Annotated in this window: 79 protein-coding genes; 67 read left to right on the forward strand and 12 right to left on the reverse strand. The window is 42.2% G+C overall.

What is annotated here, in order from left to right; genetic code table 11:
* Positions 1-137: 137 nt before the first annotated feature.
* The 7 genes from F9Y84_RS17870 (at position 138) to F9Y84_RS17900 (ending at position 2,872) form a co-directional block, all read left to right on the forward strand.
* Positions 138-299 carry a hypothetical protein gene (locus F9Y84_RS17870; RefSeq protein WP_168756773.1) on the forward strand — a complete coding sequence of 54 codons (162 nt, stop codon included), beginning with the start codon at positions 138-140 and terminating at the stop codon, positions 297-299.
* A 116-nt stretch (positions 300-415) separates the two neighbouring features.
* Positions 416-676 carry a hypothetical protein gene (locus F9Y84_RS17875; RefSeq protein ID WP_147391465.1) on the forward strand — a complete coding sequence of 87 codons (261 nt, stop codon included), beginning with the start codon at positions 416-418 and terminating at the stop codon, positions 674-676.
* Positions 677-707: 31 nt separating this feature from the next.
* The gene (locus F9Y84_RS17880) at positions 708-932 is read left to right on the forward strand and encodes a hypothetical protein (protein WP_147391466.1); all 225 of its coding nucleotides are present in this window, start codon (positions 708-710) and stop codon (positions 930-932) included.
* A gap of 577 nt (positions 933-1,509) precedes the next feature.
* Complete coding sequence (locus F9Y84_RS17885; RefSeq protein ID WP_208723434.1) at positions 1,510-1,890, forward strand: DUF6943 family protein; 381 nt, start codon at positions 1,510-1,512, stop codon at positions 1,888-1,890.
* Positions 1,891-1,950: 60 nt separating this feature from the next.
* Positions 1,951-2,232: a hypothetical protein gene (locus F9Y84_RS17890; protein ID WP_147391467.1), complete on the forward strand. Its 282-nt coding sequence runs from the start codon at positions 1,951-1,953 to the stop codon at positions 2,230-2,232.
* A 4-nt stretch (positions 2,233-2,236) separates the two neighbouring features.
* A complete protein-coding gene (locus F9Y84_RS17895) occupies positions 2,237-2,521 on the forward strand; it encodes a hypothetical protein (protein WP_147391468.1) in 285 nt (94 codons plus the stop codon).
* Positions 2,522-2,596: 75 nt separating this feature from the next.
* A complete protein-coding gene (locus F9Y84_RS17900; protein WP_168756774.1) occupies positions 2,597-2,872 on the forward strand; it encodes a hypothetical protein in 276 nt (91 codons plus the stop codon).
* Between the two features lie 240 nt (positions 2,873-3,112).
* Here F9Y84_RS17900 and F9Y84_RS17905 read toward each other — a convergent pair whose 3' ends face one another.
* Positions 3,113-3,919, reverse strand: coding sequence for a RepB family plasmid replication initiator protein (locus tag F9Y84_RS17905; RefSeq protein ID WP_147389429.1), 807 nt, complete (start codon positions 3,917-3,919; stop codon positions 3,113-3,115).
* Between the two features lie 222 nt (positions 3,920-4,141).
* On the opposite strand from F9Y84_RS17905, the gene F9Y84_RS17910 reads away from it, so the two are divergent.
* The gene (locus tag F9Y84_RS17910) at positions 4,142-4,420 is read left to right on the forward strand and encodes a chromosome segregation protein ParM (RefSeq protein WP_147389430.1); all 279 of its coding nucleotides are present in this window, start codon (positions 4,142-4,144) and stop codon (positions 4,418-4,420) included.
* Here the strand turns inward: F9Y84_RS17910 and F9Y84_RS17915 are convergent.
* The 4 genes from F9Y84_RS17915 to F9Y84_RS17930 all read right to left on the reverse strand — a co-directional run bounded on the left by F9Y84_RS17915 (position 4,409) and on the right by F9Y84_RS17930 (position 6,403).
* Positions 4,409-5,119, reverse strand: coding sequence for a recombinase family protein (locus tag F9Y84_RS17915; protein ID WP_147389431.1), 711 nt, complete (start codon positions 5,117-5,119; stop codon positions 4,409-4,411). The two genes, F9Y84_RS17910 and F9Y84_RS17915, sit on opposite strands and share 12 nt — an antisense overlap.
* 153 nt (positions 5,120-5,272) lie before the next feature.
* Positions 5,273-5,416, reverse strand: coding sequence for a hypothetical protein (locus F9Y84_RS17920; RefSeq protein WP_167508237.1), 144 nt, complete (start codon positions 5,414-5,416; stop codon positions 5,273-5,275).
* Positions 5,417-5,472: 56 nt separating this feature from the next.
* Positions 5,473-6,087 carry a hypothetical protein gene (locus F9Y84_RS17925; RefSeq protein WP_147389432.1) on the reverse strand — a complete coding sequence of 205 codons (615 nt, stop codon included), beginning with the start codon at positions 6,085-6,087 and terminating at the stop codon, positions 5,473-5,475.
* A gap of 1 nt (position 6,088) precedes the next feature.
* A complete protein-coding gene (locus F9Y84_RS17930) occupies positions 6,089-6,403 on the reverse strand; it encodes a helix-turn-helix domain-containing protein (RefSeq protein ID WP_211091683.1) in 315 nt (104 codons plus the stop codon).
* A gap of 191 nt (positions 6,404-6,594) precedes the next feature.
* Between F9Y84_RS17930 and F9Y84_RS17935 the strand changes: the two genes are divergently transcribed.
* Together F9Y84_RS17935 and F9Y84_RS17940 are read left to right on the forward strand one after the other, a co-directional pair.
* On the forward strand, positions 6,595-6,816 hold the full coding sequence (locus F9Y84_RS17935) for a hypothetical protein (protein ID WP_147389434.1): 222 nt from the start codon (positions 6,595-6,597) through the stop codon (positions 6,814-6,816).
* Positions 6,816-6,995: a hypothetical protein gene (locus tag F9Y84_RS17940; RefSeq protein WP_147389435.1), complete on the forward strand. Its 180-nt coding sequence runs from the start codon at positions 6,816-6,818 to the stop codon at positions 6,993-6,995. Before F9Y84_RS17935 ends, F9Y84_RS17940 begins: the two co-directional genes overlap by 1 nt.
* A gap of 171 nt (positions 6,996-7,166) precedes the next feature.
* Here F9Y84_RS17940 and F9Y84_RS17945 read toward each other — a convergent pair whose 3' ends face one another.
* Together F9Y84_RS17945 and F9Y84_RS17950 are read right to left on the reverse strand one after the other, a co-directional pair.
* Positions 7,167-7,391, reverse strand: a complete 225-nt coding sequence (locus tag F9Y84_RS17945) for a hypothetical protein (protein ID WP_147389436.1) — start codon at positions 7,389-7,391, stop codon at positions 7,167-7,169.
* Positions 7,392-7,449: 58 nt separating this feature from the next.
* Positions 7,450-8,106 carry a ParA family protein gene (locus F9Y84_RS17950; RefSeq protein ID WP_147389437.1) on the reverse strand — a complete coding sequence of 219 codons (657 nt, stop codon included), beginning with the start codon at positions 8,104-8,106 and terminating at the stop codon, positions 7,450-7,452.
* Between the two features lie 158 nt (positions 8,107-8,264).
* Here F9Y84_RS17950 and F9Y84_RS17955 point away from each other — a divergent pair, with 158 nt between their 5' ends.
* Positions 8,265-8,636, forward strand: coding sequence for a hypothetical protein (locus F9Y84_RS17955; RefSeq protein ID WP_147389438.1), 372 nt, complete (start codon positions 8,265-8,267; stop codon positions 8,634-8,636).
* On the opposite strand, the gene F9Y84_RS17960 is transcribed toward F9Y84_RS17955, so the two are convergent.
* From F9Y84_RS17960 to F9Y84_RS17975, 4 genes are all read right to left on the reverse strand, one after another.
* Positions 8,631-9,491 carry a hypothetical protein gene (locus F9Y84_RS17960; protein ID WP_147389439.1) on the reverse strand — a complete coding sequence of 287 codons (861 nt, stop codon included), beginning with the start codon at positions 9,489-9,491 and terminating at the stop codon, positions 8,631-8,633. The two genes, F9Y84_RS17955 and F9Y84_RS17960, sit on opposite strands and share 6 nt — an antisense overlap.
* A complete protein-coding gene (locus F9Y84_RS17965; protein ID WP_147389440.1) occupies positions 9,491-10,117 on the reverse strand; it encodes a DNA N-6-adenine-methyltransferase in 627 nt (208 codons plus the stop codon). Before F9Y84_RS17965 ends, F9Y84_RS17960 begins: the two co-directional genes overlap by 1 nt.
* Before the next feature lie 70 nt (positions 10,118-10,187).
* Positions 10,188-10,436 carry a hypothetical protein gene (locus tag F9Y84_RS17970; protein WP_147389441.1) on the reverse strand — a complete coding sequence of 83 codons (249 nt, stop codon included), beginning with the start codon at positions 10,434-10,436 and terminating at the stop codon, positions 10,188-10,190.
* Positions 10,437-10,506: 70 nt separating this feature from the next.
* On the reverse strand, positions 10,507-11,100 hold the full coding sequence (locus F9Y84_RS17975; protein WP_147389442.1) for an XRE family transcriptional regulator: 594 nt from the start codon (positions 11,098-11,100) through the stop codon (positions 10,507-10,509).
* A 376-nt stretch (positions 11,101-11,476) separates the two neighbouring features.
* On the opposite strand from F9Y84_RS17975, the gene F9Y84_RS17980 reads away from it, so the two are divergent.
* The 49 genes from F9Y84_RS17980 (at position 11,477) to F9Y84_RS18220 (ending at position 47,217) form a co-directional block, all read left to right on the forward strand.
* Positions 11,477-11,878: a hypothetical protein gene (locus tag F9Y84_RS17980; protein WP_147389444.1), complete on the forward strand. Its 402-nt coding sequence runs from the start codon at positions 11,477-11,479 to the stop codon at positions 11,876-11,878.
* Positions 11,875-12,252 (forward strand): hypothetical protein, encoded by a 378-nt coding sequence (locus F9Y84_RS17985; protein ID WP_147389445.1) that lies wholly within the window; start codon positions 11,875-11,877, stop codon positions 12,250-12,252. Before F9Y84_RS17980 ends, F9Y84_RS17985 begins: the two co-directional genes overlap by 4 nt.
* Positions 12,249-12,404: a hypothetical protein gene (locus tag F9Y84_RS17990; RefSeq protein WP_167508239.1), complete on the forward strand. Its 156-nt coding sequence runs from the start codon at positions 12,249-12,251 to the stop codon at positions 12,402-12,404. The genes F9Y84_RS17985 and F9Y84_RS17990 overlap by 4 nt, the downstream gene beginning before the upstream one ends.
* Positions 12,405-12,439: 35 nt before the next feature.
* Positions 12,440-13,669: a tyrosine-type recombinase/integrase gene (locus F9Y84_RS17995; protein WP_147389446.1), complete on the forward strand. Its 1,230-nt coding sequence runs from the start codon at positions 12,440-12,442 to the stop codon at positions 13,667-13,669.
* Positions 13,670-13,727: 58 nt separating this feature from the next.
* Complete coding sequence (locus F9Y84_RS18000) at positions 13,728-13,913, forward strand: hypothetical protein (protein ID WP_147389447.1); 186 nt, start codon at positions 13,728-13,730, stop codon at positions 13,911-13,913.
* A 6-nt stretch (positions 13,914-13,919) separates the two neighbouring features.
* Positions 13,920-14,240: a hypothetical protein gene (locus F9Y84_RS18005; protein WP_147389448.1), complete on the forward strand. Its 321-nt coding sequence runs from the start codon at positions 13,920-13,922 to the stop codon at positions 14,238-14,240.
* Positions 14,224-14,394, forward strand: a complete 171-nt coding sequence (locus tag F9Y84_RS18010; RefSeq protein WP_167508240.1) for a hypothetical protein — start codon at positions 14,224-14,226, stop codon at positions 14,392-14,394. Before F9Y84_RS18005 ends, F9Y84_RS18010 begins: the two co-directional genes overlap by 17 nt.
* The gene (locus F9Y84_RS18015) at positions 14,391-14,660 is read left to right on the forward strand and encodes a hypothetical protein (RefSeq protein WP_147389449.1); all 270 of its coding nucleotides are present in this window, start codon (positions 14,391-14,393) and stop codon (positions 14,658-14,660) included. The genes F9Y84_RS18010 and F9Y84_RS18015 overlap by 4 nt, the downstream gene beginning before the upstream one ends.
* Before the next feature lie 2 nt (positions 14,661-14,662).
* The gene (locus F9Y84_RS18020) at positions 14,663-14,998 is read left to right on the forward strand and encodes a hypothetical protein (RefSeq protein WP_147389450.1); all 336 of its coding nucleotides are present in this window, start codon (positions 14,663-14,665) and stop codon (positions 14,996-14,998) included.
* A 164-nt stretch (positions 14,999-15,162) separates the two neighbouring features.
* On the forward strand, positions 15,163-15,612 hold the full coding sequence (locus tag F9Y84_RS18025; protein WP_147389451.1) for a hypothetical protein: 450 nt from the start codon (positions 15,163-15,165) through the stop codon (positions 15,610-15,612).
* A 119-nt stretch (positions 15,613-15,731) separates the two neighbouring features.
* On the forward strand, positions 15,732-16,307 hold the full coding sequence (locus tag F9Y84_RS18030; RefSeq protein ID WP_208723407.1) for a transglycosylase SLT domain-containing protein: 576 nt from the start codon (positions 15,732-15,734) through the stop codon (positions 16,305-16,307).
* Positions 16,295-16,684 carry a hypothetical protein gene (locus F9Y84_RS18035; protein WP_147389453.1) on the forward strand — a complete coding sequence of 130 codons (390 nt, stop codon included), beginning with the start codon at positions 16,295-16,297 and terminating at the stop codon, positions 16,682-16,684. Before F9Y84_RS18030 ends, F9Y84_RS18035 begins: the two co-directional genes overlap by 13 nt.
* Positions 16,632-16,862, forward strand: a complete 231-nt coding sequence (lysC, locus tag F9Y84_RS22630) for an Rz1-like lysis system protein LysC (RefSeq protein WP_425594452.1) — start codon at positions 16,632-16,634, stop codon at positions 16,860-16,862. The genes F9Y84_RS18035 and lysC overlap by 53 nt, the downstream gene beginning before the upstream one ends.
* 171 nt (positions 16,863-17,033) lie before the next feature.
* The gene (locus tag F9Y84_RS18045; protein WP_147389454.1) at positions 17,034-18,044 is read left to right on the forward strand and encodes a DNA cytosine methyltransferase; all 1,011 of its coding nucleotides are present in this window, start codon (positions 17,034-17,036) and stop codon (positions 18,042-18,044) included.
* A gap of 26 nt (positions 18,045-18,070) precedes the next feature.
* The gene (locus F9Y84_RS18050; RefSeq protein WP_147389455.1) at positions 18,071-18,340 is read left to right on the forward strand and encodes a hypothetical protein; all 270 of its coding nucleotides are present in this window, start codon (positions 18,071-18,073) and stop codon (positions 18,338-18,340) included.
* Positions 18,341-18,537: 197 nt separating this feature from the next.
* Positions 18,538-19,005: an HNH endonuclease gene (locus tag F9Y84_RS18055; protein WP_167508242.1), complete on the forward strand. Its 468-nt coding sequence runs from the start codon at positions 18,538-18,540 to the stop codon at positions 19,003-19,005.
* 105 nt (positions 19,006-19,110) lie between these two features.
* Positions 19,111-19,551: a P27 family phage terminase small subunit gene (locus F9Y84_RS18060; RefSeq protein ID WP_147389457.1), complete on the forward strand. Its 441-nt coding sequence runs from the start codon at positions 19,111-19,113 to the stop codon at positions 19,549-19,551.
* A 17-nt stretch (positions 19,552-19,568) separates the two neighbouring features.
* Positions 19,569-21,314 carry a terminase large subunit gene (locus F9Y84_RS18065; protein WP_147389458.1) on the forward strand — a complete coding sequence of 582 codons (1,746 nt, stop codon included), beginning with the start codon at positions 19,569-19,571 and terminating at the stop codon, positions 21,312-21,314.
* Complete coding sequence (locus tag F9Y84_RS18070; RefSeq protein WP_147389459.1) at positions 21,308-21,487, forward strand: hypothetical protein; 180 nt, start codon at positions 21,308-21,310, stop codon at positions 21,485-21,487. The genes F9Y84_RS18065 and F9Y84_RS18070 overlap by 7 nt, the downstream gene beginning before the upstream one ends.
* Before the next feature lie 5 nt (positions 21,488-21,492).
* Positions 21,493-22,755, forward strand: a complete 1,263-nt coding sequence (locus F9Y84_RS18075) for a phage portal protein (protein WP_147389460.1) — start codon at positions 21,493-21,495, stop codon at positions 22,753-22,755.
* Positions 22,743-23,651: a S49 family peptidase gene (locus F9Y84_RS18080; protein WP_147389461.1), complete on the forward strand. Its 909-nt coding sequence runs from the start codon at positions 22,743-22,745 to the stop codon at positions 23,649-23,651. The genes F9Y84_RS18075 and F9Y84_RS18080 overlap by 13 nt, the downstream gene beginning before the upstream one ends.
* 72 nt (positions 23,652-23,723) lie before the next feature.
* Positions 23,724-25,031 carry a phage major capsid protein gene (locus tag F9Y84_RS18085; protein ID WP_147389462.1) on the forward strand — a complete coding sequence of 436 codons (1,308 nt, stop codon included), beginning with the start codon at positions 23,724-23,726 and terminating at the stop codon, positions 25,029-25,031.
* A 53-nt stretch (positions 25,032-25,084) separates the two neighbouring features.
* Positions 25,085-25,525, forward strand: a complete 441-nt coding sequence (locus tag F9Y84_RS18090) for a hypothetical protein (RefSeq protein WP_147389463.1) — start codon at positions 25,085-25,087, stop codon at positions 25,523-25,525.
* A 72-nt stretch (positions 25,526-25,597) separates the two neighbouring features.
* Entirely contained in the window at positions 25,598-25,936 is a 339-nt protein-coding gene (locus F9Y84_RS18095; RefSeq protein WP_147389464.1) for a head-tail connector protein, read from the forward strand.
* Between the two features lie 3 nt (positions 25,937-25,939).
* A complete protein-coding gene (locus tag F9Y84_RS18100) occupies positions 25,940-26,263 on the forward strand; it encodes a hypothetical protein (protein ID WP_147389465.1) in 324 nt (107 codons plus the stop codon).
* Positions 26,260-26,799 (forward strand): HK97-gp10 family putative phage morphogenesis protein, encoded by a 540-nt coding sequence (locus tag F9Y84_RS18105; protein WP_147389466.1) that lies wholly within the window; start codon positions 26,260-26,262, stop codon positions 26,797-26,799. The genes F9Y84_RS18100 and F9Y84_RS18105 overlap by 4 nt, the downstream gene beginning before the upstream one ends.
* 6 nt (positions 26,800-26,805) lie before the next feature.
* The gene (locus tag F9Y84_RS18110; RefSeq protein ID WP_147389467.1) at positions 26,806-27,210 is read left to right on the forward strand and encodes a hypothetical protein; all 405 of its coding nucleotides are present in this window, start codon (positions 26,806-26,808) and stop codon (positions 27,208-27,210) included.
* A gap of 2 nt (positions 27,211-27,212) precedes the next feature.
* Positions 27,213-27,623: a hypothetical protein gene (locus tag F9Y84_RS18115; RefSeq protein ID WP_147389468.1), complete on the forward strand. Its 411-nt coding sequence runs from the start codon at positions 27,213-27,215 to the stop codon at positions 27,621-27,623.
* Entirely contained in the window at positions 27,623-27,976 is a 354-nt protein-coding gene (locus F9Y84_RS18120; protein ID WP_147389469.1) for a hypothetical protein, read from the forward strand. Before F9Y84_RS18115 ends, F9Y84_RS18120 begins: the two co-directional genes overlap by 1 nt.
* 214 nt (positions 27,977-28,190) lie before the next feature.
* Positions 28,191-30,485: a hypothetical protein gene (locus F9Y84_RS18125; protein WP_147389470.1), complete on the forward strand. Its 2,295-nt coding sequence runs from the start codon at positions 28,191-28,193 to the stop codon at positions 30,483-30,485.
* Between the two features lie 13 nt (positions 30,486-30,498).
* Complete coding sequence (locus F9Y84_RS18130) at positions 30,499-31,104, forward strand: hypothetical protein (RefSeq protein WP_147389471.1); 606 nt, start codon at positions 30,499-30,501, stop codon at positions 31,102-31,104.
* Complete coding sequence (locus F9Y84_RS18135; RefSeq protein ID WP_147389472.1) at positions 31,097-31,645, forward strand: hypothetical protein; 549 nt, start codon at positions 31,097-31,099, stop codon at positions 31,643-31,645. The genes F9Y84_RS18130 and F9Y84_RS18135 overlap by 8 nt, the downstream gene beginning before the upstream one ends.
* Before the next feature lie 22 nt (positions 31,646-31,667).
* Complete coding sequence (locus F9Y84_RS18140; protein WP_147389473.1) at positions 31,668-35,687, forward strand: hypothetical protein; 4,020 nt, start codon at positions 31,668-31,670, stop codon at positions 35,685-35,687.
* Positions 35,688-35,690: 3 nt separating this feature from the next.
* Positions 35,691-37,070 carry a hypothetical protein gene (locus F9Y84_RS18145; protein ID WP_147389474.1) on the forward strand — a complete coding sequence of 460 codons (1,380 nt, stop codon included), beginning with the start codon at positions 35,691-35,693 and terminating at the stop codon, positions 37,068-37,070.
* A gap of 17 nt (positions 37,071-37,087) precedes the next feature.
* Positions 37,088-39,820 (forward strand): hypothetical protein, encoded by a 2,733-nt coding sequence (locus tag F9Y84_RS18150; protein WP_147389475.1) that lies wholly within the window; start codon positions 37,088-37,090, stop codon positions 39,818-39,820.
* The gene (locus F9Y84_RS18155; RefSeq protein ID WP_147389476.1) at positions 39,810-40,445 is read left to right on the forward strand and encodes a hypothetical protein; all 636 of its coding nucleotides are present in this window, start codon (positions 39,810-39,812) and stop codon (positions 40,443-40,445) included. Before F9Y84_RS18150 ends, F9Y84_RS18155 begins: the two co-directional genes overlap by 11 nt.
* 46 nt (positions 40,446-40,491) lie before the next feature.
* Positions 40,492-40,749 carry a PH domain-containing protein gene (locus F9Y84_RS18160; protein ID WP_147389477.1) on the forward strand — a complete coding sequence of 86 codons (258 nt, stop codon included), beginning with the start codon at positions 40,492-40,494 and terminating at the stop codon, positions 40,747-40,749.
* A gap of 347 nt (positions 40,750-41,096) precedes the next feature.
* Positions 41,097-42,005, forward strand: a complete 909-nt coding sequence (gene repA / locus F9Y84_RS18165) for a plasmid replication initiator RepA (RefSeq protein ID WP_147389478.1) — start codon at positions 41,097-41,099, stop codon at positions 42,003-42,005.
* A gap of 980 nt (positions 42,006-42,985) precedes the next feature.
* A complete protein-coding gene (locus F9Y84_RS18170; RefSeq protein WP_147389479.1) occupies positions 42,986-43,351 on the forward strand; it encodes a hypothetical protein in 366 nt (121 codons plus the stop codon).
* Between the two features lie 58 nt (positions 43,352-43,409).
* The gene (locus F9Y84_RS18175) at positions 43,410-43,688 is read left to right on the forward strand and encodes a hypothetical protein (RefSeq protein ID WP_147389480.1); all 279 of its coding nucleotides are present in this window, start codon (positions 43,410-43,412) and stop codon (positions 43,686-43,688) included.
* Positions 43,685-44,197, forward strand: coding sequence for a hypothetical protein (locus tag F9Y84_RS18180; protein WP_147389481.1), 513 nt, complete (start codon positions 43,685-43,687; stop codon positions 44,195-44,197). Before F9Y84_RS18175 ends, F9Y84_RS18180 begins: the two co-directional genes overlap by 4 nt.
* A 1-nt stretch (position 44,198) precedes the next feature.
* Positions 44,199-44,426, forward strand: a complete 228-nt coding sequence (locus tag F9Y84_RS18185) for a hypothetical protein (protein ID WP_147389482.1) — start codon at positions 44,199-44,201, stop codon at positions 44,424-44,426.
* Positions 44,427-44,535: 109 nt separating this feature from the next.
* Complete coding sequence (locus tag F9Y84_RS18190; protein WP_147389483.1) at positions 44,536-44,931, forward strand: hypothetical protein; 396 nt, start codon at positions 44,536-44,538, stop codon at positions 44,929-44,931.
* A gap of 116 nt (positions 44,932-45,047) precedes the next feature.
* On the forward strand, positions 45,048-45,824 hold the full coding sequence (locus tag F9Y84_RS18195; protein WP_147389484.1) for a tyrosine-type recombinase/integrase: 777 nt from the start codon (positions 45,048-45,050) through the stop codon (positions 45,822-45,824).
* A 71-nt stretch (positions 45,825-45,895) separates the two neighbouring features.
* Positions 45,896-46,159, forward strand: coding sequence for an AbrB/MazE/SpoVT family DNA-binding domain-containing protein (locus tag F9Y84_RS18200; protein ID WP_147389485.1), 264 nt, complete (start codon positions 45,896-45,898; stop codon positions 46,157-46,159).
* Entirely contained in the window at positions 46,152-46,490 is a 339-nt protein-coding gene (locus F9Y84_RS18205) for a type II toxin-antitoxin system PemK/MazF family toxin (RefSeq protein ID WP_147389486.1), read from the forward strand. The genes F9Y84_RS18200 and F9Y84_RS18205 overlap by 8 nt, the downstream gene beginning before the upstream one ends.
* Positions 46,491-46,513: 23 nt before the next feature.
* On the forward strand, positions 46,514-46,675 hold the full coding sequence (locus F9Y84_RS18210; protein ID WP_168756775.1) for a hypothetical protein: 162 nt from the start codon (positions 46,514-46,516) through the stop codon (positions 46,673-46,675).
* Positions 46,676-46,686: 11 nt separating this feature from the next.
* Positions 46,687-47,028, forward strand: a complete 342-nt coding sequence (locus tag F9Y84_RS18215; RefSeq protein WP_168756776.1) for a hypothetical protein — start codon at positions 46,687-46,689, stop codon at positions 47,026-47,028.
* A 27-nt stretch (positions 47,029-47,055) separates the two neighbouring features.
* Complete coding sequence (locus F9Y84_RS18220; RefSeq protein WP_168756777.1) at positions 47,056-47,217, forward strand: hypothetical protein; 162 nt, start codon at positions 47,056-47,058, stop codon at positions 47,215-47,217.
* A 381-nt stretch (positions 47,218-47,598) separates the two neighbouring features.
* On the opposite strand, the gene F9Y84_RS18225 is transcribed toward F9Y84_RS18220, so the two are convergent.
* Positions 47,599-47,877 (reverse strand): hypothetical protein, encoded by a 279-nt coding sequence (locus tag F9Y84_RS18225; RefSeq protein ID WP_147391447.1) that lies wholly within the window; start codon positions 47,875-47,877, stop codon positions 47,599-47,601.
* Positions 47,878-48,015: 138 nt separating this feature from the next.
* Here F9Y84_RS18225 and F9Y84_RS18230 point away from each other — a divergent pair, with 138 nt between their 5' ends.
* The 7 genes from F9Y84_RS18230 to F9Y84_RS18260 are packed head-to-tail and all read left to right on the forward strand — an operon-like array spanning position 48,016 to position 50,848.
* Positions 48,016-48,246, forward strand: coding sequence for a hypothetical protein (locus tag F9Y84_RS18230; protein WP_147391446.1), 231 nt, complete (start codon positions 48,016-48,018; stop codon positions 48,244-48,246).
* Complete coding sequence (locus F9Y84_RS18235) at positions 48,246-49,166, forward strand: HNH endonuclease signature motif containing protein (RefSeq protein ID WP_147391445.1); 921 nt, start codon at positions 48,246-48,248, stop codon at positions 49,164-49,166. Before F9Y84_RS18230 ends, F9Y84_RS18235 begins: the two co-directional genes overlap by 1 nt.
* Position 49,167: 1 nt before the next feature.
* A complete protein-coding gene (locus F9Y84_RS18240) occupies positions 49,168-49,386 on the forward strand; it encodes a hypothetical protein (RefSeq protein WP_147391444.1) in 219 nt (72 codons plus the stop codon).
* Positions 49,387-49,394: 8 nt separating this feature from the next.
* On the forward strand, positions 49,395-49,571 hold the full coding sequence (locus F9Y84_RS18245) for a hypothetical protein (protein ID WP_167508311.1): 177 nt from the start codon (positions 49,395-49,397) through the stop codon (positions 49,569-49,571).
* Positions 49,572-49,598: 27 nt separating this feature from the next.
* The gene (locus tag F9Y84_RS18250; RefSeq protein ID WP_147391443.1) at positions 49,599-50,327 is read left to right on the forward strand and encodes a methyltransferase; all 729 of its coding nucleotides are present in this window, start codon (positions 49,599-49,601) and stop codon (positions 50,325-50,327) included.
* 25 nt (positions 50,328-50,352) lie between these two features.
* Positions 50,353-50,649 carry a DUF7736 domain-containing protein gene (locus F9Y84_RS18255; protein WP_147391442.1) on the forward strand — a complete coding sequence of 99 codons (297 nt, stop codon included), beginning with the start codon at positions 50,353-50,355 and terminating at the stop codon, positions 50,647-50,649.
* A 16-nt stretch (positions 50,650-50,665) separates the two neighbouring features.
* Entirely contained in the window at positions 50,666-50,848 is a 183-nt protein-coding gene (locus tag F9Y84_RS18260) for a hypothetical protein (RefSeq protein ID WP_147391441.1), read from the forward strand.
* Positions 50,849-51,281: the final 433 nt, after the last annotated feature.

Genomic DNA, 51,281 nt, shown 5'->3' on the forward strand with positions numbered 1-51,281 from the left:
GGTATTTCATACATGAAATGTAGGGAATGTGGAAAGCCTTTCAGTTATGTCAATGATGAATGTTCTGATGGGTTCTGCTCAAATTCGTGCGGCATTGCATCGCATTTTTAAATAGTTGGAATAACAGTGAGGGATTTATGGAAATTCAAAACGAAAAACAGTACCAAGATGCACTTGAAAAGCGCTCGAATTTACTTGAAGCATATTCGTTTTTGGGTGATGTAAACAGCGAAAGCATCGACCGTCAGATTAGCGAAGTTGACGCTCAAATAGAGCGTTATGAAGCTAAAAAGTCATAGTTGGAATAACGAACATGCCTAAAGTTGTTGTTAATGCTTTGCGATGGTCAGCTCTAATGTGAACTTTTGATAGCACCTAAATTTTTTATAATGTATTTTTGTTCAGGTAAAGGTCCATGAAAAAGATGACGAACACACCCATTGAAATTGAGTTAGCGGACGCATTTTCAGCGCTACCAGAAGTGCCTAGCCTGCCAGTATTATGCCTGCTCAGTGAGTCTGCAGCGGAGTTGGAACCTGGCTTGCCGATTTGGGAGAAAGGCAAGGCTCTACAGAGAGTGCATGGCTTCGAAATGATACCACCACGCAGTGAACTTGAAAGCGCAGCAGGATTGTGGTTTTTTATCAGGCAATCTATTTTAGATGCTAAGCCCTAGTATGAATTAAAGAAATAAGGCGCTAATTTTGATGAAAAAGAGCTATGAATTTGATTACCTTGGAGTGCCACCATATGATGCCCTATTTATTTTTAAGGTGACAATCACTGATGCTTTTTCAGGTGACTTTACGACATTGCAAGTAGCTAAATCAGAAGCCGCGATAAAAGCCGCATGTTCAGGGTGTATGTATAGTGATGTTACAGAGATAGAGAGGCTAGGTATTTATGTCGGTAACATACCGAATATTAATTAAGTATTTAATATGTATTTCAACTATATTTATTAAGTATTTAATGGTGCTTTGTTCATTACATTGAAGGTTATCATCATTACACCTGCCCTATTTTTGTTTTGGCAGGGTGTCTACAGCTGCTCCGCTACTTATTCCTCTTGCTTCTATACATACAAAGTAAAAGTTCTGATAACTTTTTAGTCCAATTACTATGGGAATCAGCACCCGTGGAAACAAAGCAAATAAAAGTCTTAAATATTGATCATAAAGGCGCGGCGCGCTGTTCTGATTATGATGACGATTGCGCCGAGGTCACAAATCATTTCAAGTGCTGGGTGGGTGATGAAGTATTACCCCCATCTGATGGTTATTGTCCTTATGTTTCTGGTATGAAGCAAAACTAAATTAAAACCAAATCAGTTTTAAAGTAAAACCAATTTAAATCCATCCATACATTTATTAAATATCTTATAGGTATTTAATAAATATCTAATAAATATTCAAAATATATATTGACGGGGTGCAAATGCACCCCTATAATTATTCACGAACCAACACGAAGGGGGTTCATTGGGAACACCCCTGTATAGGAGGTCTCTTGATAGTAAAATCCTTCAATCGCTCTTTAAAAGCTAGTTTCTTTATCGCCAGAGTCGGGCAGGTAGGCAAACCAATGTGGCAACCCTACACGTCAAACAACTCATTTATGGTTTTCAGTGAAAACCCTGAGTTAGACTTTCAGCGAGTCAAAGCGGCCTATGAGTCAGGCGCATTCGATTACTACGCAATCGGAAGCTGCCAGCAACAAATTAGGATTCGTGACGTCAGACAGGTTTTAGCGAAATGCGAAAACATGAATGACAGGCACTTAAAGCAAATGGCGCTTCTAGAGCAACACATTGCACTAAAGCAAAAGAAACTGGATAAGCAACGCGAGTTGCTTAAAGGGCTACAGCAAGCGGTTTACGCACGCTGTTAAGGGAGGGGCGAAAGCCCCCTCTGATTGATACAAGATGACCACCAAAGAAAAGGCAAAGACATGAAACAAAGTGAAAAATTACAAGCACTGCATGATCGTCTATTGGTGATCGGCACTGTTAAAGTGGCGCAGATAGACACCGAAACCAATTCGGTAGGTTTAACGTTTGAATATCTTGGTGATACGTTCACCGCATATATATGTGGTGAAACTGAGCGCGGTGACTTGCTGAAGCATGATCATGATGATTTAACCACTATCGAAAACATGGGCGAGCTAAGCGCGGATCAGCTAATTAACTTCTTCGGTTCGTTACCTGGTATTGAAAGCATTTTGAGGTAATCGCATGACAGCAATTAAAATCACGGTTGATGATAATGTTACAACACTCAACTATGAAGCAAAAACCGCTGAAAACATCGGTAAGCGCATCGAGCAATTAAAAGCAGGTCTGAACACCGATAATTATGGCGTGTGTGTGGTTCTTGGTCTGAATCCCACAGAGTCAAACGTTAGGCTTTTACGTCGTTATCAGCGTGATCCTGAGCAAGCCAGTTACAGAGAAATGCCAGAAAACCAGTGGAAAATATTATTAATGCTGTGCGACGGCCAGCCATCATGTGATCTGTAACTATGGCTTTTTGGTCAAGTTGGTGTAGTACAAACGGGAAAAACCCACTTTAAACTTGATGTAAAAGCCACAACTATGGGAGTCAGCTTAAGTTTACTATGGCTTTTTGGTCAAGTTGGTGTAGTACAAACGGGAAAAACGCGCTTTAAACTTGATGCAAAAGCCATAGCTATGGGAATCAGCTTAAGTTTGCTATGGCTTTTTGGTCAAGTTGGTGTAGTACAAACGGGAAAAACGCGCTTTAAACTTGATGCAAAAGCCATAGCTATGGGAATCAGCTTAAGTTTGCTATGGCTTTTTGGTCAAGTTGGTGTAGTGCAAGCGGGAAAAACCGCTTTAAACTTGATGTAAAAGCCACAGCTATGGGAATCGGCTTAAGTTTACTATGGCTTTTTGGTCAAGTTGGTGTAGTGCAAGCGGGAAAAGTCGCTTTAAACTTGATGCAAAAGCCATAGCTATGGGAATCAGCTTAAGTTTATTATGGCTTTTTGGTCAAGTTGGTGTAGTACAAACGGGGAAAACCCACTTTAATCTTGATGTAAAAGCCACAACTATAGGAATCAGCTTAAGTAGCTTGTGCCTATTTCGCTTTTACTCGTCTATAGTTTCAATATTAAATATTAACGATGTTACTTTGTGGCTACCGTCATATAGTTCTTTGAAATCAACTTTTAACGGCGTGTTTTTGTTGATCCTATTAACTGCTGGTTCAATAAATTTTCTTCGCATTTCTGCGAAATTGTTTGCTTGTGAAGCTGGAAGTTCATAACGTTTTATAAGCCATTCAACGTCCACTTTCCAGATGCCAGCTTGAGCCCATTGGCACAAGCTCTCGTATAATCTAATCGTTCTTGCATTGTTTAATTTGCCGCAGTGGTGCAAATAGAATTGCGTAAACTTCTCTGAAAGCCCCGTAATATATGGTAATAGGTTTTTGTTAAACTCTATAACAAACTCGCCGCGCCCACGCTTTACAGATTGTTTCGCCATCCAAGGGTAAGAAATTTCTTCGTCATCGCCATCTTTCGGATAGAAAGTCACAAAGCTTTTTAACAACTCAGTCATAGCCGCTTTTATATCTCTGGAAGCGGCTGAATCACTAACACCAAACAAGCTTTGATAATCAGAAACATGAATACTAAAAACCCCTTGCGCAGCAGTATCAGAATTATATGCTTGCGCCAAGCATAGCCATAAAACCCGCTTAGCTTTTATTGTTAAATAATACGCTGCTTCAGTAACTTCATTAGACTGAACAATGAGCCTTTTACGTTCGCGCTGGGTTACTATTTTCATGTTATGGCCTTTTATTTTTTTAGCCATAATAGCATTGTTACTATGTGAGTAAAGCAAAACTAACTTGACTAAAAAGCCATAGTAACTTGACCAAGAAGCCATAAGAACTTAGCTAAAAAGCCATAGTAACTTGACTAAAAAGCCATAGGAACTTAGCCAAAAAGCCATAGTTTGGCTCTACAGGCCTTATGTGGCGCGGCTTTCAGCGCTCTAAAATAAGTAAAATAAGTAAAATATAAAAATATTTATAAATAGATTGTTGATATGTGTATAAGTGGAGGCTAGGATCTCTTAATCATGTCACGCATGAATAAGGATTAGTAAATGCGAATATCGAAAATACAAAAGCAGGCTTTATTTTATTTGTTCGTACTTGAGCAAAAGCAAGGTGATAAACCTGTTTTAAGCGTTGACCTGTTACAATTGGTTAATCGTAGTTCAAACACAGAAATTGCATCGAGTAATTTTAGAGCAAGCTGCCATACATTAAAAGATCACAAGCTTATAAACGCATTTTACAATGGGTCATTAAAACTTAAATACCAACTCACGGAACAGGGTAAACAAAAAGCACAGGAAATCTTTGAGCAGTTAACCGGCTAACCTATGCTTCAAGGCTTTTTTGATTTCTGACAAACCCATACCTTTTTCATAAATTCCGCATTCCCGTGCTTGGCAGATCAATTCATCACGACGGCTCAACCACTTATCAAGAGTTGAAGCGGCTACACCTTGCCTGTTCGCAATTTCGTATTTTGGTACATCTTGAGACAGCCAAAACAAAATAGCGTTTTCATGTTTATCTAGCTTGCTTTTAACAATTGTTCCAGCGGGCCTGCCTGTCGGTAGGTTTTGCAGCTTACGACGTTCTGCTGCAGCCTTTGCCTTGAGTGATCTTTCTTTGCTGTATTCAGTAGCCGCAAAAGCTCGGCCCATAGTAATGAAGAAAGTGGCTAAATCATTTTTATGTTTTGGCGCCAATACGTCACCACTTAAACAAAAGTGAATTTCACAACCAGTGTTTATTATCCTGGTGATCACTTCGAGTATGTCGCTGATTGAATCGCGGCCAAGTCGCTCAATGTCGTTTACTAATACCCGATCACCTTTCTTCAGCTTCTCTATAAGCTCTATCAAGCCCCGCTCGTCTTTACTGGTCTTGCTGCCGCTTAACTCGTATGTGAGCCACTTATCCACTAACAGGCCTTTTTCATCAGCATATTTGCTGATCCTATCGCGCTGACCTTTTGCGTCTTGTTTGTTGTTGTCGCTTATTCTGATGTAAGCGTAATTTTTAGCCATTTTTCGGTTTTACACTCTAGAGTTTAAAAAGCTCGCTAGAGTGTAAATTTAAGTGGGGGTTTATCACTAATCCAACAACACTTTAGGGTATACCCTAGAGTGTTATTTGTGCCAGTAAAAAAACCGCTAGATTTAGCGGCCTTTTTGCCAGCTTTAGTTGTCGGATGATTTAACTATTGGAGCATAGTAAAAAGTTGGTGCCGCTGCTCTTTGTTCTTGCGGTGGCCCTCCTTGGTCCCCAGTTCCTGCACCACCACCAACAACTGCTTTTGCTAATTTTTTTGATAGCTCTTTCATTTCAAAACCTCATATGTTTGGAATCTACAATCATTTTGCGGATAAATTAGCAAAGATCAACTCATAAAATTTGATTTTTCCAGTTTATTCGCCAGACCGTCTATTGTCATAGAGGTAAGACCTACTATCAGAAGTGCCGTTTCAGAAAGTTTGATAAATGGGTAAGAATTGTACAGCCATTGAAAAGAAACTGCATTGTATTCACTTTTGGCTAAACCGAAAAACTCTGGGTGCCTAATGCAGTGCTCAATAATCATAGCTATATTTATAGCAACACCGATTAGTAGTATTGTTCTTATGGCGTATTCTTGTTTTGTGCTATCGATGTCCCTCAGCACTTTTGAAACAAATCTTCCATCGTCTTTCATGTTGAAAGTTCTAAAAATTTTATCGCACAGCACAATTCTTTTTTGTAACATGTATACAACAAAAAGGTCCAAAACTGAGTAGGCTAACTGCCTAATAATTAAATCTTGAGGGACAAAAGCTCTAACAACAAATATATCCAAAACGATCATTACAAAGAAAACCCCAACAATCCAAACTCGCTGTGAATCGTCTAGGTTGAAAAGTAGTGTTGCTGCTAAAGCTATGAAGAATAGATAACCCATGTATTCAGCTAACGCGTTATAGCTTGATATTGAGTTAAAAAAGCTTATGACTATATCCATATTATTCATCTCCAATCGAATCTTGAAAAAGAGCTACCAGTTTTTTCCTATAATTTTTAGGTAATTTTCTGAATGTATCAATCAGCAATTTCACTGATTGGCTTGAAGCAAGTAATGTGGAGCCTTTCTTTTTATATAGCTCTTGAATCTCGTTGTACTGAGAAGCAGTTGGTTCATTTGTTAGCTCTGGATTTTCCCAGTTTTTTAGGGTGTTATAACTAACATCTATTTTTTTTGCGAATTCTGTTCTTTCATAACCGAGCTCGATACGTATTTGTTTAACTTTTTCTGAAATCTCTATTGTGTGTTTAGTCACATACCTTGCCAAGTTTACCTCCCTGCCATCCAGAACTTTAATGAAGATTCATTATATTTGTAAAATAAATGAAAAAAAACCACTTTCATTAACATTTTTGCATTTTTTTGCAAATGCCTCTTGATATAGTGCCCATATAGCTCAGCACGGTTGCGATATCTTACTGCTGATTATTAATAAAAGGATCGATTATGTTACCCATACTTTTACTATTGAGTATTGCTTTGCTTATGCTTCTTGGTTGTTATATTTACAATCAATACATAGACAGAAAATGGCTGATTGCTGCATATAAAAGAGCTAAATCAAGTTGCTCAGAAGCTAGCACTGAAGAAGAGAAATCAATCGCTCAAGCTAGATATGAAGTTATCGTGACACTTCTGCAATGCTCTTCGGCTAAGGTGGTTCAATAATGCAGAATAGCAACCAACTCTCCGAAAGCTCGTTAGGTAAAATAAAACAAGCACTTTACGCTGCTCAGGACTTCTCTATTGCAGCAGAGTGCGAGCACACTGCTGCAAAATTTAAACTGATTAGTGATTTGCTTGCCTCTGCGACAAGTGAAATAACTGATTCAGAATCGAAGCCCTAATATCTTCTGGTTTTGTGTTGAGCCAAATCATTACGCTTGCAATGGGTTCGTTTAGTAATTTGGCTACTGGCATTTGATTTAGTGTGATAATATTTTCTTGTAACATGACTATGTCCTAAGTGTTGTGTTATTGAGTTGGCTTGGGTAAGAGCTAGCCAACTCACCCTTTTACTATTCTTCTCTATCTAACTTTTCCCTCAAAGCTTCCACAATATAGTGAGAAAAGTTTAAAGTCGTTTTTCCCTGCGCTTTCAGTGCTTCATACCTTTCTTCTAAAGCCGTTGGTAGTTTGTTGATAAGCTTTGATTTGGTAGAGCTGCTTACTTGGGTTTTTGCTTCTTGTACTTGGGCACCATCGTCGAGTGCATCTAATTTTTCCCAGCTTTTTTTAGCCATTTTAAAACCTATATCCACTAAGTATTTATAAAGTATTTACTGAGTATATCAGAAATATTTATCCGTGCAGCTTTTGATGCTCTAGTAATGATTTTATTTCTTCGGTTAGGGCTTTTATTTGCCTAGCGGCTTTACCGTATTTGGTGCTTTTGTGCTTAGTTACACCTAAGCTGCCGTTATTCATTGCTTGATCAAATGCTGCTAGATGACTGACTGGGCTGTTTAATGCAGTTAGGTTCTCTCGTTTATTGATGAACTCCAACATCGCACTAAAGTCAGTTCTTTTTGAGTGCATTTTGTAAAGCAAAACATGGGCTATAATTTTATCACCCGTTTTTTCACTTAGCTCATCAAGCGTTTTTTGAAACCTGGTCAGGCCTATCATTTCCGTTACATGATCTGATGCTGGCGTGATAAGTAAATCACTGGCCGCAATGGCTATACGAGTTAAGCCTGAGTCGAACCCCCCACAGTCGATTAAAATCAGCTTGCCGTTATCGCTTTCTTTGATGAGTTTAATCAGCTCATCTTTTGGTTTCGCTGTCGAGCCTACGGTTCTTACATCTAATTTGTCATCCCGCATTTGGTTGATGATGCTGATTGAATCGTGTGCATCCAGGTCAATAATGAAGTCGGGCTTAAGTTCTTCTGCGACATTCAATGCTACTGTGGTTTTTCCTACGCCCCCTTTATGGTGAGCAATGGTGATAATCATAGCGCCTCCTTTTTAGTATGGTTCTAGCTTAGTAAATATTCTAAAAGTATGCAATAAATATATAGTATATATTTATTGTGTATTCTTTAGGGCGACGTTTTGAGCTTGCGTGTTAGTGGTGTATGCTTTTGATGCGGAATAAATACAAAGGAAATAGTATGATGAAAAAGCTTTTTGCTCTTGTCATTTTAGGGAGTGCGCTATCTGGTTGTGCACAATCCAGCTACTCTGTAGGTTCGGATTTTTCGTCTCAGCAGGTATCAAATATAGAGAATGGCAAGACTACCACGGAACAGTTAATACTGTGGTTTGGAAATCCTTACTCAAAGGCGGTGATCAGTGCCAGTCAGGTTAAGTGGATGTATTTGTATAATGCTGGCACGGTCAAGGCGCAGTCTTATGTGTTTAGCGCTGATATCAAACAAGAGGGAACGCAAAAGGTGCTCGACATTCTGGTTGAAAACGGTGTGGTAGTGAACCACACCTACAGTGAGGGGCCAACTCAAGGGGCAAACGCCTCGATCTTATGATGCTTGTTCAAACTCAGGGTTGTGATTTACGGGTATCATATCTTCTTCTCTCACTTCACCACCCTGCAAATCGTTCACTTTCATCAACCAGTTGCTGGCAAATTCAAGGGTGGATTGTTTGGGTTTAAGCCCCCCTCTTGGCGCGGCGCACATTTGAGCACCGCCTAGTTCAGGGTCTTGGCTGATTATAGCCCCTCTACCGGACTGGTGCATATATAGCAGACTAGTTGAAGTGTAAGTTGAGCCGTCTTCTCTCTCCATCTTTGTTTGTTGCGGCCAATAAATTAAGTGGTCATTGTCGTTGTGATATAGCCCTGTTCCATGAGTGAAGGCAAGTTTTTTACTTAGTTCAATCACCTTATTTGTTGCTGTGTTCACACGATCTTTATGGTGAGCAATTTCTTTTTTATATTCTTGGGCCTCAGTTTCGAGCTTTTTGCACCGAGCCTCAAACTTTTCTTTCGACTCTTTGGTTCGTTTAATTTGCGCCTGTAACTTTTTCGGGTTGGCTTCGCGCCATTGCTTTTGTAATTCACTTAACTGGTTCTTACAGTGAATTAACTCACGCTGTGTAGCCGCGTGTTTTTGAGCTTCTTTCAGGGCTTGTTTTAATGCCACCTCTGAGCGTTCAAGGTCGGCTTGGCTCTTTGCATCAACCTCCTTAAGCTCAAGTATTTGGTCGGTCTGTTTAGCAACCTGTCGCTTGTATCCTGCTAACTGGCTTTTTAATACCTCTAATTCATCAGCTAACTGCTCGCTTTCTTCTATTTGTTTATTAAATGCGGTAACCGCTGCCTCTATTACAACATGTGGTTCCTGATTCATTGCTGCTAGTTTAAAATCCACTGGTTCCATTAACTTGCCTTTTTTACTTTGTTTAATTCGCCATGCCCAAGATCGAGCAATACGCTTTTTTGAATGGATGAGTATTGTGTTTCTTGGCCCAAGTAGTCTGGGTTAAACTCAATCAAGCACATTGGTTTGTTGAGTTCGCACTTGTTTTCGATGCCAGTTTTTGCGTTTACGAACCTGATCCCACCACTACGCCACACTTTTCGAGTGCCACCAACTTTGCTTTTGATAGGCACCTCTTGCCAATAACCAACAATGTCTGTAATTTTCACGGGATAGCCAGCAGGCCACCATTTTGCTCGATTTTCATGGGGCACAAACATTGTTGTAAGCACTCCTTTTTTTTGTTGCTCTAGACAATGCAAAAACCACGGATAAATATTACTAAACGGTGGGTTTAGCCACACGGTAGGTTTATCAATTTCGGCCAATGTTTCTGACCAGTCAATGCTTAGTGCGTCATCTTCTGGTGTGAAATACCTATTGCAGTGTGCGCTCTTATGAGTCGCTGCAGCATCTAAATCGTATTGGTACATGAAATTAAAAGCAGCAAATAGCCATGGTGGTGTTTGTGTCTGATCTCGATACTCAGGATCTGTAAGGCTTTTGTGATTACTTGGCTCGGCCATGAATGTCCCCTTGGGTTGAATGTTTTATAACGTGCATACTCTGATTTTTGGTCCAATCGTGTGGTGCCCATCATTGATTCCCTTGGCTAATCATTAGCTGATCAGATTGCTTCTGTGCCAGTTCATTAACTTCCTGAATAGCCTCGCGAAGTAACTCACTTTGATAGCTTATGGACTCGCTTAGCCGAGAGGCTTGATGGATATCTTCAGCGCATGGTTCAATTGGACTTAGTAATGCGACTTGCTGTTTCACCATTGAATCAATAGCTGTTTGGATTGACGCTGCTGCATTGAGTGCGCGGGTAATATTTTTGTTCATAACTCTATGTGATCTTTTTTATTTGAATCACTAACTGTGATTATTTTAAGCGAAAAAAAAGCATACCTGCTTAATTTCCTGCCCATCTCCATAGGCCAACGAATTTACCCAACACGGTAATGTCGCTCATTTCTTCAGCGGTTAAATTTAGTTTGTTTTCATCCTGTTCTGACCCTACGGTAAAGCTACCATTGAGCTCTTTCTGAATGTACCTAAAAGTAGGAGCTCCATCCCACTCAATGGCGTAAATGGACTTTGAAATGGGTTTTGTTTTTGATTTGTCAATTAGCACCATCGAGTCGCGAGGAATAACATCTTTCATCTCGTCACCACCTGCAGTCACCAATCCTAAGTCACTAATATTAAGGCCTCGTGATTTCAATTCCGCAACATTCAATCCAAGCTCGCCAATATAGTGAAATGAATCTTCACCGTCTGGTGATTCTGATTCTCCAAGCAAAAAACTAACTGTCGTGCCATAAGTCCTTGCAATATGCTCGATAGTTTTTAATGGCGGGACTCGCTCTCCACTCTCATAGAGGCTTAATGCGTTTTGCTTTGCGCCAAACCCAGCCGCAAATTGTGATTGATTAAGCCCTTTACTCAACCTTAGTTTATGCAAGTTCTTGGCAAAGCGGTTTGTTATATCTTCTGCTTGTCTCATCTTTAATCACTAGATGCCTTTTTTCTTAATCTTATCACAAATTGTGAACAAAACCACAGATAAAAAATTAAAGTATATCAGTTTGTGATTTTATTTATCACTTAATGTGATATATTAAAGATAGATCTAAGAGCAAAGAGATACTGATGACGTTAAATGAGTTCCACAGCGAAAAAGGGTTCAAAAACATCAAGCAAGGAGCTGACTTTTTTTCGGTAAGTATGAGTAGCTATCAAAAGTACCTCTACTTTTATCGCTATCCATCTGCTCGGACTGCCCAGTTAATGGTTAACAAATCAGAAGGATTGATTTGTTTAAATAAGTGGAATAGCCGGTATTTGGAAAAGGCACAAGAGAGAGTGAGGGAGGGTGCGAAATGATAGTGGTTTTATTTGGTAATGCTACGTTGGCGAATGAAGTTTATGAAGACATGCGTGCTAGTCATCACGGTGTAGTCAACAAGGTTGTGTTACCAAACATAGTATCTTCAATGCGGATGGGGTCTCTACGAGAGATCAGCCAGTCAAAAACAGAGTACTACATTAATTTAGTTATTAATCCTGTCGAGGAAAGGGAATTGCAATTTTTAAGGCAGGGTGGTGCTCAGGTTGTACATCAATACGAGCTTGTTAGTACGTATAAATCTATCAATGTTGGAGCGTGGGATCACATTGTTAGTTCTCAAAACTCAGCTCGTGCGGGGCATGTTTTATCAGTTGATGAGGTGCTCAGTGAGTGTATTTCTGCCCACAGGAAAGCGTGCAGGGTACGAAAGTGAGATTACTAGAGGTAAGAATTGAAGATTGGGCGAGGTGGACCATTAATGGTGAGGCGAGGCGTCACAGCTCTATTCTTCAAATGATTATGGCTGGTCATTGTTTTTCTGGTGGGGCTGGTTCTTCTCAACCACTGATTGAATGCGCAGAGTTGGTTATTGAATCTGCTCTGGCTTCTCTCAGTGTAAGTAACCCCAAGTCAGTTGAGGTTTTTCGAGCCGAATATGGCGTTCTAAAACTCGGTTCGTTACCTCTCGATGCGCCACAGCATCAAAAATCACTAAAGCTCGGTATCGGCCTGAGAACGTATAGAAGGAAGCTTGCTGAGACCAAGTTGGCTATTTCAACCGCGCTTAAAGAGGAAAAGTACCTATGAAATCATATGATCATGAAAAATCGAGGAAAAAAAGAAAGCTTCAGGTGGATAGCCCCGCCAAAGTTGAAGCGAGAAAAAAAATAGAGCAGTTCAATGAGCAAATGCAGCTAGCTGCTCTTTATGACATTTCTCACCCGGCTTATTTTAGCTAGTTATCCACAGAATTCCTTAATAACCGGTGATTAAGTTGGAAACTATCAAAACCAAAATCACAGATTCTGCAATTCGTCGTGCTTTAAAAGAGGGTCGCGTAAATCAGATCCGAGATGAGCGTTACCCGCTATACCTGAGAATAAATAAAGTTCGCAGCGGTGGATCTTGGTATCTACGAGATCATGTTCAAGACCGTTGGCATCGTCTTGCGTTGTGGCCGCAGGTCAAAGCTGAAACTGTTTTAAAAGATTTGCCATTATTGATGACACGATTAAGTATTAATGAGCCGCCAGTTTTAGATAACTTTGCAACGTTTGGAGAGTTGCTTGGCTGGTATCTAGAAAGAAGTTGCTCAAACCGAGAGTTAAGTGTTGAGCGAAAAGCCTCATTAAAGTCTTTAGTTAGTAAACATTTGATCCCAAAGCTTGGTGATTCAAAAATATCAAGTTTTGAAAAGTCAGATTTAGAAGACAAGCTGCTTTGGCCTACACAGAGAGACTACCAAACTAGTACGTGTAGGCAAATATTTCAGGCGCTCAAAGCTGCTACAAACCAAGCTGTAAAGTCGGGTAAGTTAAATCGTGATCCGCTATCTGGAATCAAGTTCGGGGATATCATTCAAGAGAAAATCACCCCAAAAAAATCAGCAATCCGAAAGCAAGATATTCCGCTTGTAGTGACCTCAGTTCTTAATGCTGCAGGCCCAGCGGGAGTGCTTTGTCAGCTAATGCTTTTGCACGCTACCCGAATAGGAGAAACGAGGCAAACCCGTTGGTCTTGGATTAATACTGATAATCGTGCAATCGAAATCCCAGAAGAAGTAACAAAAACAAAATCTCACACTGTGTATTTGAGTGATTTGGCGTACGAGCTGTTGATCAAGTGGAATAAGGAACAACGCAGCTTTGGTTACCGTGGAGATTTTCTATTTCCAAGCCAAAGAAGTTCAGGGCCAATCTCCGAAAAACAGGCAAGCGAATATGTCTTATCTGTAAGCCAAGGTGCATATACCAGCCATGATTTTAGAAAGCTGTGCCGAGTGTCTTGGCTGGAATTGGGAATTGATTCATTGGTTGCTGAATTGATGTTGAATCATGAGTTGCCCCCAGTTCAAAAAACGTATGTTGAGGCGCTTGGTATTAACGTTGGTTCGGAGCGAAGAAAGGCAGCTTGGCAGAATTGGGCCGAGTATTTACTAAAACTAAAAGATGAATACCAGAGCGATACAGTGACGAGATCTCATGAGTTTGTGTGTAGTCGCTAGCCCTTAATTTATTTGGCTTGCTTTGTGTTTTATGGTTTTTACATTGAGGAAAAATATTATGAGAGATTTGAGTTTGAAAATCCTCTCCGCAGAGAATGGTTTTATCTTGGCGCCGTTTGGGGTAAGCATTGATGAAGGGCCTCATCTAGTCCCAATGAGGGTTTTCAATAATCCTAAAGAGTTGGCCGAGTTTATTGAAAATTGGGGTGATAAAGTGGTCGCTCATAGAAGTCGCGAGGATTAATAACTTATGTGCAGAACACCGTCTTTGCCACCGCCTTGGAAGTCTGTTTCAGTATCTACAGCAGTTTTTAGCCCAGCAGTTAATGCCGCAAGAAATGGTGGGCCATCATTACCACCTGACCCGCCAGTCTCAACATGGCACTTACAAACTGTTATTGACTTTAGTTTGGGTGACTGTATCGCGATTGCCCTTGTTATGTTCTTTTTTGTTTGGCTCGCTTTTGAGATTGGTTGTTGGTTTGGGTCTAATGACAAAGTTGATCTTGAATTAACAGCTCAGCGCTGGCGTCATGATAGTCGGAGTGAAGAATATGAAAAAGACTGTTAAGAGGCGAGCGCATAATTGGTTTCATCTGCCATGGGGAAGGCCTTTATCTAAGAGGTATGTCATCGGCGTTGATTTAGCGCGTGGCGAGAGCGTTAATGGTGATTCAATCGTGAGCGGTGAAAGTGACAGCAATCAGATAAGTGATAAAAAATGAGCTTGCTACATCAAGGAACCCAAACTCCTGAAAGGTTAGATGCACTGATCAGGGTGCGCAATATTCGAAGTGAAGCCATTAAATCAGCTCTACATGATTACCTAGTTAAAGGTCATCCAAAGACGTCGGCCGCTAAATTAAATGGCATTCCTGATGGTAACCTTAATCGGGCTCTTGAGTCCCTAGAAGCTGCTGCTAGGGAGGTTGAATTTATCAAAGAATTAGACTGGGCAAGGTTTAAAAAAGAGAACGGAGTTAGGTTATGACTATGATGTTTGAAGACAATAAGCAGCAACTTGCTGTGTCCATTTCTGATGGTAATCACCTTGTTGGTTATATAATGCAGACCCCTTTGGGTAATTATCAACTAATCATCAATGGATCCCCCACTTGTATTAAAAAGAAGTATCTGGATACTTTTATTGATAGCCAAGGCCATCAACAAATGGCGGTTTGTACAATCAATCACAGGGTAGATGGTGAGCAGTCGGTAAAGTGTCTTGAGCGCTACACTGCATTTTGTAAATTGAATTTTTTTAAAAGGCTATGGGCTTTAATAACTCATAGAGACCCGTTGAACGTAGGTGTTTTTTTATCAAAATAAATCACAAATTGTGATTTTATTAAAAATAAATAACAAAAAGTGATTGAATGTGTTGGCATCATGGGTTATCTTTTTTGCTATGGTGGTTAAGTTGTATTTAGAGCACCTGCAAAAGTAGAGCAATTATTCCCGCCTTGTGCGGGTTTTTTATTTTGGGCGCCGCCATGTTGAACTTGATCGCAATGATAAAACAGCAGGCTCGTTTTGCGCCAGTTCCGACCCCTTGTAACGGTAAAGTATTTATTGGCTATGAATGTGAATATGACCAGTTCGACTTTCCTGAACATCTACGCAAAGACTTTTTGATTGAAGGCCTCACCCAAGATGAGGCTGAAGAGTTATTAGCAATCAATCTAAACGAAACCTACAGCAGATTACAGGCAATATTCCCAATTGAAGCATTGATGCATGCGCACCAAATGGCGGTCATTATGACCGCCTTTTTTTATGGTGTTGGGTTTGTTGGTAAAAATAAAACGTTTTATCGCGCGTTGTTAAAAGGTGATCGAGAAACTGCTGTTTTGTGTTTACCACCTAATGACCATCGAATACTCGATGCAGCGAATATGATTCTAACTGGAGAGCATAGTGGATTATCAAACAGTATTTTTTAGTGGTTTAACCTTTAGCTTATTGCAAGCTGTTATCGCACTGCTTGTTTGGCTTTTGGTTTTAAGGCTTTTCAATAGGCAAAATGGTTACACCATTAAAGAGTTCATCGAGGAGTGTCGCAATGAAAAGAAATATTTTCCAATTGCTCTGCTTTATGGCGCTTACGCTATCGCAGCTGCTAGTTTGTTCGGTAGCGTTATCAGCTGATTGGGATGAAAAGATTGAGAAAGCAGTCAAACGCTATTCACCTGGTCGTGACCCTGACCTAATGAAAGCCCAGTTGTGGCAGGAATCTCGATATAAGTTAAATGCAGTGTCACCAGTTGGTGCTTCTGGTATTGCCCAGTTTATGCCAGCAACTTGGGAAGAGCAAATGAGAAAGTTGGGGTTGTCGGGTTCTCCTTTTGATGCTGATCTAGCTATTATTACCGCTGCATTCTATATGGAGCAGCATTATCGTTTTTGGTCGTCCCCGCGACCTGAGTGGGACAGAGAAAATCTCGCGCTGTGCAACTATAACGCAGGTGCTGGAAATTGTTTGAAAGCGCAAAAGCTTTCAGGCGGTGAATCTCTTTACCCTCACATTATCCGCTTTCTTCCAGAGGTGACCGGACATCATAGTAGAGAGACGATTGAATACGTTGATCGTATCAGGCAATTCCAGATGCAGATAAAGGTTGGATTATGTTGCGATTGAAATTGATAGCGTCAGCTCTTGTTTTGTCTGGGTTTGTTTATAGCTATGTGACAATTAAAGAGCTTAGAGCTGGTGAGGCAGTGTTGATTGAGCAGCTTGGTGCTTCTCTCACAAGAGAAAAGGAACTAAGAGATGCTCTAAGTGCTGCAGAATCTGAGAGTAACAAATTGCGGAGCAACCTTGTAAAGCAAAGTGATTTGTTTAGTCGTCATTTGGATGAGCTGGAAAGCGCCCAAACAGCGACTGGAAACGTTGAGTATGAAATAACTGAGGTGTTAAATGAGACTGAGCATAAACCTTGGGCTGATCAGCTTGTTCCTAATGATGTTAAGCGCTTGCTCAACGCCCCCAGAGATTCGTCAGATTATTCGCACTAAAACAGAATATGTATTCCCACCGGATGCTCTAATGGCAGAGTGTCAGGTTCGTCCCGTGAATGTTGAAACCAACCGTGATCTCGTTGTTCTGGCCGTGAAAAGAAACAACGAGCTTATGCTGTGTAACCTAGAAAAAAAAGCGCTGCGAGAGTGGCGTGAAACATTCAACATGAAGTAAAGCATTTTATCCTTATAAGAGTAGTTAAGGAGATTATGAAAGAAGTACGATGTCAATGCAAAAGGCTGCTTTGCAAGTTGAAAGGCAAAGCTGAAATTAAGTGTCCTCGATGTAAGAGGATTACGGTAGCAGAACGCCAAGAGCGTCACCTAAAATTAAAAGGTGACAATCATGGCTGTACGATATCTTAGTTTGTTTAGTGGCATTGAAGCTGCCACGGTTGCTTGGCAACCATTAGGTTGGGAAGCTGTAGCCTTTTCAGAGATTGAACCTTTTCCTTGTGCAGTTCTAGCGCACCATTATCCATCAATCCCCAATCTGGGAGACATTAATAAGATTACTGAAGATGACATCAAGCGTCTTGGTGCTATTGATGTGGTTGTTTTTGGTAGTCCTTGTCAGGATTTAAGTTTAGCAGGAAAACGAGAGGGGTTTAAAAATGGTGAAACAAGATCTGGGTTATTCTACAAAGCGGTTCAAATCATTGAGTGGTGCAGAAAGCACTCCGGAACAAGGTTTGCCTTGTGGGAAAACGTTGTTGGTGCATTCTATTCAAACCAAGGCAGAGACTTTTCTGAGGTTATCAGGGCGTTTACTGGGTGCCAATATTCAGTCCCAAAAGAAGGCTGGCAAAATTCCGGCATTGCATACAGTGCCGAGCAATCACTCCTTGAGTGGCGGACTCTTGACGCTAAATATTTCGGAGTCCCCCAACAGCGTCGCCGCGTGTTCGCTCTCGCAGATTTTGGAGACTGGACCTGTAGATCCTCGATACTTTTTCAGCAAGCAAACAATGAGTTCTATTTATCAACGTATGAAAAAGACGAGAAAGAGGCCACCTTTGAATGTAGAGAGAGTTCTAGAAAGGGCTTATCAAGATCATACGCTGGGTGCATCACATCTCATACAGAAAAAGATTTAATCACAGTCACCAATAATCAAGTTATCGTTTGTGATGAAAATGGGTTTCCTAAGGAAGATGGTGAATATCTTCGAGCCTTTTCTGTTGTGGAAAAGGAGCGTATGTTCGGTTTCCCAGATAACTATACCCGAATTCCTTATCGTAATAAGCCAGCCAAGAATTGTGTCATTCATGCTCGGCTCAAGGCTATTGGTAATTCGATTGCTGTCCCTCAATTGAAGTGGATAGGACAGCAGATGCAGCAGGCCTTCCTTATTTAATAGCGTTTTTACTTTATAGGTTTTATATGTCTAACGAGCAGTCTTCTAGCCAATTTGAGAAAAATGCACTAACAATTCTGGCCATGGTTATTGTATCAGTGCTTGGTTGGGTTGGTTATACCGTCAACCAGAACCAAATACAGTACGCTCGAATTGATGAGCGGTTGGCTGCTCAGTCCGATATTTTGAAAGATATGCAGATCCGTATTGGTGATGCAAATCAATGGCGCGCAGGTGTGGATCAGGACTTAAGTGATATTAAAGCCCGATTGAATAGGTTGGAAAAAAGCAATTAAGTATTCAGTTCACTGCCAATGCTGTAATCAGTTCTATCATTCGGCTCAGTGTCATTCAGTCAAAGGCGCGACATCTATACAGTCGACGCGCTTGCAGCTGAATGCGCGGCTAAAAGTCAAGCAAGTACAGTACGGCAGTGAGCGCCTTATACTTAAAGTGTATTCTATAAGTATCTTTTAAATATATGGTGGTTTCTATGGCGCAGGCAATACCAAAGCGTTGCCGCGAACGTGGTTGCGGTAATAGAACAATAGCTCGTCATGGTTATTGTGATGAGCATGAATCCAGCGCCAGCTGGGGTGCATATCAGAAGCAGCAAAGCAGAAGAGGCAAGAGGATTTATCAAACCAAAAAGTGGCGAAATGAGATTGCACCACGAGTAAAAGAACTCGCCAACCATTTATGTTTGAATTGCCTACTTGGTAATCCTTCAATTGTTAAACCTGGTAATGTCTGTGAGCACATAGTACCGGTCGCGAAAGGTGGTGATGAAAGCGATCAAAACCTTTCATGCTTCTGTGATTCCTGCGCCAAAACTAAAACCGGATGGGAAAGAAATAAGACTAAGCTCCAAATACTCCAAAAATACGCGCATACCTCGATTTTTCTGGCAGTTCAGAGGGGTATGGGGGTCAAATTGTCGGAGCGAAACCATTATCCATAGTACCGCCATCCAGTCACATTTTTATGCGCAAAAAATAAGAAACTCGTTTTGATCAAGCTGTGATCACATTCCGATCATCAAATTAACACTTGTTGCAGGTGGGAAATGTCTGAAATTAGAGCTCCCGGCGGTGGTCGTCAAAAGGCAAATATGGCTGTCGGTGATCCGAACATCAAGGGCAAGCCAAAATGCCCTAAAGAGCTTTTGAAACATGACCAGCACGCCATTGATGCTTGGCATAGCAATTTAGCAATTATGTTCGAACGCAAATCGTTTTCAGCAGAAGACATACCGCACCTTATCAACTACTGCAACTCAATCAGTAAAGTGATAAAAATCGAAGCCGAACTCGACGATGTATCAAAGTTTGTTGATGTCGCGGGTACTGGAGGTTTGAAAGTTCACCCGCTTGTCACAGTGCACAACATTTTCACCAACCAATCGTTAAAGCTTGCTGATCGCCTTGGTCTAACACCGATGGCTCGCGCTCGCATTATGAGTGGCGGTAAAAGCGAAGATGAAGAAGACGAGTTCGACGAATTTTAAAAGAGAAAATTTAATGTATGTCAGCCAAGTCAAAAGCATACAAGGCGCCGAATTACGACAACGTAAACGCCGCCAACAAATATGCACGCGACGTTTGCGCTGGCAAAATTCCTGTATGTCGTTTAACGCGCTTAGCGTGTGAGCGGCATTTAAATGATCTTAAGCGCGCCAAAGAGAACAAAAAATTCGCGTACAAGTTTGATAAAGACAAAGCCGAGCGCGCGTGTCGCTTTATGCAAAAGCTACCGCATACCAAAGGCGAGTGGCTAAAGAAGCGATTAAAAATCACGCTTGAGCCATGGCAGCAATTCTTTTTTTGCTGTGTGTTTGGTTGGGTAAATAAATCAGATGGCAACCGCCGTTTTCGAGAGGTTTATCTAAAAGTACCGCGTAAAAATGGCAAATCAATTGTTGCCGGTGGTATCGGTTTATTTTGCTTTGTTGCAGATGACGAGTACGGTAGTGAAATTTATTGCGGCGCCACGAACGAAAAGCAAGCATGGGAAGTATTCAAGCCTGCGAAATTGATGGTGTCGAAACTGCCAGCACTGCGCAAACGCTTTGGCATTCAAGTCAACGCCAAAAAGCTAGAGCTTAACGACGGTTCAAAGTTTGAGCCCGTGATCGGACAGCCGGGCGACGGTAGTAGTCCGCACTTAGGTATCATCGACGAGTATCACGAACACCCCACAAGCGATCAATATGATACTTTTGACACAGGTATGGGGTCGCGTGAGCAACCTATGATGCTAGTTATCACCACCGCCGGTGATGACATAACGGGGCCATGTCACGATCTCGAAGAGCGCTGCAAATCAATGCTCGAATCTGACGACGACGACGGCTTGTTTGCACTCATTTACGGCATAGATGATGGCGACGATTGGACTGACCCCGAAATCTTAAAAAAAGCCAACCCAAACTACGGCATAAGCGTTAAAGCAACATACCTACTGGCCCAGCAGAAAAAAGCCATAAAAAATCCACGCTTTGCCAACCGATTTAAGACCAAACACTTAAACATTTGGGTAAGTGCAAAAACCGCCTTTTTCAACATGGAAGATTGGAAAAAATGCGAAGATAAAAATTTAAAAATTTCGCACTTTGCAGGCAAAGACGCCACGCTTGGGCTCGACTTAGCGCGTAAGCTCGATATGAACGCAGGCCCGCGCGTATTTTGGCGCAACATCAAAGGCAAAATACACTGGTACTGTGTCAGTCCCATGTTTTGGGTGCCGTATGAACAGGTATACAACAACCAAGATAAAAATCTTGGTGAGAAATACATCAAGTTCGCAGAGCAAGGCTTGCTCAACATCACTGATGGGTGCGAGATAGACTATCGAGAAATCAAAGCCGACATACTCAGCGCGCATTTAGAAACGCCGTTTGTCAGCGTACCGATAGATCCGCACGGCGCGACTAACTTAGCACATGATCTAATAGATTACTCACTTGAAGTGGTCACCGTCACGCAAAACTACACCAACTTATCAGATCCAATGAAAGAGCTTGAAGCGGCCATAAGCAGTGGTCGCTTTCATCACGATGGGAACCCTGTCATGACTTGGAACATAAGTAATGTGGTTGGCAAAAATCTACAAGGTAATGACGACGTGGTACGGCCAATCAAGCAAAAGGCCATCAACAAAATTGATGGTGCAGTAGCGCTCATGATGGCTATGGGAGAAGCGATGTTGATGATGAAAATGCCAAAAAACGAAGAAAAGTCAGTTTACGAATCAGGAGAGGTTGGATGTTAAAAGACATATTTAGCATGATCATGGGGTGGCTTGGGTTAGTTTTATTGTCCTATGGCGCTTGGTTGTTAACACCCGCGTTAGGCTTTGCTTGTTTAGGAGCGGCGCTGATGGCCTATTCATTTTTATTAGCCCGCTCAAATGCGTATGCAAAAACAAAAGTAGATAAAGGCTAACCGCTATGTTTACATCAAGCCTTTTTGGAAGTAATACAACCACATCTACTATCGGTGAGCATTGGCCTATCGGCGGTGGTTCATCGCGCAGTAGTCAGGCTGGAATAAGAGTGACGCCAGAAACCGCCATGGCCAATAGTGCAGTTTATCGCGCCGTCACCTTACTGGCGGAGTCAGTCGCCAGTATGCCGTGCGAGTTGTTTAAACGTGACGGTGAACATAGGGTAAGAGCTAAAGATCATCCGCTCTTTAATGTGCTTAGATACCAGCCAAATAAAAAAGATACCGCGTTTGAATACTTCGAGAGTGGCCAAGGGTTTTTAGGTACCAATGGAAACCACATTGCACTAATACAGCGCAATAGCAAAATGCAGGTTGAGGAACTGATACCGGTTCACTTTGATAAGGTACGTGTACTAAAAGGTCGTGACGGTTTACCTTACTACAACTTCCCTAGTGAAAATAAAACGCTCACTATGGATGATGTGCACCACGTGAAAGGGCAATCAACGGATGGATTTATTGGGTGTTCACCCTTGCAAATCGCCGCCGATACCGTCGGTCTAGCTTTAGCAACCGAGAAACACGCCGCCTATAGTTTTAATAATAACGCTACTATAAGCGGAGTTATTGAGCGTCCGAAAGAGGCCGAAAAGCTCACCACACAAACTGCTGTTGATAATATTGTCGAATCATTTGCCGCCCGCCATTCAGGATGGCGCAATATGTTCAAAGTCGCGTTACTACAAGAGGGTATGACTTACAAACAGGCGGCAATGACCAACGAGCAAGCACAGCTTATTGAGGCGCGTCGTATGGGTATTGCCGACATAGCGAGGCTCTACGGTATACCACTTAACATGCTGCAAGAAACGGCAGGTGAATCTTACAAATCGGTTGAACAAAACACTTTAAATTTCTTGGTGTTTGCCCTCTTGCCATGGATTAAACGCTGGGAAGCAGCGATGCACCGTGACTTGTTACTTAAGAGTGAGCGATCTGACTACTTTATAGAATTTAATTTAAGTTCTTTAATGCGCGGAGACTTAAAAAGTCGATATGAAGCCTATGCCCTTGGTCGTCAATGGGGTTTTTTATCTGCTAATGATATACGCCGCTTGGAGAATTTACCGCCGCTTGGACCAGAGGGCGATATATATCTATCACCACTGAACATGGTCGACAGTAAAAATGCCGAAATTCACCAGCAGTTAAACACCGCATCAGCGGAGCAAATACAAGAGATCAAAGCAATATGTCAGCGATAAACTATCCACACATCGCCGCAATGGCCTTTAATACTCCATTGCTAGCAACCGCCGAATTGGCGCAAACAGTCAGCGAATTTCTACACAATCGCTTACAAGGCCTTGACGAACGGGCAATGCAGTCAAATATGTCGGCAAAGAAAACCAAAGAATATTTTATTGGCGATCCTGAGCAGGGCGATAAAGTGGCAGTGATAGCTGTGCACGGTTTGCTAATTCCGCGAATGGGATACATTGATGATAGCTGTATGGAAGTAATGAGCTATGAGCGCCTACAAAACCAAATTAACGCGGCAATGAAAGACGAGCGAGTGCAAGAAATCGTTCTTGACATTAATTCAGGTGGCGGCAGTGCTCAAGGGGCTTTTGAATGTGCTGATTTCATTAGAGCAGCTAAAGCAACAAAACCAATTCGTGCAATTGTTAATATGAACGCCTACAGCGGCGCATACCTTATTGCCTGCGCGTGTACTGAAATCATAATCAGTAAAACTGCGGGAGTGGGTTCAATTGGTGTGTACATAAAGCGCCTAGATCTCACTGAGCATTATGAGCAGGAAGGTGCAAAGATTCACACTTTCTTTCGTGGCGACACCAAAGTCGACTTTCACCCAGATATGGCGATCAGTGAAGCAGAAATCACCCGTATAAACGCGAATATTGATGAAACCTATAAAATGTTTGTTGACTATGTGGCCGACAACCGAAATCTGAATGCAGATAAAGTAAAAGCAACACAGGCAAACACTTATTTAGGGCAAAAAGCCATTGATCTCGGCTTAGCAGATCGGCTTGCTACACCTCAAGATGCTATCAACAGTATTGTCAGTAATATCGCAAAACAAGCTGACAACCAACGCATGATCAACCATGCACTCCACTTAGAACCACTTTAAATAAGCACCAAAAATTCAGTCTTAAAGGTCGCCGTGTGCGGCCTTTTTTTGTGTCATAAAAAAGGTAAAGCCATGTTTAAACTATCCGACTTAAGAGCCGCGCACAACATCAAGGTTGAGCGCGTAAAAATTCTCGCTTCGAAGTTAGAAAGCGAGGGAAAGCTAAGTGATGATGAGCGTTCTGAGTTCACTAACCTGCAAGGTGAAATTTCTGAACTAAAAGAAAAAATCAATAACATCTCTTACGCTGAGCAATTAGCAGCAGAGCAAGCCACACCGGTTACCCAAGAAAGCTCCGGTGGCTCACTAGCGATTCATGTAAAGAAAGAGCTGAAAGAGTATCCAGGTGCAAAAATAGCCCGTTTTGGTATGGCTATTGCGGCAGGTAAAGGTGACCTTAGTCTTGCTGAAAATTTTGCAGCCAAAGAAATTGGTGATAAAGACGTTGCACTGGCCGTTTCTACGGCAGAGGGATCCGGTGGCGCATTAGTGCCTGAAACACTGAGTGATGACTTTATTGAGTTGCTGCGACCAAAAACAGTGGTTCGTGCCCTTGGAGCCCAAACTGTGCCTTTAGTGAATGGTAATTTGACTATCCCACGCCACACTGGCGGTGCGGTATCTGGCTATAAGGGCGAAAACGAATCGCGCAATGCTGAAAGTCAATCAACAGACGATGTGAAACTGTCTGCAAAAACGCAAATGACCATTGTGCCTATTTCAAATGAGCTGATTGGTTATGCCGGTTACAATGTTGAGCGTATTTTCTTAAATGACATGCTCACTGCAACAGCCACTCGTCAAGACAAAGCGTTCTTACGTGACGATGGTACGAACAACACGCCAACAGGTTTGCGGCCCGCCGCTCAAGCTGCAGGTAGAACGGTTAAATTTACCGGTGATATGAGCAATGCCTCACAGGTGGGGTACATCGTTGATAAATACCTAGATAGCTTAATATTAGAGCTTGAAAATTCTGATAGTGCCATGGTGAGCTGTGGTTGGGCTTTTTCTCCTCGTACTGCAATGTTCTTATATGGTTTACGTGATGGTAATGGCAACAAGCTTTACCCTGAAATGTCACAGGGCATGTTGAAAAACTACCCATTCAAAAAAACCACAAACATTCCAAACAATTTAGTCAATGGTTCGATTACTGATCTGTCTGAAATCTACTTTGCCGATTTTAATGATGTGATCATTGGTGAAACGAATGCTATGACAATTGATTTTAGTCGAGAAGCAACATACAAAGATGCGTCGGGCAACCTAGTTTCTGCATACTCAAATAACCAATCGGTACTGCGTGTGGTCACCGGTAATGATATCGGTTTCCGACATAATGAAGGGATCATTGTAGGTACTGATATCAAGTTTTAATTAAATAACCCCCTGTCTGGTTGAATCAGGCAGGGTGAGAAATAGGAAAGATTATGAGTAATGCAGAGCTGTTAGAAAAAAATTTAGTTGAGCCCTCTTTTGAACAGGTAGAAAAAACAGGGGTTGAACTCAACTCTTGCCCTGAAGCGGTGTTGTTCTTTGTTGCTAAGTTAGCTGTTTTAAATCCTGCAGAAAAGCCAAATGTGACAGACCTAGAAGTGTTGGTATTTGATGACAGTGGTCAAACCAAAAAGGTAAAGCCAACATCTGCGGAGCGGGATCAGGCTTATGATTTTTATAAGTCCTTAGAGAGTGAAGAAGCACCACAGGAATCATTGCAAGAGCTGAATCCAAGAGAGAAAGTGTTTTTGGAGTTTTTAGGCCCTTATGGTCGATACACCAAAGGTGACAAAGCCGTATTCGATGCGAAAAATGCAGAGCGGATTTTAAGTTTTAAACCACCAGTGGCAAAAGCTTATAAACCTGAAAGCTAGAACTAACTTATCCAATTGAGTAAGCCAAGCCGCCTTGCTTTTGCAGGCGGCTTTTTTGTAAGCGAGTGCCGCATGATCATAACCCTAGTCAGAGCTAAGCAACAGTTAAATGTCGAAGACGACTTTGATAACCCCAAGATAGAGGCGCTTATTCCGCAAGCGATTGGTCTGGTTGTCGCAGACATTGGCCGTGACATTTACCAAACGGGGGCGGAGGTGCCTGAAAACGCCGAGTGCCCAATTATACTGGATGAAATCTCTCCTTTTAAAAGAGCCAACTTAGAAACAGCAACGCTTTTGCAGCTGGGGTCGCTTTGGTCCACGGCGGAAGCTGAAACATCAAGACCCATGACCGAAACCAAGGCATACCAATCGGCAATCAAGCCATTTGTCAGAGTGTTAGTGGGGTAGTGTATGTATCGACTAAGAGCATCACAAAAGCGCCACCGCGCTAAGCTCTTCAATGAGGAAAAAGTTCAGGGCAAGCGTGGTGACAGCAAAAAGCTGGTGCTGTTGTCGACAGTAAAAGGGCTTTTTATAAAAAAACGCGGTGATAAAGACAGCACGGATTCTTTAGAGGTATCAACGGCGCAAGCTACGTTTTCATGCGATTATCGGGCTAATTTTGAAAGCGTCGTTTGTATTGAAGTTGGTGGAATACGATACAACGTTAGCGATGTGACTAACGTCGACCTCGCTAACGTGAAACTCATGTTTGATTTGGAAAGAAATCTATGAAGATTGAATCAAATTTAACTGGTTTTAAAGAGTTAGAACAGGCATTAAAAAATGTTGCTGGTGAAGTTTCTGCCAAGGCGTTGCGAGGGGCGCTTAGATCAGGAGGCAATATTGTTAAACGTGCTATCGAGAGTAACATTGCTGCCAATTTTGACTCAGACACGGGTCAACTCGCTGAATCTGTTCGGGTTAAATCAACTCTGAACAAAAAGCAAAATCATAATATATATGACGCTGCTGTCTATGTCGGTGTTTATAACGTACGGGCTATTCAAGCTGCCGCAGGTAAAGATATTCCAGCCAGTGTTATCGCATATTGGTTAGAGTCGGGAGTGAAGCCTCACGACCTTAACGCCAAGTCAAAACGCAGTCGTGGAAAAGTAGGTGAGGGGGAAAACAACTTTCATCCTGGTATTGCTCCAAAGCCTTTTATTCGTCCAGCACTTTTAAATAATGAAGACGCTGTACTCAATGCCACAAGGGTTGATTTGAAGGCGCGCATTGACCGAGTCGTAAGAAAAGCCACTAGAGGGTAGTTAGCAATGCTAGAGAACGCGATAACTGAAATGCTAAGGCTGCCAGAAATAGCTCAGTATCATCGTGGAGTTTATGACAGTGTTATTCCAGATGATAGTGAATTCCCTGCAGTAAGTTACCAAATAATTAGCGATAAACCGGTGTTATCAATTGATAACACCGGTCCGAGAAAAGCGGTGATACAAATTAATTGTGTAGATAAGATGCGATCTGATGACGATAGTTACTTTGCTGATGAGCAGGCGTTTTTTCTTGCAAAAGCAATACGAACTCAGTGGTCGTCACTTCGCGGGGTTTTCTCAGACATTAAGATAGCCGGTGTCCAAGAGCAAGGCACCCACCCAAAGCTCAACTCAGACACCGATACATACCACCAAATTCAAGATTTCACCATACAATACGAGGAATAACTATGTTACCGGATGGCACAAAACTCTTTATTGCTGACAGCAATGACTCTGCGAATCCACTTAACATTGTAGGCTTTGAAGACATTGGGGACTTAGGTAAAGATGAAGTGTTTGTTAACACGACGGTGTTATCAGATGACGCTGAGGTCTTTGAGGTCTCTAAACGTAAAGAGGGGGCTGAGCGAGACCTGATTTGCAGATACGAACCAGATGACGAAGGGCAAAAAGCCCTTATTGCAGCAGGTAATGCAAAGGAAAAAAGAAAGCTTCTGGTGCAAGTACCGGGAATAGCAAATAAATGGGAGTTTATTGCTCAACTATCTAAGTCAAAGGTTCAAAAGCCTGAGTCAGGAAAGGGACTCATGCTGGTTATGAAAATCGCAATCGAATCAGAAACTGGGAGTATTGTGTAATGGCATTTAAAAAAGATGATTTTTTTGCAGCGCTGTCCATGGCTCAGAACAAACCTGTACCTGTCAATGTGAAAGGGTTTGGTACTTTGTTCGTTAAATCTATGACACTTGCAGATCAAGAAGCGTGGGAAGAAACTCTCTCGGATGAGAAAGGAAATAAAATTCATGGGCGAATCATGGCATCATTCATCGCACAAGTGTGTGTAGACGAGCAAGGCAACAAGGTGTTCGACGAGTCCGATATTCCCAAGTTAAATGAGCTAAAAAGCGGCCCTTTAAAATCGCTATTTGCTGAAGCACAGAAGCACAATGAGTTCAGTTCTGGCGACATCGAGGAGTTAGAAAAAAACTAAAGAAAGACGGCTTGCGCGCCTTTGTCATAAAGCTTGCGCTCGATTTAGGCTGTTTGCCGTCTGAACTCAAAGTAAAGCTAACTACCCAGGAGCTAGCTGAGATCATTGCTTTTCGCAACCTGCAATTAAAAGCTTCCCAACCATCCAATAACAAGCCTCGTATGACGTCAGATGAAGCGTGTAAATGGCTTAATGCAATCGGAGCAAAGCAAGTATGAGTACACTAGCCAGCTTAAATATTATGCTTGGGGCGAATAGTGCTGTGCTTCGGCGTGAACTAACTCGGGCGGCAAAGTCTACGCATAGCTTTGTTTCTGGAGCAAAAAAACAACTAGGTAATCTCACTGCTTTTTCTGCAAAAGCTGGAAAAAAAATGGGGGCTGGTGTCGCTGTTGGTTCAGCGGCGCTGGGTGCGGGGCTTGTGGCAATGGAGCGTACACTAAAATCTATCGAAGATATACGTCGTCAGGCGGATAACGTGTCTTTGCCAGTTGAAGACTATCAAGCATATATTTTTGCAACTAAAGCGGCTGGATTGGAAGCCGATCAATTCGGTGATGTTATAAAAGATCTTAATGCTAAAGTTACGGATTTTGCTGTAAGCGGAGGAGGGGCGCTTGCCGACTTCTTCGCTGTTACTGGGGAAGATGTTAAAGAGTGGCAAAAGTTACAGCCTGCTGAGCAGTTTGAGCGGTTTACCAAAGAGCTTGATAAAATGAGTGAATCAGAAGCTCGTTTTTGGCTTGATGAGATAAACGACTCTGCTGCAAAAATGTTTGGCACCTTGATCCGCAATAAGGGGGAGTTTGCAGGCAACGTTAAGCTAGCAAAAGATCTCGGTCTTGTTATGAGTTCAGATGTCGTTGCTGGCGTACAGCGAACTTATAGAGAAGTTAATACATTAAAAGCCATGCTTGGTGGTATGTGGCAGCACACAATAGCTGCGGCTTCGCCTGTATTTGAGTATGTATCTATTGAGTTGAGAAAGTGGTTAACAGACACGGCAAATGCAAATGGTGGCTTTGCGAGTCTAGGTAAGACGATTGTAAATAGCATCTTGGGTTCGGTTCAGGCTGGTATTGTAGGAGTTTCTAAACTCTTTTATGAGATCCAAAGCGCCAGTTATAAAGTAATAGGTGAGCATAACGCATCATACATCGTTATGACGCGAAACCTACGGAAATTGAATAATTTATATGATGCACAATCCGCCTCGGTAGAAGAGCTTGCAGAGAGCTATCAATTAACTCAGAAAGTATTGCAAGAGCACGAAGCCGGTACACGCAAATTATCGGCGACTCAACAAAAAGAAGCGAAAGCTTTTGTGCGAGCGTATGTCGAAAAGCTGTCGAGTTTAGGTGCGTTAGGTGATCAGATAGTCGGTCTTGAGCAACAAGTTGGTGAATTTGAAGAACAAGAAGGCATAGCTGCGCCATTCAAAGGGGCGTTAGATACGTTAAAAGCTCTAAAGGCTCAGGTGGTGAGTGTTAAGGTTGAGTTGGGTGGAGTAAAGGCGCCAGAATACACTCCGCCAAGTCAAGATAACTTCAAAACTGCTATCAAAAATCCTTTCGAATCCCGCCTAAAACAAGCCGAGGAATACTTCTCTCTCAAGCGTTTAATGCGCCAAAATGATTGGACTGAAGAACGTGCGAAGTTGCAGTTGGAGCTGAATGAGTACAAAGCAGCATTAGATAAAAAGCAACTGTCTGATCGTGAATACTACATGCTAAAACAGCAAGCAGAGCAGACGTTTCAAACTCAAAGCTTGCAGCAAAACCAAACATTTATGCAACAGCTTCGCGCGCAAGTAGAGCAAACCACAACTGATTATCAAAGTATGTGGGGCAATACATTCGATAGATTCACACAGGGTATTGGTCAGAGTGTTTCGGATGCGTTGTTCACGCAGCAAAGCTTTTCTGAATCCATGAAAGGGGTGCTGGGTGGTGTCGTTAAAAGCACCGTTGCGGCGCTAGCTGAAATGGGAGCAAAGCGCCTTGCACTTTGGGTGCTTGAAAAAACACTGAACAAAACTACAGCATCAGGTGCTGCGGGATTCTTGTCAATGCAGGCGCAAGCGATGGCTTTCATGGCTGGTTTAAACGCATTTGCTAGCACTGCTGCAATTCCTGTTGTGGGGCCAGCAGCAGCCCCTGCTGCTATGGGGGCGGCGCTTGCTGTTGCGCAACCTATGGCATCTGCGATTGCGGGTGTTAGTGCCGGTATGGTGGGGATGGCGCACAGTGGTATTGATCATATTCCTGCAGAAGGGACGTGGTTATTGGATAAAGGGGAGCGAGTTTACACGAATGAATCCGTTGCTAAATTGGATCATATGTACGATGCAATTATGTCTCAGGCTACAGCTTCACCATCAGGAGGCTCAACCGTACACATGAGCTTATCTGTCAATGCGCTAAATACAGACCATTTTAAGAAATGGTGGGATGACAACGAAAATGAGCTTATGGGTCGCATCCAGTCAAAAATTGATAAACCGCTTTAGTAGAGTAGGTGATATGAACTTTCCTGAAGATCTTATTTTGCCTCAAGAGGCAACGCTTGGTACGCAGTACCAAACCCAAAGTGAAGAGACGCACGGAGGAAAGCGTCCAAAAAATAGAATTGGTAGTGCCCATCAGTGGAAGCTTGAGATAACGACTCCTGAGCTTGATTTTAAGCGCAGCATGCGTTTATTCGCGTTTATCCATAGTTTGCAGGGGCAATTTCAAAATTTCAGCATTAGAAACCCAATTCCTGCTATTGGTGTAGGGGTCAATGTTGGTGCAACAGTTGCGGTGACTGCTGAGCAATTTAGCACGTTAATCACTATAGAACGTGCTTTTGGAGGCCAGCTGAGTTCTGGCGATCTGATTTCATTCTCAAATCATCCGAAGGTGTACATGGTCATTAATGATGCCAGTGCAAACAGCCAAGGCAAATTGGTTGTTGATATTTCACCGCCGCTTTTTCAGCGCATTTCCAAAGGTGGAGCAGTTCACACCGGAAATAATGTCTACTTCTCGATGGAGATGACCAAAGACAGCTATGAATTAAGCCTGAATGCAAAAAGTGCAAAGGAGCAAAAGCTCGTACTACAAATGGAGGAAGCTTGGCGTGCTTAATTTGACTTCTGCTCAAAAAGCGCTATTAGCGGGGGAACATTCCTATGCAAACTTGCTAACTATAAAGTTATCTAGTGGTTTCTTGCGATTTACCGATGCCCCCCACGACATTGAATTTGGGGCTAAATACCTCTCAGGCATTTGGATTAAATGTCCAAGCTTTCAGGTCGACGGGAAACCGAAAATAAATGAGGTCAACTTTAAACTGAGCGCGGTATCTCCAGAGGTACATGCCGTTTTTTTCAATCAGAGCTGGCTGAATAGAAAGGTGAGTGTTCAGCGAATCTTTTTTAATCAAGAGATGACCGTGCAGCTCGCACTACAGTTATGGGAAGGTCTGCTCATAAACAGAGACGGTTCAGAGAGTATAAATGAGGCGTCGATAGAGCTTAGCGCAGCAAGTATCTGGGCGGATTTTAAAGCGGCAAGAGGTAGGCGCACAAATGAAGCCAGTCAACAACTTTTCTTTCCTAACGACAAGGGTTTCGAGTTTTCTGGACTCGTGCGCAAGGATATTCCTTGGGGCAAACCCACAAGCTAAATTTCAATCGAGGTAGTATTAAGTGGGCTTCTTCAATGATGTATTCAAATTCTTATTTGGTTGGATGGTACCTGAACCGAAACAGCCAGACTCAGGTACGTTATTAACTAAACCTGCGTCAGACAACCCCGTCAATGTTATCTATGGAAAGCGAAAAACAACTGGGACGATTGTTTTTCAAAATACCACGAACCCAGATGATGGCGATGATGTTGAAAATGATTTGTTGCACATGGTCATCGTGTGGGGCGAGGCAGTCCACAGTATTGATGAGGTTTATCTTGGTGATGATCCTATTACGCATCAAAAATACAATGGGTTAGCCTATGCGATTAATTTCCCAAATGGAATGGGGAACTATTACTATGATGAGTTAGCAAAGGCTGGTTTTGATCCGAAAAACAAAAATCATCGTTTAGACGGTTGCGCGGTCTCATACATTCGTCTCGAATGGTCTATTGAAAAAGACACGCCTTTTCGTGGCGTTCCGCAAGTCTCTGCGTTGTTATCAGGGCGACGAGTTCGTCCAATGTCGGGTGGAGCTGCGCGTTATTCTCAAAACCCTGCAGAGTGTCTATTTGACTATCTCACCAATAAAGTTTACGGGAAAGGGCTGTCCAGCGCTGATCTCGATGTAAGCTCATTTAAGCGCGCGGTTGCTATCTGTAATCAGCAGGTACCTAAGTATCAAGGTGCCTCTGTCAAAAAACCTTTGTTTACTACGAATGTGATCTTAGATACGTCTAATCAAGTCATTGATAATGTCACAACACTACTCAAGCCCATGCGGGCATACTTGCCTGAAATTAATGGCAAGTTAACTTTAGTGATAGAACAAGACGACGCACCAGTTAACCTTACAATTACTGACAAGCACATTAGAAAGTCTCTGAAATACTCAGAGTCTGGTAAAGAGCAATGGTACAACCGAGTTATCGTCGAATTTGATGATAAAGACAAGCGTTATTCTAAACAGCAGGTATCATGGCCAGAGCCGGATAGCGATTTATTTAGAACTTGGCTGCAACAGGACAACGGTGAATTGCTTGAGCAGCGCGTGACGGTGAATGCAATAACCGATTACTATGAGGCCAGACAATACGCGAGAGTACTAGCGATGTTAAGCCGAGAGTCGCTAACGCTAGAACTCGAAGTGTCACCAGTTGCACTACAGTACACCTTTGGTGATGTTATCCCTGTGTATTATGAAAAGCTCGGTTTTAATAATAAGCCTTTTAGACTGCTAAAAAGTATTCAGCTGCCTGATGGTTGGTTTAAGCTCACACTACAAGAGCATCAACCGTATATCTATAATTGGTTGTTAGGTGGTTCTAGGGCGCCAATTCCGGACTCGACACTCCCTGATCCAAGTAACGTTTCCATCCCTGAAAATCTACAAACAGAAGTGCTTGAAGATGGTCGAGTTCGCCTTTTCTGGGAATCAATTCATCATCGTTTTGTTGTGCGCATAATAAAACAAGGCGCCTTAAAATCTGAACTCACCGTCGTTCAAAATGAGTGCGTGCTTGATGAGCTATCGGCGGGTACATATCAGGTTAAAGTGCGCGCAATTAATGGGCTTGGTTATCGCTCAGATTGGGCAGCATTATCATTTGAGGTTGTACGTCCTGTTGCTCCCTCGATATCTGTCACCTCAAAGACACACACCACGGTCAATTTTATGGCTACACTGGCTAAGTCAGGAGTAGGCACAAAGTTTGAGTGGATATTTGATGGATTTGAAAATTCGGTATCGGCCACGGGTTCAACATTTACCGTAACGGGTTTAGAGCCAAAAACGGAATACATGATCCGCTGTCGAGCGGTAAACCCTTCCGGTGTGAGTCCATGGGCTGAGCACAAATTCTCAACAGGCGCCGCACCTAAAAATGAGCAGTTAAGCCAACTATATTTTGATTTGACACAGTCCCCAACGTGGACCGCATTAGGTGGGGAGTGGCTACCAAAAGAATTAAGCAATAATGTCACAGTAATTGTCAGAGACAAACGAACAAAAGAAGTCATCGCGCATCAATTATTGGTAGTTCACTTGAATGAGGTGCTGGGCACATTAGATATTGAAGTGACCAACGACAAAAGTAACTCATCAGACTCTGAGCTAGCGCTTGAATACCAAGGGTTGGGAACTGCAAGCTTGACCATCGTTGCTTATCACGATGGAGAGGTAGCTCGTCAGTCATTCTCAAGTATTGGAGTGACTGCAAGGGAAATAGACGAAATCAAAGATAAAATTGCAGCCGCAGATATTCTTGGTGACTCAACGCTAAAAAGTATTTTGTCTGGATTTGAAGTTTTTGAACAAGACTTGCGTAGTACGCTAACGCTTGAAAAGAAAACAGATCTCACAAATACAAAAGTTGTTGAAGTGTTTGCTCAGCAGGCGTCTGATAGGGAGGCGTTTAGTTTAAAAACGTTGGAGCTGCAGGCGTCAGTTAATGAAAACTTAGCGTACCTGAAACAGACTTACATTACAAAAGCTGATACCGAAACAGCAATATCATTGGTTAGAACCCAACTGCAATCTCAAGTTAATGAGAACAAGTCGAATATAGAGCAAAACTATTTGACGAAAGCTGACACAGAAATGGCGATAAGTCAGGTTCGACTTGAGTTAGCAAGTACCACGGACGAAAATCGAGCTTATGTCCAGCAAAACTACCTAACAAAAACAGACACTGAAGAGGCTATCAGCCAAGTTCGTATAGAAACTAATGCTCGATTTGAGCAAAACGAATCGAACTTAGCGCAAAACTACTATTCATCCGCAGATACCGACGAAGCCATTAGCGCAGCTTCAACGGTGTTGGAAGCCAAAATGGACGGTAAAATTGGCGCGGTATCGGATAGGTTAGACACGGTTAAAAGCACGGCTGATGGTAATAGTTCCGCAATCAGTCAGCTGACCTTACGTGCTAATGGTCTCGATCAATCTGTGTCAGCGGCGTTTAACCGTATTTACAATGTTGAGGTGGATGCAGACAACAATAGCAGCGCAATCAGTGCGATGTTCACTCGTGCTAATGATATTGAGAACGGGCTGGACGCCGTATCAGGTCGTGTTTCTCAGGTTGAAGCTAAGTCAGATGGTACAGCCTCCGCGGTGGAATCATTAAGCTCAAGAGTAAGTAGCGCTGAACACGGCGTATCGTCTGCGAATATTGAGCTGAGTTCTCATGCAAGCCGCCTTGGGGGGCTTGAGTCCAAAGTCAGTTTAAGTGTGACCTACAATGGTCTGATAACAGGGCTCGATATTACACCCGGGAAAATGGCATTTGCAGCCGATGCCTTTGAATGGCACACCAGTTCTAGTCATGTGATCCGTTCACGAAATGGTGGTATTGCAGGGTTTACCAATGGCGGCTTTCGGTGGGGAATTGAGAGTACAGGATCAGCTTATTTCAACTATGTTCATGCTGATAATATGACGCTTGGCAGTGACAATTCTAAAGTGTCAGTGGCCGCGGATATTATAGGGATATACACCGGTGTGCGTTCAAGTGCGAAAAATTGGGCTTTTTATGCTCAACAAGGTGCCATAGGCCCACATACCAGCGCCCACGAAGGCTTACTACCTAAAGAGATTAACCCTGAAGTCGGTGACATTGTGTGTGATGTGGAGCTGATCCACATAGCTGACATTTCCAATGCCATCGGGACGTTACGCTTGAGTAATCATCGTTTAGATGGTGATGTCCGTGGTGTATACACTGCACGTAGGCCACTTGAAATAGACCAACCCGCAGGACTTAAAGGGTTTGAGGGGTGGGAGCAACTGGCAGAACCGTATGATATTGCCATTTTTAATGCCGGGGGCGAGGGTGCCATCAACGTATGTAGTGAGGGCGGCGACCTCAAAACGAACGACTATATCTGTGCATCAAGTATACCTGGTAAAGGCATGCGACTCCCTGATGATGCGCCAATCTCAAAAGCAGTAGCACAAAACCGCTTTCCTATCACCTTCCCCAAAGACGGTGAAATCCATTTTGCACGCGCCGCGGCGATTTACATAAAGGGATAAATCATGATCCATAGCATGGGAACCATATCACTTGCGTTAAATAGCAATGTGATACAAGGGAGTAATACCTATTTTCAAACAGTAGGTAAAACAACAACCGGCACATTGCTGATTATTGAATTGCCGCAAATTGGCTCGCAACTGCTGCAGGTCGTTGCAGTGGTTAGTGATACAGAGCTGAGAGTATCAAAGGTAGATGGTACACCTTACCTTTCGCCTGTAGCGCTGCAAAACATAAAATACGGGCTGTGTAAGAACTTTACCCATACAACAACGGCTGAAATCGCCAAACAACTTGCAGAACTCACAGCCAAGTGGCAGCGGCGCGAAACTGAAATGACAGGCTGGTATGCCTCAGACGATGACGCCTACCCAGTCACAGACTTTCTTGGTACGCAAAAACCTGTGCCAACTCCTGCGTTTATTAACAGGCTGACACAGGTTGCAAGTACAGCCAGTAGCGATTTAAGCCAAATGGCGGCGGCCATCGAGCAAAACAAACAAACACTTGCGACCGTAGAACCAAGATTAAGTGAATTTGAGAGTAAATTTACTCAAGCGCAAGCTCAAAATAGCAATGTAAATACCAAGCATAATGAGGTTGTTTTAAAGCATGGCCAAGTGAGTGATGTATTCAATGTTGTGCAAAATATGGCAGCAACGGTCGAAGCAAAACATGGTGAGGTGTCAGGTTTTAGTGAGTCAATATCTGAACAAGCTAAGCAAGTCACTTTATTCGTTGAACACTCATCCGCCCATAGTAAGTTAAGCATAGAGGCCGCTCAAGCGGCGCAGCAGTTTAAAGCGCAATGTGAAGACATTCTCACACAAACCCAAACCTTTGGTGACACACTAACGCAAAGTGTCACTGATGCTAAGAGTGCAATTTCACAAGATAAGAATAATGCAATCACTCATGTAGCTGAGTTGTCAGAACAGCTAACAACGCGAGTGGAGGAAGCCAAAGAGCAGATTGCTGCCAACTCATCAGCTGTAACGACGCAAGTTAATCAGTTTGCAGGTATGATTAAGTCCAGCGAGAGTAGTGCGAAAGATGCTGCTAACACTGCAATATTAAAGGCAAATGCCTGCACCATTAAAGCCGATGAGCTCACTCGCTCGCAAGTTGATCTTGTTAATAACATTGCCCAAGTAGCTGCGCAGATTGAAAAGCCGGCAGAACAAGTTAGTGCGATTGCAAAAGACATTACCAACGACAAAGCCAACGTTGAATTGCTAAAAAAACATTCGGCTGCGCATAGCGCAATCAGTATGTTGGCGTTAGAAACCATGCTCAGCAATACACACAATATCCAAGCTGCGTTTTCGGCTGCGCTCGATGGCACGTTAACCCACGACCAAATCAATAACCTATTTAATTAACCTAACCCGAGGTAACAATGGCTGATCCTAATACGATGGGAGAAGCTGTCGCGGCACTAAACCAAGTCGCGTCAGCACATGAGAATTTACAAGCTCAATTTATCGGTAAACAAAATGAGATAGAGCAAAATAACCAGGCAATGCAGGACTGGCAAACGCAATTGGGGACCGTTGATTTTATCAACCCTGATGGTTCAGTCCGCACGGTAAAAACATTGCGCCAGCTAATGGCCGATGCGCAAATGCAAATTGATGAAACCCACCCCCACCCGTACGCCATGCGCAAATCTACCTTTGAAGCGCTCCGCGCTGTAAATAATGAAATGTTCGCTGCCAGTGGATTTGTGCACTTTGGAATGCACAACTCTGCAAATTCAGCCTCTATAAATGAGGGGCTACAGTCATTTGGGAGCTTCTTAGATCCAGCTACTGCAAACCTTTTACTAATGGGTAGGAACAAACTATCCACTGCAGGTGACTGCAAATCAAAATCAGAGTGCGCGATTATCAATATCGCAGGTGTGACTACAAAAATCATAACTAAAGATATCTTAGACTATCATCACGCATCAATTAAATTTCCCCCTCCAGAGGACGGCTCAAGAACGTTTGATACTTTGATAGGGCAAAGCGTTAAACACTCTTCAGCTGAAGTCGCATTTGCAAGTGTTACGGACACGAATAAAGTCGTTACAGATCGAGTTGATATGTGGGGGTTTGAAGTCTTTCTGAGGGAAATTAATGAGAATGATCCCTATGTTTATGCATACGGTCTTATTCAAAGTGAGCTCACTAAGATAGACTCGGTTCCAACACAACAAAATTTAACAAGACCTAAAAGTTATTTTGCATGGTATAAAGGTGATGAGGCGACAATAGGTAGAGGTGTTAATTGGTTAACTGCTAGTGAATCGCAAAGAAAGGTTATAGCTAAAAACCCTGATAATAATATCTTTTTCGATGATGATACGGGTAAATTCTACCAATGGAGTGTTGCCGGTTGTTCATTTGCGGGCAATGGTAATGGAGACTGGTGGAATTTAACATCAATGCGAACCGGGCAATTGCAAATGTCCTCATCAGGAATAAATCAAAGGCTTCCGCCAAAAGGTAACTTAGACGTTAGACCCGAAAATGGAGGGCTTGGGCAATATTACGCGGCAACTCTGAATCACCAGTATAACCCTGCACCTCATCTTGGGGTATTCACAGCCCAACCAGAGAAAACTTACGGAGAAGAGTGCTATTTTTTAGTATGTGGCACTGTTAACCGGTTAAATCAAGGAGCGTATCATCCAAGCTTTAACCCTCTTGGTACTAAACTAATAAAAAACAAAGATATTGACGGGGGGGCTACATGGGATGATGAAAGCGCTCATTCGATATCAGAAAAAAAAGAATGCTTTGTACAGGGAAGCGCTTCAACCCCTGGCTATCAAGAATCTACGGGAGGGATTGGGCAAGTCTCAGGGCGCCCAGATGAAAGGTCATTTGACGCAATTTATTCTAGTGGCCAAGGAGGTGTTTGCATTGATATGCGATACTCAGCTTGGGGAGTATCACAAGCTGAATTATTCAATAAAGACTTCGACGTCAAAAGAGGGGCATTCCGAGGTAGAGAACTACTAACTAGCCCATTGAAGATAGGAATAGTGCCTTCAATAAGTAGTCAGGTTTTATATTTTGATGGAGAAGCTTTGCCAGAAAAAGTTGTAAACTCTGGGCTTGGTGAAAGAGTACTCCTTAGGGTGACAAGTTGGAGTGGTGTAGTCTTCACAGATGAATATCAATCACTGTCATCTGGGGATTGGCATGAAATGCTAATCTCCAATCATCCAAGTTCTAGCCGGTTAGCGCTGATCATTGCAGGGAAGTCGCCGAGAATAATTGAATCAGGAGAAGCTGATAATTTAAAGGTTGATATTATGCTTATTGGAAGCAAAATGGGCTATCTACCGTCTTACGCTATATCAGTATCCGGTTTATATAACCACATGGAAGTTGTCGCTAGTCCAACGAGCGTTATGATGTGTAATGATTTAAAAGATGGTTGGATAGGCACTTACACTAAACCGCATCAAGGGTCCATAAAGCTCTCTAGACCAGTCAGTGCGCATCCTGATCACCTTCGATACTTTTCGGATGATTATGGAGTAACATGGTCAAAAAGTTCAGTGAACATTGATGTAAAGTCTAATGTAGTAAGCTCTCTTGTCGAAAACAATAACTTTATAGAAATTTTGATGTACAAAACCATGGCGGTCATGACAAGAAGTGCGGCAAATAACAGAATTTACAACTCGACTGATTCTGTATTCTCAACAGCATACTATCATGACAATTTAGGTAGGCTATTTAATTACTCACTGACAAAGAATGTGGCGAATGGTGAGGTTTCCAATGGCGGTCCGATTGTACCAGAAGTGCCACTGCTGACTTCAAATATACGACCGTTATCACTGACTTTAGATGATATCCCAAGTAGAGAATGTGAGCATGCACCAATTAAACTTGCTTCTCAATCATCGCCTGGCATGAAAGCTCTAACTTACTTTTCTGAACATAACTCTCAAGTCTATATTTATTATGCATTCACAGAGCTGGTTCATAGCGAAATTGGTTGGGGTGATGACAGTAAAATTCATATAAGTGATTATGAAACGACTATGCTCGATGAAAATGGTTGTACCGTTTTGGTTGGTACGGCCTGTACTATAGAACCATTAGGGTGGGTGAAAAATGATAAATAACCTAGAGCCAATTATTTTTTTTATAAAGCTTGGTCAAAATGATGTACCACTGTTAGGTGAACATGGGTTACCTCAATTAATACCCCGCCCTATTGGAAAAGATATCGGTGAACTTGTAAGAAAAGGGAAAGTGAACGATTTGGAGCGTTTTGCTGAAATACAAATTCAACAGGAGCAATGGGATTGGGCTAAGTCCTATCTAGACTACCTAGTAGAGTTAGAGGCTGTGCAGCAATACAACGCTGAACTTCCTGAAACCACGCAAGACGCAGAAGGTAACGAAGTGCCTAACGAACCAAAGCCGCTACCTGTTGCGCCGGAGCGTCCCGCGGTAAGAACTACTGAAGAGGTTTTGTCACCCTATATGTTAGCAATTGAAAAGTTGCGGGGAGTCACATTCAAAGGGGTGAATGTATCGCTCAATGAAGCGAATCAAAACGGGCTATCGGCGCTCAAGAGCGCGCTAGACTTAGCCATAGAGTTTGGAGCTGAAGAGCAATTCTTTCCGGTGAATTTCAATGCAGAAACTTCGCAGGGGGTCCAAGTATTACCACTTGATAATGCAAAAGAGTTTAAGCAATTTGGATTAGAGTTCGTCCTTTCTAGACGCCGCTTCTTCGAATAAGTCATTAACTTAGCCCCGAAAGGGGCTTTTTTATAGGAGCAAATCAGTGACAGCCCCAATGAAATCAAACCCTAGATACCCATATTTATTGCGGGTACTCATCGCCATTGACCAGCTGGCCAATGTGGTGTTTTTAAACGGCTCGGAAGATCACACTATTTCAGGTCGAGTTGGCCACAAAGCAAAAACCACAAATAAGTGGTACTGGCTAGCGCTAGAAAAGTTTATAAACATATTATTTTTCTTTGATAAAAACCATTGTCGGCGCTCCATCGAGCGCGATGAGTTGCATAATAAGTATTAGGGGTCACCCTTAGTTGCAGCAAACAATGTGCATCTTTTTAATTTGGGCTTTATTACGCTTAAATATTAAGCAAACCTAGCCGCCCACTCGATAAATAAGAGTAAATAATTTAGCATATATCTAGACCTTATCACTATTTGTGATATATACTCTTTTTGCTGTCACAGCCTTTAGCTGTGTATAAGGTTAATCTAAATTATCGAATAGTAAATCGCGGGCACAAAAAAACCACTGTTGGCGCAGTGGTTCTTTCAAGTGATTTGAAGTGAATAAACCCAACAAAACAAACTTATTGGTTAGTTTACTTTGGCTCACGGTGCACTGCAAGTTTTTTAAGCAGAGTATTGATGAAAAAAATAACAAAGAGCAATCGCAAAGGGGCGGTTGACTATTGCAACCGCGTAAAAAACGCGGACCCGCGCTTTGATGTGCCTGAGTCCCATTATCAAAAGGGGCGCTTGGCTTTCATTAACGATGCGGTTAAAAAGAGCCACGAAGTGAATGTGCTGCTTTCTGACGTTGCAATGTGGGCAAGAGCTAACTGCGACCGATATAAAGCATTTTACAAGCCTAGAGCCGATGCCATCAGAGCATTGGTGAGCTGTTTTGCTGAGCACTATCATGTGGTAACAGGGCAGTGTCAGGTATCACTCCGAAACGCAGCTGACCTCTGTGGCCTGAGTACCATATCTCAACGCGAAAAAGAAAAGGCCAAGTCAGATCCTGCGTACACTCCAAGACCAAATATAACGCGCGCAACTCGCGCCTTTCAGGATCTCGTGGAAATGGGGTGGGTAAATGCCCCCAAGAATTGGCAGATCTGGGACAAGCATGGCGGGCAATGGATAGACAAGCTATTTGAGTTAACCCCGCTTTTTTTCAAGGCTTTGGGCATCACGCCAGAGCGCCTAGAGCGCCAGCGCGAAGCCCGTTTAAAATATCTGGCAAAGAGCAACTGGTTGGGTTTGAGTGCTGACGAACTCGCGAGTAAAAGCTTGAACGAACTAAAGCAGGCGGTCAGACACTTGTATGCCCGCGCTGTTTTTGAGCGCCGTGCAAAAAAACAAGAAGCCGCGAAACTTCGCCGCCAACTTAAGGGTAAAACACCGGGAGAGCAGCGCCATGTTGCAGCTCAGCGCGTGATAAAGCGTTTGGGCACTCAAGTAAAGAGCATGAGCAATGAGCTGTTTAGTGCAGAAACCAACCAAGAGCTGGCTTTGATGCGACGCATTATATCGAGGCCAGACCTCTCCTAGCGCATTTTACCTCTTATCTAACACCCACGCTTAAGCGTGGATTTTGTGCTGCACCGCGTTCTCTGAAAATCTCATAACATACTATCCACTCCCACTTAACCACCTTCCTTTCTATTCCTACAGCGCTTTCCTCTCTAATTGCACCTAAACCAGGTTACTTATACATATAAGGTGCAAACGTAAAATAAACCAAAGTGCCTATACTTAGATGTAAAGTGCAAAATTATTTACTGCTTATTAAAAACAGATAATCTTTGATACGCCAAGCAAGCTGTGGATAAGGAAATCCGCTTCGATGCGCTAAAGCGCATGGCGGTCTTTAAAATGATGATGCTCGACTTCGCAGCAGGGCTGCGCGAGCTCTCAAGCCCCATCTGCACTATAAAAGAAAAATGTGACTACACCATCGCGGTAAGTTAGTGCAATATTGGTTTATCAGAGGGGGCATCAAGATTTGTACCATTGACTAATAATGTGCGCCCGCCAACGTTAGCGAGTAGCGTGAGCTGGTTTAGGTTACCGGCTCACGCCTACATGCGCTAAGCGCATTGAGTGCGGCCACAAAAAAGCGGGGGCGTAGTAAAAACTGCAGGGCGGATAAGTCCGATATAATACTGAATATCAGTAAAGTGATAAATTTTAGCTCTCAAATGTCTGTGGGTAACCTTCATCATAACGATAATGAATTGTAGGAATAAATTATAACTGTATAAATAAACACTACATTAGTATATCCGCACTTTACGCCACTATAAAATTTATTAATTAATACCGGGAGTTATTTACTTGTTGGGCCTATGTAGTATTGGCTTGTTCCACTGTGCAACACTTGCTATAAATCCCACCGAATAAAAAAAGTGCAAAAAGATTAAAAAATACCTTGCATCATGGTGCGTATTGCACCATAATTGTATTCAGAGGTTGAGGCAAGGGGCTTCAACCAGCACCGCACCTCGGGTTCACAGGGGTGGAGAAGGATAATGATGAATTTTGAAACTAAAGCAGTACCGCCTGACTCTTTTTACAGTGACGACAAAGTTTTAGAGTGGAAAGAGTTGGACACGCCTTTTGGTCGCGTTAGGATTCTACACCTTGATTACGTGGCTGAACGTCCTATGTTAATCCCTGGCTTTATATTGCCTGAACAACCAGAGCAACTTGTAGCAGAGTTTATTGACGGTCACTATAAAGGCCTTAATATAGGGTATGGCAACAAAGATGAGTACACTTTAGATTTTCACCAAGCTTTGAGACTTTTGTTTGATCAAATGGGTCGCCATGTAGCAACCGCTATCGAAGATAACCAAAGAGATACATTTGATTGTTTAAACTGGTATAAACCATAATACTGCGGGTTGTTTATAAAACATTTAGCCGCGAAAGCGGCTTCACAAGGAGGTAAAAATGGGAAAAGTTATAGATTTAGCTAAAAGGGAACATCCCGACGATAAAGTGGCTTTTTACTGCACTGTTTATGACGAGTCGCCCTGTTTGGGGGTTTCGGTCAGCAGTAAACCAGATGGCGGCGTTAAAGTGATGGCCTATCACATGTACGTAGGCACTGAGCAAGAGCGTGAACGGTGGATAGCGCAATCGTTCAAAGAGGCGTTGATAGACATGGGGGTGATCACTTGTACTGCGGATGGCGAGTCGCTTGATATTGCTAAGTGGCAAGCGCTGTGAGTACCTTTATACAGCATGTGACCTTAAATACAGGTCACAATAAACCTTATAACCGCTTTGAGTGCCGTCCTGAGACAATAAAAAGCTGCAAAGAATTAATTAAGTTTGCATTACAGGTCGGTTCGCCAGTCTCCTTGCCTGACGGGGATTTATGTCATTTGGCTTTCAGCTGTGTTGCTGATGGGCGCAAGCTAGTGATCACAGTTTATGCTCCGATGTCTCCTCACACTAAAGGCAAGCCATTTAATCACACTGGTAGCAATAGCGCACCGCTGGCAATCTGTGGCATTGCACCCAAATCAAAGGATGCAAAGTTATGGGATTTACTCATCGACACTTACACCACCGTTTATCCCGATGAGCAAGTAAGCTGCGATAGGCCGCAAGCACCTTGGTTGGCGGTGGTAGTAACGCCGCTGGTAATGCAGTTTATGGAGTCTATGTCTGTGCTGGCTGATTTTGAGCGGTGCATGGCGTGGGCATGGGTAGAAATACTTAAAGAGAGGTGATATGACGACAGAACAACAAAGGGCGCTTACTGCGCTGTTTGAAACAAAAATAAGTGGCAAGGCGCTTTCTCAGCGTGATGCAGTAAAGCTAATCGCCAGCGTTAATGGTGGTATTGCCCCCACCCACACCTCACTTGGTCGTGCTTTGCGTGGTGAGGGTAATGACTATGTGGTCAGTTGTTATATTAATCATTTAGCGCAAGGTATAAAAAAAGCGCAAAATGGTTAAAAAATAACTTGCATTATGGTGCGTATTGCACCATAATTATATTCAGAGGTTGAGGCAAGGGGCTTCAACCAACACCGCACCTCGGGTTGACAGGGGTGGAAATGGAAAAATGAAAATAATCTTTAACAGCAACAACTCAACATCAAAAGCAGCGCTTATCATTAATGATAAGTTTGGTTTTTTAGCGCAACATGAAGCTGAGAAAATCTTTAATGAAATGGATGTTGAGGGTGGTGCGTTTGGTTCGATCCAGTTGGTGCCAGCGAGTACTCATTACAAATCAGCGAAATACGATCTTGCAGAGCTAAAACCAATCGACATAAAGCAGTATATCGTAGAGCAGACGCGATATGTTAATGCTCGCAATGCGGCAATAGATGAATTTGCCGACCAATTTACCGATGATTTTGAAAAACTAATGGCGTCTTTTTCGCCTGAGTTTGATTCGCAAAGAGAGGCGTTTGTTGCACAGCGCCTTGAAAGCCAAGGTATTATCAAGCCATAAAATTCAAGGCTAAAACCAAGGTCGCATGAGCGGCCTTTTTTGGTTTTCCCGCCCTAGCACTATTCCAACTAAAAAGCATACTATATTGGAATTGCCACAGATATTAGGGATTTCCAATGCCATTCACAGAAGGTCATAAACCTGTCAAACGCAGACCAATTTCAGAAGCAGCTAAGCGCCTTGAAGCAAAAACGAAAGGTGCTGGCAAGCTAAAAGATAAAGCACAACTAAAACACATTCTTGCTAACGCTAATCGTGGTGATTGTGCTGAACGAAATATCGCGCTGATTTGGTTTCTTTTTGGATCGCTCACAAGAATAACTGAAACGTGTTATCTCAGGGTGTCGGACGTTTTCACCAAGTCAGGTAAATTGAAAATGATATTCAGAATGAAAGCTGAATATACCAAAACAGGAAGAAGCAGAGACTGTGCGCTTGTGTTGAAACAGCAAAGGCAAGCTTTGTTAGACTGGCGAGATAGGCGTTTAAATGATAAAGCAATGCTATCTGATGATGGTAGTTATGGCGGTTTACGTGGAGATAGTTACTTGTTCTTATCACGCAGCGGTAAGAGGTGGGTGAGCTTGGCTTTTAATCCCAAAAAGTACAAAACTCTGGACGGAATTAAAGAGACAATGGTGTGTTCAAGCATGGAGAACTACATACGCAATTTGTTTAAAAGTTGCGGTGCTAAAAATTTAAGCTCACATTCAGGTAGAAAGTCCACCGCATCTTTACTTTCTGACGCTGGTATTGATTATGGTGTGATCCAAATGGTAATAGGCCATATTAGCGAAGACATTACCGACACGTACATTATCCCTGATCCAAAACGATTAACTAACGCATTAAATAACCTTTATCCAACCGTATCGGCTATAAATGGAAAATAATGTAATAACATTGTTGCAATGATTATTAATTGTGCTATTGTTAGTACATTGTAATAACGTGAGTAGATGTTATGGAAACTATAATTCGAAAATTTGGTAATTCAAAAGGGGCTATTATCCCTGCTGCATTATTAAAAGAACTTGACCTTGATGTTAATCATAAGGTTGATGCCAAGGTCGAATCAGGCCGTCTTGTGATTGAACCAATCATTGAAACGCCAGAATATTCACTTGATGAATTGCTTGCACAGTCACCAGCTGAAAGTGTGGCACTGACTGATGAAGATAAAGAATGGCTGAACAGCCCTACTGTTGGGAGAGAACAGGTTGAATAAGAAGTACATTCCAAAGCGCGGTGATATTGTTTTCACTGATTTTGATCCGTCTGCTGGTCATGAGCAAGCGCATAAGCGACCTGCGTTAGTGTTATCGCCAGAGCCTTTCAATAATCAAATTCAGCTTGCTTTAGTTGCTCCAATCACCTCTACGGTGAGAGGTCACGGCTTTGAAGTTAAACTTGATGATAAAACAACGACACAAGGCGTAGTTTTATGTCAGCAAGTAAAAACTATTGATTATGAGTATCGCGGTATTAAGTTCATCGAGAAAGCGCCTAAGCGTGTTATTGATGAATCATTAGCGCGAGTACGTGTTTTAGTTAGTTAAGTTGGAAAAACAGCGAGGGATTTATGGAAATTCAAAACGAAAAACAGTACCAAGATGCACTTGAAAAGCGCTCGAATTTACTTGAAGCATATTCGTTTTTGGGTGATGTAAACAGCGAAAGCATCGACCGTCAGATTAGCGAAATTGACGCTCAAATAGAGCGCTACGAAGCTAAAAAGTCATAGTTGGAATATAAATGAACATGAAAGTGAAACACAGAGTCTTAATTTGTTCTAAAAGCGACTTTATAGGTGAATTTTCCAAAGTTATTGATATGCCTTGCTTGCCGACTGTTGGATTAACTATGAGGTTTGGGGTGGGTATCAAAAAAGTAAACTCTATTATTGAGAATCTTTTGTTTGATGAGGAATCTAGTACTTTTGTGGCTTATTCAAAAATTGATATTGAAGATTACTCTAGAAAGGTTGGAGATTACATTCCCGAGGATCGTTTCCCAATAGCATTAGTTAAACACTGCGGTTTCTCAGTCGAAAGTCTTAATGATAAGTTTGAGCATATCTATACTAAGTTGGTTTAAGTTTATTGGAATGACAGCGAGGGATTTATGGAAATTCAAAACGAAAAACAGTACCAATATGCACTTGAAAAGCGCTCGAATTTACTTGAAGCATATTCGTTTTTGGGTGATGTAAACAGCGAAAGCATCGACCGTCAGATTAGCGAAATTGACGCTCAAATAGAGCGCTACGAAGCTAAAAAGTCATAGTTGGAAAACGGGTAACACAACATGTAGTTGCTGCGGATCCAAATATAAGCACAACATATAGAAAAGGCGGCAAAATGGAAAGTAAATCAATATCTGAAATGAAAGCTGATCACGAAGCATTTTGCGGCCAACAGTTAAAGTTACCGGAAAATAAAAGGTGGCGTAATGCCGATGGTATTTCATACATGAAATGTAGGGAATGTGGAAAGCCTTTCAGTTATGTCAATGATGAATGTTCTGATGGGTTCTGCTCAAATTCGTGCGGCATTGCATCGCATTTTTAAATAGTTGGAATAACAGGAGAAAGGTATGAGCTTAGGCGCACTAAATGATCATTTGTTTGCTCAGTTAGATAGGTTGTCAAAACGCAGCAGGCCGCAATCAGCGGCCTTTTTTTATGTCGAATGCGTCACCTAGCGTTCTATCTGCCAATCCCAACTTATCAACACACAAGCCGATAAACTCCCCTGACAACGCCCCGCGATTTAATAGATTAATCAAGCGTTGCTCTTCTTTTTCTGCGGGTTCAACACCATACAGCGCCAAGTAAAGCGCCTTTGTGCCACCGAGCTTTTTACGCTCGGCCTTTAAAAAATCTCTCAATGCCGCTGCATACTGCGGGTTGTCATCTAACTTCTTTGGCAATGTCTTATCGTCCACTTTTGCAATCTCGCGATCCTAGAGCCTTTTAATAAATAAATCAAAAATGATGTAAAAAAGCTTTTAAATAAATCAACTTTGATTTATAGTCTATACATCAAAGTTGATTTGTTCAATATTTTAGTTAAGGAGAAATGTATGAGCTTAGGTGCACTAAATGATCATTTGTTTGCGCAGTTAGGTAGGTTGTCAAATCCGGATTTAACAGATGAGCAATTAAAGCATGAGGTGATTAGAACTGATGCGATGGACAAAATCGCTAAGTCAGCAATAAGTAATGCAGCACTGGCATTGAAAGCGGAAGAAATGAAAGTGGAGTATGGCAGAACAAATATGCCTAAGATGCTTCAAGTCGGGAGTAATAAGTAATGTTTGTTTACAGCGAGGAGCATAGAGCGTTCCTTGCTGATGCAACTAAGCGCGTTGATATGACGGGCGTTGCTCAGCAATTTAACGCACGCTTTGGTTTAAACAAAACAGAAAGCCAGTTATTGGCCTGTATGCAAAAGCATAGAATATCAGTTGTGACTAAAAAGCAAAGGAAGAAAAAGTTTCAGTTAAATGATGCGCAAACGCTTTGGATCAAGCAGCGCTATAAGGCTGAGACAATCGCAGAGTTGAGAGCTGGCTTTATCAGTGAGTTTGGGGGTGATTACACTCACCACCAGTTTGCAAACATCATGCATAATTTGGGGCTCAAGAGTGTAGGCGGCTTTAAAACCAAAGGGAAGTTTAAATTTCAGCTTTCTGCCGCTCAAATTGATTGGCTAAAGAAAGAATATCGTACTTACACCGCCCCCATTTTATTGAATATGTTCAATGAAAAGTACGCGCTTAGTTTAACTATGGTGCAATTCAAAAATGTCTTATCTAAGCACGAAATAAAAAGTGAGTCCAAGTCCACCGAGAAAGTCGGTTATGAAGTAAATGAAACTGCTTTTAAAAAAGGTGGCATTCATCACACCGCTTTGCCTGTTGGCTCAGAAACAATAGAAAACGGGTATATCAGAGTAAAAGTTGCTGAACCTAATGTGTGGAAGCCTAAGCAAGTCATTGTGTATGAAAATCACTTTGGGTCAGTTAAAAACGATGAGGTAGTTAGGTTCAAAGATGGTAATAACCGCAATTTTTCACCAGAAAATCTATTCAAAACTACAAAAAAAGGCCACGGCTTTTTATCTAAGTATCAGTTGCTATCTCAGCCTAAACCTGTGCAAGAAAGCTTGTTGTTGTTAACTCAGGTCAGAGATAAAACCGATGAAATAAAACTAAACCTTGGAGGTTTTTAATATGTCAGGCGCAAGAGAAGTGGCCGCTTATGCGGTTGATAACATCGAGGAACTGGTAAGCGATATGCTCACTGGTGACTACGCAGACAACGAGGTTAGCTTGGGGGTTTTGCTTTGCGGCCAAGAAGAAATACAAGTGCAACTCAAGATTACTCGAAACCCTCAAGACTTTATCGAAACTGATTATCAAGACTGGAATGCCAGTCATAAGAAAATTTAGAGGTAAGCATGAAAGATAACACTGTGCTGCATTGTATAGCGGGATTTTTAAATGCGTATGACTGCAAAACATTGGATGAAGTAGACGGAGCTTTGCAAGAACTTATCGAAGCGGCCACAGAAACCCAATCTCAATATAGAAACGGCATTGCTGAACAGGCTAGCTCAATGCATACCGTAAATTAATAAAGTTGGAATAAATTGAGGAATGAAATGATCAAAAGTGACGTAATCGAATCAATATCATTAATGAAACCGCAAGGTAATCGCTTAGAGCTACCGTCAGATATTAAATTTGAAAATTATGCACAAGTTAAAAATGCGCTGATCAAGGCTGGCGGCAAGTACAAGCGTTGCGGGTTTGAATTTACAAGTGATGCAGCGGAAATGCAGCAAAGATTAACTTCAGGTGAAGTGGTAAATGATGCCAAAAAGTACCAATACTTTCCGACCCCAACCCCGTTGGCCAAACGCATGGTTGAAATGGCAAATATTAGAGCCTCTGATTATTGTTTAGAACCCAGCGCCGGACAAGGTTCGATTGCTGCTATAATCCGTAAAAAGAGCGAAAAGCTTACGTGTATAGAGTTGAGTCACGAAAACGTTAAGGTTCTTAAAAGTCTAGGTATAGAATCTCTCCACGATGATTTTCTTAAATTTAATTGTGACCAACGCTTTGATAAAATTGTAGCTAACCCGCCATTTGCAAAAAACCAAGATATTGATCACGTCAGACACATGTATTCACTGCTCAATGATGGTGGCCGCATTGTCACTGTTATGAGTAAGTCGTGGGTTTTTGGCAATCAAAAGAAACAAGTTAATTTTCGTCAGTGGCTTAACTCTACAGGTGCAAAGATTGAAGAGTTAGGATCTGGTGAGTTTAAAGAATCAGGAACTAATGTTTCGTCAATGTTGGTAACGATTGATAAAACAGCATAGTTGGAAATACAGCGAGGAAATATTAATGATAAAGCAATTATCAAAAGACGAAGCTATTAAGTTAGCTGAAACAGAATGGTGGAAGGAATCAACACCAATTTCAATTGCAACTTTCCAAGTTACGCAAGATAAACTGTGTTGCCCGATTGATGTTTACAAAATGTCTTTAAATGAAGTTTTAAAACGTGATGTGTTTACGCATGAATTAGCTGAACCAGAGAAGTTAATTGCTGAAATGAATGGTACTAAACCTCATCCAAGCTTTTCTGAAATTATGGCTATGTTGCCATCAGATAAAACAGCATTTATTAAGCTAGATTAAAGAATTGGTATCAAAAATGGCACTAACGGTTAAAGAGCTAATTAAACGGCTTAAAGAAATGCCGCAGGATGAACAAGTTGGTATTGCTCAGCATGATTACGAGGATGGTGTTTCTGACGGGGCATTCTCAGTTAATTTTATCAGTGACAGCGATGTTGAGTCGGGTAAGCCGATGCACCGCGTTGTTATCAGCAGCTAACCATTGGAAAACGGGTAACACAACATGTAGTTGCTGCGGATCCAAATATAAGCACAACATATAGAAAAGGCGGCAAAATGGAAAGTAAATCAATATCTGAAATGAAAGCTGATCACGAAGCATTTTGCGGCCAACAGTTAAAGTTACCGGAAAATAAAAGGTGGCGTAATGCCGATGGTATTTCATACATGAAATGTAGGGAATGTGGAAAGCCTTTCAGTTATGTCAATGATGAATGTTCTGATGGGTTCTGCTCAAATTCGTGCGGCATTGCATCGCATTTTTAAATAGTTGGAATAACAGTGAGGGATTTATGGAAATTCAAAACGAAAAACAGTACCAAGATGCACTTGAAAAGCGCTCGAATTTACTTGAAGCATATTCGTTTTTGGGTGATGTAAACAGCGAAAGCATCGACCGTCAGATTAGCGAA

Source organism: Pseudoalteromonas peptidolytica, assembly GCF_012641745.1.
Classification (GTDB): Bacteria; Pseudomonadota; Gammaproteobacteria; order Enterobacterales; family Alteromonadaceae; genus Pseudoalteromonas; species Pseudoalteromonas peptidolytica.

Coding starts and splice junctions, on each gene's coding strand:
- F9Y84_RS18260 (WP_147391441.1), top strand. CDS start 50,666: ATGGCACTAACGGTTAAAGAGCTAATTAAACGGCTTAAAGAAATGCCG.
- F9Y84_RS17940 (WP_147389435.1), top strand. CDS start 6,816: ATGCAGAATAGCAACCAACTCTCCGAAAGCTCGTTAGGTAAAATAAAA.
- F9Y84_RS18120 (WP_147389469.1), top strand. CDS start 27,623: ATGGCATTTAAAAAAGATGATTTTTTTGCAGCGCTGTCCATGGCTCAG.
- F9Y84_RS18020 (WP_147389450.1), top strand. CDS start 14,663: ATGATGTTTGAAGACAATAAGCAGCAACTTGCTGTGTCCATTTCTGAT.
- F9Y84_RS18055 (WP_167508242.1), top strand. CDS start 18,538: ATGGCGCAGGCAATACCAAAGCGTTGCCGCGAACGTGGTTGCGGTAAT.
- F9Y84_RS18235 (WP_147391445.1), top strand. CDS start 48,246: ATGTTTGTTTACAGCGAGGAGCATAGAGCGTTCCTTGCTGATGCAACT.
- F9Y84_RS18170 (WP_147389479.1), top strand. CDS start 42,986: ATGATGAATTTTGAAACTAAAGCAGTACCGCCTGACTCTTTTTACAGT.
- F9Y84_RS17960 (WP_147389439.1), bottom strand. CDS start 9,491: ATGGAACCAGTGGATTTTAAACTAGCAGCAATGAATCAGGAACCACAT.
- F9Y84_RS18095 (WP_147389464.1), top strand. CDS start 25,598: ATGATCATAACCCTAGTCAGAGCTAAGCAACAGTTAAATGTCGAAGAC.
- F9Y84_RS17925 (WP_147389432.1), bottom strand. CDS start 6,087: ATGGATATAGTCATAAGCTTTTTTAACTCAATATCAAGCTATAACGCG.
- F9Y84_RS18110 (WP_147389467.1), top strand. CDS start 26,806: ATGCTAGAGAACGCGATAACTGAAATGCTAAGGCTGCCAGAAATAGCT.
- F9Y84_RS18175 (WP_147389480.1), top strand. CDS start 43,410: ATGGGAAAAGTTATAGATTTAGCTAAAAGGGAACATCCCGACGATAAA.
- F9Y84_RS17935 (WP_147389434.1), top strand. CDS start 6,595: ATGTTACCCATACTTTTACTATTGAGTATTGCTTTGCTTATGCTTCTT.
- F9Y84_RS17915 (WP_147389431.1), bottom strand. CDS start 5,119: ATGGCTAAAAATTACGCTTACATCAGAATAAGCGACAACAACAAACAA.
- F9Y84_RS18155 (WP_147389476.1), top strand. CDS start 39,810: ATGATAAATAACCTAGAGCCAATTATTTTTTTTATAAAGCTTGGTCAA.
- F9Y84_RS18215 (WP_168756776.1), top strand. CDS start 46,687: ATGAACATGAAAGTGAAACACAGAGTCTTAATTTGTTCTAAAAGCGAC.
- F9Y84_RS18200 (WP_147389485.1), top strand. CDS start 45,896: ATGGAAACTATAATTCGAAAATTTGGTAATTCAAAAGGGGCTATTATC.
- F9Y84_RS18195 (WP_147389484.1), top strand. CDS start 45,048: ATGCCATTCACAGAAGGTCATAAACCTGTCAAACGCAGACCAATTTCA.
- F9Y84_RS18255 (WP_147391442.1), top strand. CDS start 50,353: ATGATAAAGCAATTATCAAAAGACGAAGCTATTAAGTTAGCTGAAACA.
- F9Y84_RS18085 (WP_147389462.1), top strand. CDS start 23,724: ATGTTTAAACTATCCGACTTAAGAGCCGCGCACAACATCAAGGTTGAG.
- F9Y84_RS18075 (WP_147389460.1), top strand. CDS start 21,493: ATGTTTACATCAAGCCTTTTTGGAAGTAATACAACCACATCTACTATC.
- F9Y84_RS18045 (WP_147389454.1), top strand. CDS start 17,034: ATGGCTGTACGATATCTTAGTTTGTTTAGTGGCATTGAAGCTGCCACG.
- F9Y84_RS18190 (WP_147389483.1), top strand. CDS start 44,536: ATGAAAATAATCTTTAACAGCAACAACTCAACATCAAAAGCAGCGCTT.
- F9Y84_RS18035 (WP_147389453.1), top strand. CDS start 16,295: ATGTTGCGATTGAAATTGATAGCGTCAGCTCTTGTTTTGTCTGGGTTT.
- F9Y84_RS18025 (WP_147389451.1), top strand. CDS start 15,163: ATGTTGAACTTGATCGCAATGATAAAACAGCAGGCTCGTTTTGCGCCA.
- F9Y84_RS17980 (WP_147389444.1), top strand. CDS start 11,477: ATGATAGTGGTTTTATTTGGTAATGCTACGTTGGCGAATGAAGTTTAT.
- F9Y84_RS17975 (WP_147389442.1), bottom strand. CDS start 11,100: ATGAGACAAGCAGAAGATATAACAAACCGCTTTGCCAAGAACTTGCAT.
- F9Y84_RS17970 (WP_147389441.1), bottom strand. CDS start 10,436: ATGAACAAAAATATTACCCGCGCACTCAATGCAGCAGCGTCAATCCAA.
- F9Y84_RS17900 (WP_168756774.1), top strand. CDS start 2,597: ATGGGAGTCAGCTTAAGTTTACTATGGCTTTTTGGTCAAGTTGGTGTA.
- F9Y84_RS18115 (WP_147389468.1), top strand. CDS start 27,213: ATGTTACCGGATGGCACAAAACTCTTTATTGCTGACAGCAATGACTCT.
- F9Y84_RS18100 (WP_147389465.1), top strand. CDS start 25,940: ATGTATCGACTAAGAGCATCACAAAAGCGCCACCGCGCTAAGCTCTTC.
- F9Y84_RS18230 (WP_147391446.1), top strand. CDS start 48,016: ATGAGCTTAGGTGCACTAAATGATCATTTGTTTGCGCAGTTAGGTAGG.
- F9Y84_RS17880 (WP_147391466.1), top strand. CDS start 708: ATGAAAAAGAGCTATGAATTTGATTACCTTGGAGTGCCACCATATGAT.
- F9Y84_RS18220 (WP_168756777.1), top strand. CDS start 47,056: ATGGAAATTCAAAACGAAAAACAGTACCAATATGCACTTGAAAAGCGC.
- F9Y84_RS18000 (WP_147389447.1), top strand. CDS start 13,728: ATGAGAGATTTGAGTTTGAAAATCCTCTCCGCAGAGAATGGTTTTATC.
- F9Y84_RS18250 (WP_147391443.1), top strand. CDS start 49,599: ATGATCAAAAGTGACGTAATCGAATCAATATCATTAATGAAACCGCAA.
- F9Y84_RS18145 (WP_147389474.1), top strand. CDS start 35,691: ATGATCCATAGCATGGGAACCATATCACTTGCGTTAAATAGCAATGTG.
- F9Y84_RS18105 (WP_147389466.1), top strand. CDS start 26,260: ATGAAGATTGAATCAAATTTAACTGGTTTTAAAGAGTTAGAACAGGCA.
- F9Y84_RS18125 (WP_147389470.1), top strand. CDS start 28,191: ATGAGTACACTAGCCAGCTTAAATATTATGCTTGGGGCGAATAGTGCT.
- F9Y84_RS18065 (WP_147389458.1), top strand. CDS start 19,569: ATGTCAGCCAAGTCAAAAGCATACAAGGCGCCGAATTACGACAACGTA.
- F9Y84_RS18150 (WP_147389475.1), top strand. CDS start 37,088: ATGGCTGATCCTAATACGATGGGAGAAGCTGTCGCGGCACTAAACCAA.
- F9Y84_RS18010 (WP_167508240.1), top strand. CDS start 14,224: ATGAAAAAGACTGTTAAGAGGCGAGCGCATAATTGGTTTCATCTGCCA.
- F9Y84_RS18185 (WP_147389482.1), top strand. CDS start 44,199: ATGACGACAGAACAACAAAGGGCGCTTACTGCGCTGTTTGAAACAAAA.
- F9Y84_RS18240 (WP_147391444.1), top strand. CDS start 49,168: ATGTCAGGCGCAAGAGAAGTGGCCGCTTATGCGGTTGATAACATCGAG.
- F9Y84_RS17870 (WP_168756773.1), top strand. CDS start 138: ATGGAAATTCAAAACGAAAAACAGTACCAAGATGCACTTGAAAAGCGC.
- lysC (WP_425594452.1), top strand. CDS start 16,632: ATGTTAAGCGCTTGCTCAACGCCCCCAGAGATTCGTCAGATTATTCGC.
- F9Y84_RS17965 (WP_147389440.1), bottom strand. CDS start 10,117: ATGGCCGAGCCAAGTAATCACAAAAGCCTTACAGATCCTGAGTATCGA.
- F9Y84_RS17945 (WP_147389436.1), bottom strand. CDS start 7,391: ATGGCTAAAAAAAGCTGGGAAAAATTAGATGCACTCGACGATGGTGCC.
- F9Y84_RS18090 (WP_147389463.1), top strand. CDS start 25,085: ATGAGTAATGCAGAGCTGTTAGAAAAAAATTTAGTTGAGCCCTCTTTT.
- F9Y84_RS18130 (WP_147389471.1), top strand. CDS start 30,499: ATGAACTTTCCTGAAGATCTTATTTTGCCTCAAGAGGCAACGCTTGGT.
- F9Y84_RS17890 (WP_147391467.1), top strand. CDS start 1,951: ATGAAACAAAGTGAAAAATTACAAGCACTGCATGATCGTCTATTGGTG.
- F9Y84_RS17910 (WP_147389430.1), top strand. CDS start 4,142: ATGCGAATATCGAAAATACAAAAGCAGGCTTTATTTTATTTGTTCGTA.
- repA (WP_147389478.1), top strand. CDS start 41,097: ATGAAAAAAATAACAAAGAGCAATCGCAAAGGGGCGGTTGACTATTGC.
- F9Y84_RS18005 (WP_147389448.1), top strand. CDS start 13,920: ATGTGCAGAACACCGTCTTTGCCACCGCCTTGGAAGTCTGTTTCAGTA.
- F9Y84_RS17950 (WP_147389437.1), bottom strand. CDS start 8,106: ATGATTATCACCATTGCTCACCATAAAGGGGGCGTAGGAAAAACCACA.
- F9Y84_RS17895 (WP_147391468.1), top strand. CDS start 2,237: ATGACAGCAATTAAAATCACGGTTGATGATAATGTTACAACACTCAAC.
- F9Y84_RS18070 (WP_147389459.1), top strand. CDS start 21,308: ATGTTAAAAGACATATTTAGCATGATCATGGGGTGGCTTGGGTTAGTT.
- F9Y84_RS18210 (WP_168756775.1), top strand. CDS start 46,514: ATGGAAATTCAAAACGAAAAACAGTACCAAGATGCACTTGAAAAGCGC.
- F9Y84_RS17920 (WP_167508237.1), bottom strand. CDS start 5,416: ATGAAAGAGCTATCAAAAAAATTAGCAAAAGCAGTTGTTGGTGGTGGT.
- F9Y84_RS17875 (WP_147391465.1), top strand. CDS start 416: ATGAAAAAGATGACGAACACACCCATTGAAATTGAGTTAGCGGACGCA.
- F9Y84_RS17905 (WP_147389429.1), bottom strand. CDS start 3,919: ATGGCTTCTTGGTCAAGTTACTATGGCTTTTTAGTCAAGTTAGTTTTG.
- F9Y84_RS17990 (WP_167508239.1), top strand. CDS start 12,249: ATGAAATCATATGATCATGAAAAATCGAGGAAAAAAAGAAAGCTTCAG.
- F9Y84_RS17955 (WP_147389438.1), top strand. CDS start 8,265: ATGATGAAAAAGCTTTTTGCTCTTGTCATTTTAGGGAGTGCGCTATCT.
- F9Y84_RS18030 (WP_208723407.1), top strand. CDS start 15,732: ATGAAAAGAAATATTTTCCAATTGCTCTGCTTTATGGCGCTTACGCTA.
- F9Y84_RS18245 (WP_167508311.1), top strand. CDS start 49,395: ATGAAAGATAACACTGTGCTGCATTGTATAGCGGGATTTTTAAATGCG.
- F9Y84_RS18015 (WP_147389449.1), top strand. CDS start 14,391: ATGAGCTTGCTACATCAAGGAACCCAAACTCCTGAAAGGTTAGATGCA.
- F9Y84_RS18050 (WP_147389455.1), top strand. CDS start 18,071: ATGTCTAACGAGCAGTCTTCTAGCCAATTTGAGAAAAATGCACTAACA.
- F9Y84_RS18060 (WP_147389457.1), top strand. CDS start 19,111: ATGTCTGAAATTAGAGCTCCCGGCGGTGGTCGTCAAAAGGCAAATATG.
- F9Y84_RS18080 (WP_147389461.1), top strand. CDS start 22,743: ATGTCAGCGATAAACTATCCACACATCGCCGCAATGGCCTTTAATACT.